The sequence below is a fragment of the Kribbella sp. NPDC058693 genome, from assembly GCF_042715335.1.
Lineage (GTDB): Bacteria > Actinomycetota > Actinomycetes > Propionibacteriales > Kribbellaceae > Kribbella > Kribbella jiaozuonensis.
The window spans coordinates 1,546,989-1,602,062 of record NZ_JBHXSQ010000001.1 but is presented as its reverse complement, the minus strand read 5'-3'; the positions used below and the strand labels follow the sequence as shown (position 1 = coordinate 1,602,062).

Genomic DNA, 55,074 nt, shown 5'->3' with positions numbered 1-55,074 from the left:
GTCAACCCGACCGGGTAGGATGGGTTTCGTGAGCAAGGAACCGTGGCTCGACGACGACGAGCAGAAGGCGTGGCGCAGCTATCTGCTGATGACCCGGACGCTGGAGACGCACCTGGAACGGCACCTCCAGCGGGACTTCGGCCTGTCCAAGTCGGACTTCGAGATCCTGGTCAACCTGTCCGAGTCGGAGTCCGGCCGGATGCGCGCGTTCGAGCTGAGCCGGTCGACCCAGTGGGAGAAGAGCCGGCTGTCGCACCACCTGACCCGGATGGAGAAGCGCGGCCTGATCCGCAAGGAGGCCTGCGAGTCGCGGTACCCGGAGATCGCCATCACCGAGGAGGGGATGGCCGCGATCAAGGCGTGCGCGCCGGCCCATGCGGCCCGGGTCCGGGAGTTCTTCGTCGACGTGTTCGGCCCCGATCGGATGTCGGTGCTCGGCGAGGTGTCGGACGAGGTCGTCGCGACGATCGGCAAGCACTGCGACACCGACTGCCCGCTGGAGGACCGCTCCTGAGAGGTGCTCTCAGAGAGCTTTCAGCAAGACTTGACGGTGGCTTGATCTTCTCTTGGAGTGCGGCTGAGGGGCTTCGGCCGAGGCTGATGCCATGGTCACCACAGGCAAACCCCAGTCCATCCGCCGGCGCTGGTTGCACCGGGCGTCCGCAGCCGCGATAGCCACCGCCGTCCTCGGCGTCGGCGCGACCGGGATCTCGGTCGCGGTCGCGTCGTCGAAGAGTAACGACAGCACCGGTACGACGGCCACCTCGAGCAACTCCGACGACAACAGCGGCTCCAGTTCGAGCAGCAGCTCCGACGACAACAGCGGTTCCAGCTCGAGCAGCGGGCTCGGCTCGTCCAGCTCCGGCTCGACGTCGCAAGGTGGGAGCAACGGGTCATGACCGCCTCCCGGACCTGGACCGCGTGGAGTTGCACGGTCCGGCTGACCGTCGACGACCCCGCCGTACTCGGTGCCGCCTGCGGTGAGCTCAAGACGCTGATGGACCGAGTCGACAAGGCCGCCAGCCGCTTCCGTCCGGACTCCGAGCTGTCGGCCGTTAACACTCGCGCTGGTGCACTGGTACCGGTGTCCCGCCTGCTCGTCGATCTCGTCGACGTCAGCTTGATCGCGGCCCAGATGAGCGGCGGCGCGGTCGACCCGACCGTTGGTCAGGCAGTCGTCGCGGCCGGGTACGACGCCGACATCGAGGCGGTGCGGCGCCGCTTTCCGCAGGCACCCGACGACCCGAAGCCGGTCGCGGGCTGGCAGGAGGTCCGCCTCAACCGCAAGCTCGCCCTGCTCGGCGTACCGACGGACAGCGCGCTCGACCTGGGCGCGACCGCGAAGGCCTGGACCGCCGACCGTGCAGCGAACGTCGTCAGCAAGCGCTACGGCTGCGCCGTCCTGGTCGAGATCGGCGGCGACCTCAGGGCCGCCGGTACGCCGGCCAAGCCGTGGGTAATAACTGTCGCCGAACGCGCCGGCGAGGAGGGCGTCCTCGTCACGCTCGCCCATGGCGGTCTGACCACGTCAACCCGCACGGTACGGCGTTGGCAGACCCCTACCGGCTACGCGCACCACGTCATCGACCCGCGTACCGGATTGCCCGCGGACGGCCGGTACCGGACCGCATCGGTCTGGGCTCCGACCGCAGTACGCGCGAACACCTTCAGTACTGCGCTTGTTGCCACCGGGGACGCCGCGCTCGGTCGACTGAAACTGGCCGGTCACCCGGCCCGGCTGATCGCCGACGACGGTGAGGTCACCGAGTTGTCGGGCTGGCCGTCAGCAAGCAGGGCTGCCTGATGACCCTGTGGTACCTGGCCCGCGCGGCCGGCGTGGTCACGATGGTGATGTTCACGCTGTCGGCCGTCCTCGGCATGGTCATGCCGAACGTCCGGCGACCGGAGCGCCGGTTCTGGCTGCAGTACGTGCACCGCTCGGCTGCAGTGACCGGACTGGTCCTGCTGACGACCCATGTGGTCGCAGTCATCGCCGACAGCTACGTGGCCATCAGTCCGACCGTTCTGGTGTGGCCGTTCGCCTCCGGCTATCGACCGTTCGCCATGGTGGTCGGCGTACTGGCCCTCTACAGCTTGGTACTGGCGTCCCTCGTCGGAGCGTCCCGTGGTCGGTTGGCGGCGTCCGCGACGTTCACGAAGTACTGGCGCAAGCTCCACATCGCGGCATCGGTCGGCTGGCTGCTGGCCGTCGGGCACTCGCTGCTCGCCGGCACAGACCGCAGTACGCCGTGGATGCTCGCGATCACCATCAGCTGCCTTGCTGCCGTCGCCACTGCAGGCGTGTACCGCCTCAACGCCGCCCCGAAGCTCACCCGTGCCTGGAGGACCCAATGATCACCCTCGACGACACCCGGGTCATCGGTGAGGCCAGAGTCCTCGCCGGACTAGGCCAGGGCCGTCTGGACCTGCAGCGTCATCTGCTGACTCACGGCAGCGTGCCCGTGCTCACCCGCGACCAGTACACGAAGCTGTGTGAAGCAGTGGGACTCAGAGGGCGTGGTGGAGCGGCGTTCCCGGTCGCGCTGAAGCTGCAGGACCTCCCGGCTCGCGGAGTGGAAGCTGTCGTGGTCAACGGGTCGGAGAGCGAGCCGGTCAGCCGCAAGGACCGCCTGCTCCTCACTCAGTCACCGCATCTCGTCCTGGACGGCGCGGTCGGTCTGGCGCACGCACTGGGCGCGCCGCACGTGCTGATCGCCGTACATGACACACAAGCTGCCACCTCGGTCCGTGAAGCTCTGATGGAGCGCGACGACCGGCTCGCGATCGAAGTACAGGAGACTCCGGGGCGGTTCGTCGCGGGGGAGGCCCGTGCGGTGTTGAGCGTGCTCGAGGGTGGTACGGCGGTGCCGCCTGGCCGGAGAGTGTTGCCGACGCGCAAGGGGTACCACCGGCGCCCGACGTTCCTGTCGAACGTCGAGACGTTCGCCCAGCTCGCCGTACTGGCGCGGCTCGGGTCACGCGGGTTCAGCAGCACCGGCCTGATCAGTGAGCCCGGCACGCAGCTGCTGACGATCGACGGCGCCGTCCAGCGGCCCGGAGTGATCGAGACACCGACCGGTATCCCACTCGACACAGTCCTGCAGTACGCCGGTGCGCAAGCCGGACCCGTACTACTCGGCGGCTACCACGGTCGCTGGCTCCAGCACACCGAGGTCGTGACGTTGCAGCGGCCGGAGGTGTCCGCCGGAATCATCCTGGCTCTCGGATCCGACACCTGCCCGCTCGGTGAGATCACCCGTGTCACCCAGTGGCTGTCCAGTCAGTCGGCCGGCCAGTGCGGGCCTTGTGTGTTCGGCCTCGCCGCTCTGGTCGACGACTTCGCCAGACTGACCGTCGGCGATCCGCAGGGATGGCATGACGCCCACCGGCACCTCGGTCTGGTTCCGGGGCGCGGGGCGTGTGCGCACCCGGACGGGACTGCGAGATTCCTCACGTCCGCGCTCGAGGTGTTCGACGACGACGTACAGCATCACCTCTCCGGACAGGGGTGCGGCCGGCCGGTTCTGGGAGTCCTGGGAGGTACCCGATGAACAAGCTCGAGATCGACTGGACCAGGTGCGACGGGCACGGCCTCTGCGCAGGTCTGGTGCCCGACGACATCCTGCTCGACGAGTGGGGATTCCCGGTGCTGCGCGGCCGCGAAATCACCGCCGGTGAACTGTCGGATGCACGCCGCGCAGTCCTCGCATGTCCGGCTCTGGCCCTCCGCCTCAACAATCGATGACAGGCCCGTCCCGACACCACACCAGTGACAAAGGTGGACTAATCTCTGAGTGACCGCACAACGTCGTGCGGTCCGGCGAGAACGACGCCGAAGTCACGTGTGGAGACGGTGGGGAATGCAGAGCAAGCTGGACGTCCAGAAGGCAGACGTGCTCGCCAAGGCGGTGGCCGCGGGCACCCATGGGCACGACAAACTCGTCGACCCGGGCAAGCTGAGGACGTTCCTGGATCAGTACTACCGGCACGTCGCCGCCGAGGACGTCGCCGAGCGCCAGCCGAACGACTGCCTGGGCGCCGCGCGGCACCACTACAAGTCCGCGATGAGCCGCCCGCAGGGTACGGCGAAGGTGCACGTCTTCACCCCGACCGTCGACGAGCACGGCTGGTCCGCGAGCGGCCGGACCGTGGTCGAGATCGTCATCGACGACATGCCGTTCCTGGTCGACAGCGCCTCGATGGCGATCACCGAGCACAACCTCGAGCTCCAGCTGCTGATCCACCCGCAGTTCGTCGTACGCCGTGATGTCGCCGGCACGCTGCAGGAGGTCCTGGACGACAGCGCCGCCGCGGACGGGCACGACCTGGTCCGCGAGAGCTGGATGCACCTGGAGATCGAGCGGATCGCTGACGTCGCTGAGCACCGCGCCCTCGAGCAGGCGCTGCAGAAGGTGCTGAACGACGTCCGCGAGGCGGTCGAGGACTGGCCGAAGATGCACGAGAAGGCGGTCAGCATCGCCGCCGGGCTGACGGCCGACGACCTACCGGTCCCTGAGAGCGAGGTGGAGGAGGCCCGCGAGCTGCTGGAGTGGCTGGCCGACGAGCACTTCACGTTTCTCGGCTACCGCGAGTACGACTTCACCATGGAGGGCCAGCAGGGCATCCTGCGCGGCCGGCCCGGGACAGGGCTGGGCATCCTCCGGCCGGACCCGAAGCCAGGCTCCGGCAAGCTGCCGCCCGAGGTGAGCGCCAAGGCGCAGGAGCGGAAGCTCCTGATCCTGACCAAGGCCAACTCGCGCTCCACCGTGCACCGCTCGACCTACCTCGACTACGTGGGCATCAAGCAGTTCGACGAGAACGGCGAGCCGGTCCGGGAGTGCCGGTTCATCGGTCTGCTCTCCTCGACGGCGTACACCGAGAGCGTCATGCAGGTGCCGGTGCTGCGGCGCAAGGCGCTGGAGCTGTTCCGCCTGACCGGCTTCGACCCGAACAGCCACAGCGGCAAGGGCCTGCTCGACGTACTGGAGACCTACCCGCGCGACGAGCTGCTACAGGCCCCGGTGGAGGACCTGCTGCCGATCGTCCAGTCGGTGCTGCACCTGCAGGAGCGGCGCGCGGTCAAGCTGTTCGTACGGCGTGACGTCTACAACCGGTACCTGTCCTGCCTGGTGTACCTGCCGCGTGACCGCTACACCACTGCGGTCCGGCTGAAGATGCAGCAGATCCTGAAGGACGCCATCGGCGCGGAGACCGTCACGTACGCCGCCTACGTCACCGAGTCGGTGCTGGCCCGCGTGCACTTCGTCGTCCGGATGAAGCAGGGCGAGACGGTCGGGGAGTACGACCCGGACCTGCTCGAGCAGCAGGTGATCGACGCGACCCGTGCGTGGGCCGACGACTTCACCGCGGCGCTGCACGCGCAGGGCGGCGACGGCGCGGTCACCAAGCTGTCCCGCCGGTACGCGCAGGCGTTCCCGGAGGCGTACAAGGAGGACTTCGACGCGCGCGTCGCGGTCAACGACGTACACGTCCTGGAGAGCCTGCCGGCCGAGGACGGTCTGGCCATGTCGCTCTACAGCCCGATCGAGGAGGAGTGGGAAGGCGAGCGCCGCTTCAAGGTCTTCCGGCGGGGTACGGCGCTGTCGCTGTCGCAGGTGCTGCCCCATCTGAGCGCGATGGGCGTCGAGGTGATCGACGAGCGGCCGTACGAGATCCGCTGCGACGACGGCACGATGGCCTACATCTACGACTTCGGCCTGAAGGCGCCCGAGGACACCCAGGAGCGCGAGGAACTGCGCAAGCTGTTCTCGGACACGTTCCAGGCCGTCTGGGAGGGCCGGGCCGAGTCCGACAAGCTGAACGCGCTGGTACTGCGTGGCAACCTCAGCTGGCGGCAGGTGTCGATCCTGCGCGCGTACCAGCGCTACATCCGCCAGGGCGGTACGCCGTTCAGCCAGGACTACATCCAGAACACGTTCCTGAACCACGTGGACGTCGCGGGCCTGCTGGTGCAGCTGTTCGAGACCAGCTTCGACCCGGCCCGCGGCCCGGCCGACGACCCGGACCGGGCCATGCGGGTGGACCAGCTGGAGAAGGAGATCCTGGCCACGCTGGACACCGTGCAGAGCCTGGACGAGGACCGGATCCTGCGGTCGTACCTGACCGTGATGAAGGCGACGCTGCGGACCAACTACTTCCAGCCGGGTCCCGACGGGCAACCGCGGTCGTACCTGTCGCTGAAGCTGGAGCCGAAGGCGATCCCGGACCTGCCGCAGCCGCGGCCGGCGTACGAGATCTTCGTGTACTCGCCGCAGGTCGAAGGTGTGCACCTGCGGTTCGGCGCGGTCGCCCGCGGCGGTCTGCGCTGGTCCGACCGGCGCGAGGACTTCCGCACCGAGGTGCTCGGCCTGGTCAAGGCGCAGATGGTGAAGAACTCGGTGATCGTGCCGGTCGGCGCGAAGGGCGGGTTCTACGCCAAGCAGCTGCCGGACCCGTCCGTCGACCGGGACGCCTGGCTGGCCGAGGGCATCGCGTCGTACAAGACCTTCATCTCCGGACTGCTGGACATCACCGACAACATCGTTGCCGGTGACATCGTTCCCCCGAAGGACGTGGTCCGGTACGACGGTGACGACGCCTACCTGGTCGTTGCCGCCGACAAGGGAACTGCGACGTTCTCGGACATCGCGAACGGGGTCGCGAAGGAGTACGGGTTCTGGCTGGGCGACGCGTTCGCGTCCGGCGGCTCGGTCGGGTACGACCACAAGGCGATGGGTATCACCGCCCGCGGCGCGTGGGAGTCGGTCAAGCGGCACTTCCGCGAGATGGGTGTGGACTGCCAGACCGAGGACTTCACCGTCGTCGGCGTCGGCGACATGTCCGGTGACGTGTTCGGCAACGGGATGCTGCTGTCCGAACACATCCGGCTGGTCGCCGCGTTCGACCACCGGCACATCTTCCTCGACCCGGCGCCCGACGCGGCGTCGTCATTCGCCGAGCGGCGGCGGCTGTTCGAGCTGCCGCGGTCGTCGTGGGCGGACTACAACGCCTCGCTGATCTCGGCCGGCGGCGGGGTGTTCCCGCGGACCGACAAGGCGATCCCGATCTCGGCCGAGGTGCGCGACGTACTCGGTATCGAGGGCAGCTCGACCACGCTGACGCCGGCCGAGCTGATGAACGCGATCCTGAAGGCGCCGGTCGACCTGTTCTGGAACGGCGGTATCGGGACGTACGTGAAGTCGTCGGCCGAGTCGAACGCCGACGTCGGCGACAAGGCCAACGACGCGATCCGGATCAACGGCGCCGACCTGCGCGCTCGCGCGGTCGGTGAGGGCGGCAACCTCGGCTTCACCCAGCTCGGCCGGATCGAGTACGCCGCGGCCGGCGGCCGGATCAACACCGACTTCATCGACAACGTGGCCGGTGTGGACACCTCCGACCACGAGGTCAACATCAAGATCCTGCTGGACAAGGTGGTTGCCGACGGCGACCTGACCGAGAAGCAGCGCAACGACATCATCGCGTCGATGACCGACGAGGTCGGCGCGCTGGTGCTGAAGAGCAACTACCGGCAGAACATCGCGCTCGCCAACGCCGGCGCCCAGGCCGTGGCGCTCATGCACGTCCACCAGGACTGGGTACGGCGCTTGGAGCGTCAAGGCCTGCTCGACCGCGAGCTGGAGTTCCTGCCCAGCGTGACCGAGTTCAAGCGGCGCAAGGCCGAGGGGCGCGGGCTGACGTCGCCGGAGCTGTCGGTGCTGATCGCGTACACCAAGATCGTGATGGAAGCCGAGCTGCTCAGGACCACGCTGCCGGACGACCCGTTCCTCAAGCACAAGCTCGCCAGCTACTTCCCGAAGGCGATCCAGGAGCGGTTCGGCGATCAGATCCAGAGCCACCAGCTGCGGCGCGAGATCATCACCACGCAGGTCGTCAACGAGTTCGTGAACACGTCGGGCATCACGGCGTACCACCGGCTCTCGCTGGAGACCGGCGGCACGGTCGAGGACGTCGTACGGGCGAATCTCGCGGCCAGCAGGATCTTCTCGCAGCCCGAGCTGCTGTCGCGGAACGCCGAGCTGGACAACATCGTCGACGCCGAGACCCAGACCCACATGCGGCTGGAGACCCGGACGCTGGTCGAGCGCGCGACGCGCTGGCTGGTCAGCAACCGGCGGCCTCCGGTCGACATCGAGGAGCTGATCGAGTTCTTCGGTCCGGGGATCGCGAAGCTGACCGCGGCATTGCCCGACGTACTGCGGGGTCGCGAGCTGGCCCTGTTCGAGCAGCGCCGGGAAAGCCTTGTGCAGAAGGGCGTTGCGGACGATTTCGCGACCCGGATCGCGGTGCTGCCCCCGGCGTACGCCGGACTCGGCGTCGTCGAGACCGCGTCCCGTGACGACATCGACATCCTCGAGGTCGCCAAGGTCCACTTCGCGCTGGGCGAGCGGCTGCAACTGGGCCGCTTCCTGGAGCGGATCATCGGCCTGCCGCGTACCGACCGCTGGCAGACGATGGCCCGCGCCGCCCTCCGCGACGACCTGCACGCCGTCCACTCGCGCCTCACCCGCCAAGTGCTGGCCACCACGGACGCCTCGGCCGACCCCGAGGACCGGGTCATCACCTGGCAGGACCAGAACGCGGTCGCCCTGTCTCGCGCCTCCTCGATGCTCGAGGAGATCGTCGAGACCGACGGCCCGGAACTCGCCCAACTCTCGGTCGGCCTCCGGCTGGTCCGGACGTTGATCGCCAACCAGGGATAGGGGTCAGCGTTCGGAGACGACCACGTCGACCGAGTAGTGGTCGGCGCGGTAGCAGTGGGTGGCGTATTCGACGGGGGAGCCGTCGGCGGCGTACGCGGAGCGGGTCATGGTGACCAGAGGCTCGGCCTTGGACATGTGCAGGGTGCGGCGTTCGTCGGCGGTCGCGTTGCGGGCACCGATGCGCTGGCGCGCGACCGTCGGGCGGATGCCGCGGGCGCGGAGGACGGCGTACAGGCCTTCGTGGGTGAGTTGTTCGAGGGTGAGGTCGTTGAGGGCCGGAGGCAACCAGTTGCGCATGATCGCCAGCGGTACGTCGTCGGCGTAGCGGAGCCGGACGATCGAGACCAGCGGCGTGCCGGCGGGCAGCTCGAGGATCGTGGCGGCGCGATCGTCCTGCGCCTCGCAGTCGAGTGACAGGACCTCGGTGCGCGGCGCGCGGCCCTCGCGTTCGAGGTCGTCGTACAGGCTGGTCAGCTCGGCCTTGCGGTGCACCATCTGGCTCGCGACGGTGGTGCCGATGCCGCGGCGGCGGACCAGCAGGCCCTGGTTGACCAGCTCTGCGATCGCCCGGCGCACGGTCGGCCGGGACAGGCCGAGCCGGTCCGACATCGCGATCTCGTTCTCGAACGGGTCGCCCGGGCGGAGCGAGCCGTCGGTGATCGCGGACGTCAGTTGCTCGGCCAGCTGGTGGTAGAGCGGCACCGGACTGGCCCGATCGATACTGACCGGGAGAGCAATCATGGCCGGGATGTTACATGAGGAAGGTATGTATGTCTTGATGTGAAAATGTGTTTACAAAGGCTTGACTCCGGTGGCACCTGCCGGAAAGCTGACGGGGGCGTGCTGGGCGAGCAGAGAGGTGACCGGGATGCGGATCGGGTTGGTCGGGGTCGGGCGGATCGGGGCGTTCCACGCCGCGACGCTCAAGGATCTGCCGGCGGTGGATCAGGTGGTCGTCGCCGACGCGGATCCCGGCCGGGCGGAGCTGGTCGCGAAGGATCTCGGTCTCGAGTTCGCGCCTGATGTCGACGCGTTGCTTGCGAGCCGTCCGGACGGCTTCGTGATCGCGGCCGCGACGGCGGCGCACGCGGAGCTGATCGCGGCCGGGGTGGCGGCCGGCATCCCGACGTTCTGCGAGAAGCCGGTGGCGCTCGACCTGGCCGAGACCAAGCGCGTGCTGGAGCTGGTCGAGGGGTCCGGCGTACCGGTGCACATCGGCTTCCAGCGCCGGTTCGACCACGGGTACCAGACGGTCGCGGCGCAGGTCCGGTCCGGCGAGCTCGGGTTCGTCCATCACATCCGGGCGAACACGAACGACGCGTTCCCGCCGCCGGCCGAGTACATCCGGACCAGCGGCGGCTTCTTCCGCGACTGCACCGTGCACGACTTCGACATCATCCGGTTCGTCACCGGGCGTGAGGTGGTCAGCGCGTTCGCGACCGGCGCGAACCGCGGTGAGTCCTTCTTCGGTGAGTACGGCGACGTGGACGCGGCGGCTGCGCTGCTGACGCTGGACGACGGCACGTTCGTCGCGGTCAGCGGCACGCGGTACAACGCGGCCGGGCACGACGTACGGATGGAGGTGCTCGGCAGCCTCGGATCGGTCGCGGTCGGGCTCGACGAGCACACGGCGCTGCGCTCGGCCGAGGAGGGCGTGACGTTCCCGGGCGGTCAGCCGCATGCGACGTTCATGGATCGCTTCCGCCCGGCTTATGTTGCCGAGCTTTCGGCCTTTACCGAGGTCGTGGCGGGTCGGCGGGACGTGCCGTGCACGGTGCGGGACGCGTACCAGGCTTTCCGTACGGCGGACGCTTGTGAACTGTCCCGCCGGGAGAATCGCGTTGTGACGATGGACGAGATCGGATGACTGGAGGAGAGCGGCCGATGACTGACTTGGTGCACCGGATCGCAGGGGCGCCGATCTCGTGGGGTGTGTGCGAGGTCCCCGGGTGGGGCTGGCAGTACGACCCGCAGACGGTGCTGGCCGAGATGCGCGAGGTCGGCCTGGCGGCGACCGAGTTCGGTCCGGACGGGTTCCTGCCGGACGATCCGGCCGAGAAGGCGAAAACCCTGGCAGATGTGGGGCTTCGAGCGGTCGGCGGGTTCGTGCCGGTCGTGCTGCACGATCCGTCGTACGACCCGTCGCTCGATGTGGCGACGGCGCTCGAGGGATTTGTCGCCGCCGGTGCGACGACGCTGGTGCTTGCTGCCGCGACCGGGCAGGACGGGTACGACGATCGCCCGGTGCTCGACGAGGCCGGCTGGAGCACGCTGCTCGGAAACCTGGACAAGCTGGCCATGCTCGCGGCGGCGAGTGGGGTGCTCGCCACGATCCACCCGCACGTCGGGACCATGGTCGAGAACGCTGCTGATGTCGACCGTGTCCTGAGCGGGTCGTCGATCGGGCTCACGCTCGACACCGGTCACCTGCTGATCGGCGGGGTCGACCCGGTCGCGCTCGTGGTCAAGCACACCCGTCGGGTCCGGCACACGCATCTGAAGGACGTCGACGCCTCGTGGGCGCGGCGGGTGCAGGCGGGCGAGGTCAGCTACACGGACGCCGTACGGCAGGGGATGTACCGGCCGTTGGGTGCCGGGGACATCGATATCGCGACGATCGTGGGGACGCTGGAGCAGGCTGGGTACGACGGTTGGTACGTGCTCGAGCAGGACACGATCCTCCCGGACCGGCCGACCGGCGACGGGCCGGTGGTCGACGTACGGACGAGCGTCGCGCATTTGCGTGAGATTGCGGGTCGGGTCTGATGGTGGACGACGTACTGACGATCGGGCGGATCGGGGTCGACCTGTATCCGTTGCAGGCCGGGACGCATCTCGAGGACGTGGAGTCGTTCGGGAAGTTCCTCGGCGGGAGCGCGACGAACGTGGCGGTCGCGGCGGCGCGGCACGGGCGGAAGTCGGCGGTGATCAGCCGGACCGGGAACGATCCGTTCGGCACGTTCATCCACCGGACGCTGGGTGAGCTCGGGGTGGACGACCGGTTCGTTTCGCCGGTGGACGGGCTGCCGACGCCGATCACGTTCTGCGAGATCTTCCCGCCGGACAACTTCCCGCTGTACTTCTACCGGTTCCCGAAGGCGCCGGACCTGGTGATCAATCCTGCTGAGCTCGACCTGGATGCGATCCGGGAGGCGCGGATCTACTGGTCGACGGTGACCGGGCTGTCCGCGGAGCCGTCGCGGTCGGCGCACTTCGCGGCCTGGGAGGCGCGCGGACGGCGGCCGATCACGGTGCTGGATCTCGACTACCGGCCGATGTTCTGGGCGGATCCTGATGAGGCGCATGAGCAGGTGTCTCGGGCGCTCGAGCACTGCACTGTTGCTGTGGGCAACCGTGAGGAGTGTGAGGTCGCGGTCGGGGAGACCGATCCGGACAAGGCGGCGCAGGCGTTGCTGGATCGGGGGTTGGATCTGGCCGTCGTGAAGCAGGGGCCGCGGGGGACGCTGGCGCGGACCCGCGACGAGCGCGTCGAGGTCCCGCCGTACCCGGTCGAGGTGGTCAACGGGCTTGGTGCCGGTGATGGATTCGGTGGGGCGCTCTGCCACGGGTTGCTTTCTGGATGGCCGCTCGAGAAGGTCATCCGCTTCGCGAACATCGCCGGCGCCATCGTCGCGTCCCGCCTCGAATGCTCCACCGCCATGCCCACCACCGAAGAAGTCCTCTCCAAGCTGGGTGATCCTTCATGACCAGACGCGACCAGGACGACTACGACGAAACCGCCCGAGCCATCCCCATCCAACGCCCCACCCCCGACGAAGAAACCATCCACGACCCAGGCCCCAACGACCCCACAATCACCCACCACCACCCCCCAACCAACTCCCCGTTCGCGCCGCAGCCGGGTGCGAACGACCCGACAGTTGTCGCGCAGCGCCCGGGCGCTGGGTCGAATGATCCGACGGTTGCCGCCGATCGCCTCGGGCCTACCAACCCCGCGCAGGGTGGGGCTCCGGCCTGGCAGGACGAGGCGACGGTCATCGCCCAGCAGCCAGGCAACCCAGGTACGCCAGCCTTCGACACCTCGGGCGCTCCCGGCACCGGTACGCCGGGCACCGGCAACCCGGGCGCTCCGGTCGGCGCCTCTCGGCCTGTAGCTACGGGTGGGCCGGTGGGGGCGGCCCATTCCGGGGTCGGGTCGGATGAGCCGACGGTTGAGCGGCCCATGCAGCAGTCCGCGGAGCAGCTGCCCGGCGTACAGCAAGCCGGCGTGGAGTTCGCGGGGCAGCGGCCTGTGGAGCAGGGTGTTCAGGTGGGGTGGCGGGGGTATGGGGAGCGGTTGGCGGAGTTGACTGAGATTCGGGTGCGGCATCCGGAGCGGTTGGCTGAGGCTTGGCAGCGGCGGCGGACTCGGGGGTTGGTGGGGGAGGATGGGCGGCTGCTGATTGTGGCGGCTGATCATCCGGCGAGGGGAGCGCTGGGCGTTCGAGGGGATCGGATGGCGATGGCCAGCCGGCCCGACCTGATTGCTCGGTTGATGACCGCGCTGGAGCGCCCAGGTGTTGACGGCGTGCTTGCGACCCCGGACATCCTGGAAGACCTCCTGCTGCTAGGCGCACTGGAAGGCAAAGTCGTCATCGGCTCGATGAATCGCGGCGGCCTCCAAGGCGCAGCGTTCGAGGTCGACGACCGCTTCACCGCCTACCGGACCGCGGACGAGATCGCCTCCCGCCGCCTCGACGGCGGCAAGATGCTGACCCGCATCGACCTCGGCGACCCCGGCACCGTCTCCACCCTGGAGTCCAGCGCCGCCGCCGTCACCGGTCTGGCCGAGCACAAACTGATGGCGATGGTCGAACCGTTCTGGTCGACCCGCGCCGAGGACGGCCGGGTCACGAACCTGCTGGACCCGGACTCGGTCATCAAGTCGATCCACATCGCCTCCGCCCTCGGCGCGACGAGCGCGTACACCTGGCTCAAGCTGCCGGTCGTCGACGAACTGGATCGGGTGATGGAGGCAACGACCCTCCCGACCCTCCTGCTCGGCGGCGACCCGACCGTCGCACCGGAAGCGACGTACGCCTCGTGGGGCAAGGCCCTCAGCCTCCCCTCGGTCCGCGGCCTCGTCGTCGGCCGGGCACTCCTCTTCCCACCCGACGGCGACGTCGCCGCAGCCGTCGACCACGCCGCAACGCTCGTCCACGGAGGTGCCGCATGACCGAATGGTTCCGGCCCGCTGGGTCGACCGCGCACGAAGGCTTCGAGCTGATGGTCCGACCGGGCGAGCCCGACTGGCACCACACCGGCCTGTCGATCCGCACCCTGCTCCCCGGCCAGTCCGTCGAGATCGACACCGGCGACTGCGAGTACGTCGTTCTCCCGCTGAGCGGATCCGCCGAGCTCGTCATCGACGGCGACTCGATCCCCCTCGCCGGCCGGGCCGACGTCTTCGCCGGTCCGACCGACCTGGCCTACGTCCCCCGCAACACGACCTTCGCCGTCGTCAGCGCCGGCGGCGCAAGGATCGCGTTCCCGAACGCCAAGGCCGCGAAGGACGTCCCGTTCCAGCGAATCGCCGCCGACGACGTCGAGACCGAGCTCCGCGGCGCGGGCGTCTCCTCCCGCCAGGTCCGGAACTTCGGCGTACCGGGTGTGCTCGACGCCGACTCGATCATCGCGTGCGAGGTGATCACGCCGGCCGGCAACTGGTCGTCGTACCCGCCGCACAAGCATGACGAGCATCGGCCGGGCAAGGAGAGCGAGCTCGAGGAGATCTACTACTTCGAGCTGCAGCTGTCCGACGACGTACCGGAAGGTGTCAAGGGCAACGATCCGATCGGCTACCAGCGGGTCTACGGGACCGACGACCGGCCGATCGACGTACTGGCCGAGGTACGCAGCGGCGACCTGGTGCTCGTCCCGCACGGCTGGCACGGTCCGGCGATGGCGCCGCCCGGCTACGACATGTACTACCTGAACGTGATGGCCGGCCCCGGCACCGAGCGGCAGTGGCTGATCACCGACGACCCGCAACATGCCTGGGTCCGCGAGCTGTGGAACTCCCAGCACATCGATCCGCGCCTGCCTTTCGGACAAGGAGTAGCAGATTCATGACGGTCCGCCTCACGGTCGCCCAGGCCCTCGTACGCTTCCTGAGCGTCCAGTACTCCGAGCGGGACGGCGTCCGGCAGCGGCTGATCGCCGGCTGCCTGGGCATCTTCGGGCACGGCAACGTCGCCGGCGTCGGACAGGCGCTCCTGCAGTCCGAGCTCGAGGACCCGAAGGCGCTGCCGTACATCCTGGCCCGCAACGAGCAGGCCATGGTGCACACCGCGGCCGCCTTCGCGCGCACCACCAACCGCCTGCAGACCTACGCGTGTACGGCGAGCATCGGCCCCGGCTCGACCAACATGATCACCGGCGCCGCACTGGCAACGGTGAACCGCCTGCCGGTCCTGCTGCTGCCGTCGGACACCTTCGTGACCCGCGTCGCCACGCCCGTCCTGCAAGAGCTGGAGAACTTCGGCGCCGGCGACATCAACGTGAACGACGCGTTCCGCCCGGTCTCGCGGTACTTCGACCGCGTCAGCCGCCCCGAGCAACTCCCGTCCGCGCTGATGAACGCGATGCGAGTCCTCACCGACCCGGTCGAGACCGGCGCGGTCACCCTCGCGCTCCCGCAGGACGTGCAGGCAGAGGCGTTCGACTGGCCCGACGAACTGTTCGCCGAGCGCGAGTGGCACGTCGCCCGTCCGTTGCCCGAGACAACCATCCTCGACCGGGCCGCCGAGCTGATCCGCAACTCCCGCCGTCCGCTGATCGTCGCCGGTGGCGGCGTCCCGTACTCCGGGGCGAACGACGTACTGCGGACCTTCGCGGAGGCGACCGGCATCCCGGTCGGGGAATCCCAAGCAGGCAAGGGATCCCTGCCCTACGACCACCCGCAGTCCCTCGGCGCGGTCGGCTCGACCGGCACCACCGCTGCCAATGCGGTCGCCAGGTCCGCCGACCTGGTGATCGGCATCGGCACCCGGTACGCCGACTTCACCACAGCGTCGCGCACGGCCTTCCAGAACCCCGACGTACGGTTCGTGAACATCAACGTAGCCAGGTTCGACGGCGGAAAACACGCCGGTCTGCCGGTCGTAGCCGACGCCCGCGAGGCGCTCGCTGCACTGACGGCCAAGCTGGACGGTTGGTCTGTCGACGACGAGTACCGCGCCGAGACGCACCGCCTGGCGCAGGAGTGGGACACCACCGTCGAGCGGACCTACAACCCACCGGCCGAGGTGACCGAGAAGCTGGCCACGGGTCTGCTCACCCAGGGCGAGGTGCTCGGTTGTGTGAACGAGCTGTCCGACCCCCGCGACGTCGTCGTCTGCGCAGCCGGCTCGATGCCGGGCGATCTGCACAAGCTCTGGCGGACCCGCGACGGCAAGGGCTACCACGTCGAGTACGGCTACTCCTGCATGGGCTACGAGATCGCCGGTGGCATCGGCGTACGACTCGGTGCACCCGATCGGGACGTGTTCGTGCTGGTCGGCGACGGTTCGTACCTGATGATGTCCAGCGAACTGGCCACCGCGGTCCAGGAGAACCTCAAGATCATCGTCGTCCTCGTGCAGAACCACGGGTTCGCCTCGATCGGTGCGCTCTCGGAATCGCTCGGCTCGCAACGATTCGGTACGGCGTACCGCAAGCGCACCGGCGACGGGCGACTCGACGGCGACTACCTCCCCGTCGACCTGGCCGCGAACGTGCGCAGCTTCGGCGTCGAGGTGATCGACGTCCACAGCCGGGCCGAGCTGGAGAAGGCGATCCAGACCGCGAAGGCCGCCACCGGCCCGATCGCGATCCACGTCACCACCGATCCGCTGATCGGCGCCCCGGACAGCGAGTCCTGGTGGGACGTCCCGGTCAGCGAGGTGTCGGCCCTCGAGTCGACTGCGGCGGCGCGGGCGGCGTACGAGGAGAGCAAAAAGGCCCAGCACTCGTACCTCGCTCCGGTCGAGGGAGACAGCTGATGGGCAAGATCAGCATCGGTACGGCGCCGGACTCGTGGGGAGTCTGGTTCGCCGACGATCCGAAGCAGACCCCGTGGACGCGGTTCCTCGACGAGGTCGTCGCGGCCGGCTACACGCGGATTGAGCTCGGGCCGTACGGCTACCTACCGACCGATCCCGCCCGGCTGAAGGACGAGCTGGACAGCCGCGGCCTGACGATCACCGCTGGTACGACGTTCGAGCAGCTGCACCGCCCGGGTGGCTGGGAGTCGACCTGGCGGGACGTCGTCAAGACAGCCGAGTTGACCGCCGCGATGGGCGCGAAGCACCTGGTCGTGATGCCGTCGATGTGGCGCGGTGACAACGGCGAGATCGTCGAGGAGCGCCTGGACGACGAGGGTCAGGCCAGGCACGGGCGGGCGGTGACCGAGCTGGGTCGTCGGCTGGCGGAGGAGTTCGGCCTGCAGACGCAGTACCACCCGCACGCGGACGGCCACATCGACACGCAGGACACGGTCGAGCGCCTCCTCGAGGAGACCGACGCGACGTACGTGAACCTGTGCCTGGACACGGGTCACATCAGCTACTGCGGCGGCGACAACCTGGAGCTGATCCGCAAGTACCCGGACCGGATCGGCTACCTCCACCTCAAGCAGGTGGATCCGAAGGTCCTGGCCGAGGTCGACGCCGAGGGCCTGAGCGTCGACGAGGCCGTACGGCGGGGCGTGATGTGCGAGCCGCCGAACGGCGTACCCGAGCTGCCGCCGGTGCTGGACGCGCTGGCCGCGCTCGACCGCGACCTGTTCGCGATCGTCGAGCAGGACATGTATCCGTGCCCGCCCGACGTGCCGCTGCCGATCGCCGAGCGGACGTTGGCATATCTCACTGCACTCGGGGGTGCCGTATCGAGCTGACGACCGGCGGAGTGTGACACTCTCTGGTCCCACGCAAGTCCGCGGACTCGCCGCGGTACATCTGAAAGGCTGGTCGAAGTCATGGTTCGGTGGCAGAAGAAGGCGGTGGCCGCGGGTGCCGCGGTTGCGCTGGCCGCGGCACTGGCGGCGTGTAGTTCGTCCGGGGGCAAGCAGTCGGAGCAGAGCTCCGGCGGCAGCGGCGGGAACGTCGCCGACACCCCGCGCATGAAGGTTGCCCTGATCACCCATTCGGGGGCCGGCGACACCTTCTGGGACATCGTCCGGCGCGGCGCCGAGGCGGCCGCGAAGAAGGACAACATCGAGCTGCAGTACTCCGCAGACCCGGACGGCGCCGCGCAGGCCAACCTCGTGCAGACCGCGATCGACTCCAAGGTCGACGGTATCGCCGTGACCCTGAACAAGCCCGACGCGGTGATCCCGAACGTCAAGAAGGCGATCGCGGCCGGCATCCCGGTGACGGTCCTCAACGGCGGCCTCGACCAGTGGAAGACCACCGGGGCGATCGGGTACTTCGGTCAGGACGAGCGGATCGCCGGCCAGGCCACGGGGGAGAAGCTCAAGCAGCTCGGCGCCAAGAAGGTCCTCTGCGTCATCCACGAGCAGGGTAACGTCAGCCTCGAGGCCCGCTGCCAGGGCATCAAGGACAAGCTGCCGACCACCGAGAACGTCAACGTCAACGGCACCGACCAGCCGGGTACGTCAGCGACGCTGACCTCGAAGCTGCAGCAGGACAAGACCGCGGACTACGTCGTCGCGCTGAACGCCGGGATCGCGCTGACCGCCGTCAAGGCAGCCAAGGACGCCGGGTCGTCGGCCAAGATCGGCAGCTTCGACATGAGCAAGGAGATGGCCAAGGCGGTCGCGGACGGCACGGTGCAGTTCGCCGTCGACCAGCAGCCGTACCTGCAGGGCTACCTGGCGGTCGACGCGATCTGGCTCTACCGGACCAACGGCAACACCATCGGCGGCGGCGAGGCGACGCTGACCGGGCCGGCCTTCATCGACAAGTCCAACATCGCGGCGGTGCAGAAATTCGCCGAAGCCGGGACGCGCTGAGGTATCGCCATGGCATCGACCATCATCTCACCGGCTCCGGCCGACGACCGCGTCTCTGCGCGGTCCCTCGGAGCGCGACTGCTCAGCCGGCCGGAGATCGGCTCGTTGGTCGGCGCGGCCGTGATCCTGGTGTTCTTCCTGATCGCCGCGCCGCCGTTCCGCGAGATCAACAACACCGGCACGATCCTGTACCAGGCCGCGCTGATCGGCGTGATGGCGGTGCCGGTCTCACTGCTGATGATCGGCGGCGAGTTCGACCTGTCGGCGGGGGTCGCGGTGACGACCTCGGGTCTGACGGCGGGTCTGTTCGCGTACCAGTTCAGCGTGAACGTCTGGCTCGGCGTGATCGTCGCGCTGGCGCTCTCGCTGGCGATCGGTGCGTTCAACGGCTGGCTGCTGATGCGGACGGGACTGCCCAGCTTCCTGGTGACGCTGGGCACGTTCTTCATCCTGCAGGGGCTCAACATCGCCGTCACCCGGCTCGCTTCCGGCGCCGTCGCGTCGAACTCGATCAGCGACATGGACGGGTTCAGCGGGGCGAAGGCGATCTTCGCGTCGGAGTTCAAGCTCGGCGGCGTGACGATCAAGATCATCGTCGTCTGGTGGATCGTGTTCGTCGCGATCGCGGCCTGGGTGCTGCTGAAGACCCAGATCGGCAACTGGATCTTCGCGGTCGGCGGCGACGCGGCGGCCGCGCGGGCGGTCGGCGTACCGGTCCGGAAGGTGAAGATCGGGCTGTTCATGACGGTCGGGTTCTTCGCCTGGTTCACCGGTATGCAGTTGCTGTTCGTGCAGAACGGCGTCGTGCAGTCCGGTGAGGGTGTCGGGAAGGAGTTCCTGTACATCATCGCGGCGGTCGTCGGCGGGTGCCTGCTCACCGGCGGTTACGGATCGGTGGTCGGCGGCGCGGTCGGTGCGCTGATCTTCGGGATGGTCCAGCTCGGTGTCGTGTACGCCGGCTGGAACCCGGACTGGTTCAAGGCGTTCCTCGGCGTCATGTTGCTGCTGGCAACCATTGTCAACCTGGTCGTCAAGAACCGGGCGGAGGCACGATGACCACCACGGAGTCGTTCGCGGACGAGGTCGCCAGTCCCAACAGCCCGATCGTGCTGCTCGAGGACGTCGGCAAGAGCTACGGGAACATCAACGCGCTCCGCGGGGTGTCGTTGTCGGTCCGGCAGGGCGAGATCACCTGTGTGCTCGGCGACAACGGCGCGGGGAAGTCGACGCTGATCAAGATCATCGCCGGACTGCACGACTACACGTCGGGCCGGATGTCGGTGAACGGCGAGGAGCGGCACTTCGGCTCGCCGCGCGAGTCCCTGGACAGCGGTATCGCGACCGTCTACCAGGATCTCGCACTGGCTCCGCTGATGTCGGTCTGGCGGAACTTCTTCCTCGGCAACGAGATCACCAAGGGGCCGTTCCGGCAGCTGGACACGGCGAAGATGAAGCGGATCGCGCAGGAGGAGCTGACGAAGATGGGGATCTCGATCCCCGATCTCGAGCAGCCGGTCGGGAAGCTGTCCGGCGGTCAGCGGCAGTGCGTCGCGATCGCGCGGGCGATCCATTTCGGCGCGAAGGTGCTGATCCTCGACGAGCCGACCGCCGCGCTCGGCGTGAACCAGTCCGGGGTGGTGCTGAAGTACGTCGTGAAGGCGCGCGACGCCGGGATCGGCGTCATCTTCATCACCCACAACCCGCATCACGCCTACCTGGTCGGGAACCACTTCGTCGTACTGAAGCTGGGGCGGGTGGCGCTGGACACGCACCGGTCGGAGATCACGCTGGAGCAGCTGACCACCGAGATGGCGGGCGGCTCCGAGCTCGAGGCCCTGAGCCACGAACTGCGCAGCGTCAACCCCGAGTTGGTCGTGGAGAATGAAACGCAGCGGCAGGAGGACACATGAGCGATCTGCGGGTCGGGATCGTCGGCGTGGGGGTGATGGGCGCCGACCACGCCGAGCGAGTGGTGCGGAAGACCGCGGGCGCGCGCCTGGTCGCGGTGTCGGATCCGGACTGGGCGCGGGCCGAGAGCCTCGCGTCGAGGCTCGATGCTCGCGTCGTAGCCGACCCGCTCGAGCTGATCGCGAGCGACGAGGTCGACGCGGTGATCCTCGCCTCACCGGGGTTCGCGCACGCCGAGCAGCTGTTCGCCTGTCTGGAGCACGGCAAGCCGGTCCTGTGCGAGAAGCCGCTGACGATGGATGCGGCCTCGGCCTTGCAGGTCGTCGAGCGGGAGCACAAGCTCGGGCGGCAGCTGATCCAGGTCGGGTTCATGCGGCGCTTCGACCCGGAGTACGCCGCGATGAAGCAACTGCTCGACTCAGGTGAGCTCGGGCGTACGTTGCTGCTGCACAACGTGCACCGGAACCAGTCGGTGCCCGCGACGTTCCGGAGCGAGATGATCGTGCGGGACTCGATGGTGCACGAGGTCGATGTCGCGCGCTGGTTGTTCGGCTCGGAGATCACCCGGATCACCGTGCGCACGCCGCAGCCGACCAGCCTGGCGGCGGACGGCGTACTCGATCCGCAGCTGGCCCTGTTCGAGCTGGCGAACGGCGCGATGGCCGACGTGGAGGTGTTCGTGAACTTCCAGGTCGGGTACGAGGTCCGGTGTGAGGCTGTGGCCGAGCGCGGGAGCGCGACGATCGGGCTCGGGTCCGGCGTGTTCACCCGGGCCGGCGGGCAATGGGGCGGCGCGATGCCGGCCGACTTCCGGGTGCGGTTCGAGCAGGCGTACGACCTCGAGGTGCAACGCTGGGTCGATGCCACCGTGCGCGGCGAGATCGACGGGCCGAGCGCCTGGGACGGGTACGCCGCGGCCGCGGTCTGCGAGGCAGGCATCGAGTCGCTCAGCTCTGGTAGACCGGTCGACGTCACCCTGGCCGACCGCAGCAAGGTCCTCGGATGAAACACCTTCAGGAATTCGGCAGTGAGGAAGCATCGTGAGTACTGAGATCAAGCGCATCACCCACCTCGTCGGCGGCAGCCCGTGGACCGGCGTGGCCGAGCGGACCAGCAAGGTCTACAACCCGGCGACCGGCCAGGTCACCGGTGAGCTGGACCTGGCGTCGGCGGCGACCGTCGACGAGGTCGTCAAGGTGGCTCACGAGACCTCGAAGGCGTGGGCGGAGACCTCGCTCACCCGCCGCGCCCAGGTCCTGTTCGCGTACCGCGAGCTGGTGAACCGGGACAAGGAGCGGATCGCGCAGATCATCACCGCCGAGCACGGCAAGGTGCTGTCCGACGCGCTCGGTGAGGTGACCCGCGGCCTCGAGGTGATCGAGTTCGCCTGCGGCATCCCGCATCTGCTCAAGGGCGGGTTCAGTGAGGGTGTGTCGACCAAGGTCGACGTGTACTCGATCCGCCAGCCGCTCGGTGTCTGCGCGGTGATCTCGCCGTTCAACTTCCCGGCCATGGTGCCGATGTGGTTCGTCCCGATCGCCGTTGCCTGTGGCAATAGTGTGGTGATCAAGCCGTCCGAGAAGGACCCGTCGGCGGCGAACGCGATGGCCGAGCTGTGGAAGGAGGCCGGTCTGCCGGACGGCGTGGTGAACGTCGTACACGGCGACAAGGAGGCCGTCGACCGGCTGCTCGAGCACCCCGACATCAAGTCGGTCTCGTTCGTCGGCTCGACCCCGATCGCTCGCTATGTCTACGAGACCGGCACCGCTCACGGCAAGCGGGTCCAGGCCCTCGGCGGCGCCAAGAACCACATGATCGTGCTGCCCGACGCGGACCTCGACCTGGCCGCCGACGCCGCGGTCAACGCCGGCTTCGGGTCGGCCGGTGAGCGCTGTATGGCGATCTCCGCGCTGGTCGCGGTCGAGCCGATCGCGGACGAGCTGATCGGCAAGATCAAGGAGCGGATGGGCAAGCTGAAGACCGGCGACGGCACGCGCGGCTGCGACATGGGCCCGCTCGTCACCGGTCCGCACCGCGACAAGGTCTCCGGGTACGTCGCTGCCGGTGTCGAGGAAGGCGCCGAGCTCGTCGTCGACGGCCGCGAGGGTGACTTCGACGGCGCGGCCGACGGGTTCTGGCTCGGCCCGACGCTGTTCGACAAGGTCACGCCGGAGATGTCGATCTACACCGACGAGATCTTCGGCCCGGTCCTGTCGGTCCTCCGGACGGCGTCGTACGACTCGGCGCTCGCGCTGGTGAACTCGAACCCGTACGGCAACGGGACGGCGATCTTCACCAACGACGGCGGCGCGGCGCGACGGTTCCAGAACGAGGTCGAGGTCGGGATGGTCGGTATCAACGTGCCGATCCCGGTCCCGATGGCGTACTACTCGTTCGGCGGCTGGAAGAACTCGCTGTTCGGCGACACCCACGCGCACGGCACCGAGGGCGTGCACTTCTTCACCCGCGGCAAGGTCGTCACCTCGCGCTGGCTGGACCCGTCGCACGGCGGGATCAACCTGGGCTTCCCGACGCACGACTGAAAGCCGGCTTTTGGGTGTAGCGTCGAAGACGACCCCCGGGGCACGAGGAGTACCGCGGTGCAGGCAGGGCCGTCGGCCCGTCCGAGATCCGCGATCCTCGAGCCCCGGAGTGCATCATGGCGAAGAACAAAGGCGGACGTGAAGTCCGCAAACCCAAGCAACCCAAACAGCCGAAACCCAACCCGAACGACAGCGCGATCATCCCGCCCACCAAGCAGGGGCGGAAATAGCGGCCGTTGACCGGCGAGGTGAGGTTGGGTAACTTCTTGAGGGCGTCGTGAGGACGCGTCGAGACTCGCCGGAAGGCTGGAAGCCACCTCACGTTCCTCTCTCTGCCTGCCCGTGCGAGTCCGGGCCGGAGAGGACGCGTCATGAAGTTGCTGCCGGATCGGCCGACGATCGAGTTCCTGCGCAAGGAAGCCAAGGATCTGCTGGCTGTACTGCGTGAGACCTCGCCGACTGCCTCGCTCGCGGACGCCCAGCGTGCGCTGGCGGGCCAGTACGGACTGCGGGACTGGCCTGCACTGAAAGCTGAAGTCGAACGCCGGATCGCGGCGACACCCGCCGTACCCGATGGGTTGGCCGAGGCGCTGGCCGCATCGTTCGGCCTCGGCACGATGCTCCGCCCGCCCCGCCCTGTCGCGTTCACCGCGATGGGGCGGTGCTGGGAGCTGACCACCGACCGCGGGCGGTGGCTGGCGGTGACGGTCTTCGACTGGATCACGAACGAGCAGGCCGAGCTCGGCGCCAAGCTTCGGGACGCCGCTGTGGCGGTCGGAGTGGCGGCGCCGGTCGCCGTACGGAGTCCGCGAGGGCTTCTGATCGAGCCGGTGCAGGGCGAGAACTGGCGGGTTCACGAGTGGCTCGAGGTAGGCCCGTCGCCGGCGCTGCCCGTGTCCGCGGCGGTGGCGCGGCGGGCGGGAGCGGCGTACGGGAAGTTGCATGCGCTCGCGATCCCGACCGAAGAGCCGATGAATCCGTACGTCGTTTGGCGGCGGCCGGAGTCGGAGTGGGACAAGCTGCTCGAGCGGGCTCGGGTCGCGGGCAAGCCGTGGGCGGACCGGCTCGAGGCGATCCTGCCGGTGTGGCTCGATCTGCAGACGATCGAGACCGCGGTCGATCCCGGTGAGCTCATTCTCTGCAACAGCAACCTGATCCCGACGCATGTCCGGCTGGGGCGTGACGACGAGCTGATCGTGATGGAGTGGGACTTCGCCGGCTCGATGACGCCCGCGCTCGAGCTGGGGTCGGCGCTGACGCAGTGGGTGATGCGGCCGACGCTCAACACCAAAGCGGTGGCGGCGTTCCGCGAGGGGTACGGCGCTTGGCCGGCGCTGGAGCTGTCGTCGTTCGGTGTGGCGATCACGGCGTGGCTCAACTGGGCGTACAACGCGATCTGCGAGGCGATCGATCCGCAGGACTCTGACCATGCGGAGTTCGCGGAGCGTGAGGCTGTCGGGGTGCTGGCTCGGCCGATGTCGCGGGCTGGGCTCGAGGAGCTACTTGGCGAGTGCGGCGGCTAGGGCTGTCGCTGCCGGCTCGGACAGGTGGCCGTGGAGGAGTTCCGTTCGGTGGACCAGGCGCGGGCTGGTGAGCGGGACGGCTCCCTGAGCCGGCGCTGATCGCGGGAGGACGGCGAGGCCGTGGCCGTTGGCGATCAGGGTCAGGAGGGTGTGGAGGTCGGTGCCGGCGTACGTGATGGCGGGCCGGAAGCCGTCGGAGCCGGTGGTCGCGCGGAGGACGGCGAGCGGTGCGGCGAGGTCGGGCGCGTCGATCCAGCGAGCGTCGGCGAGGTCGCGCAGGGCGATACCTCGCCGGCCCCCCAGTGGGTGATCGTTGGGCAGGGCAACGACCAGATCGTCGTGCGCGACCGCCGTCGTACGCAGATGCATGGAGTCCGAGAGCCGAAGCGGATCACTCGGCGCAGCCACACCATCAACCAACCCAAGCGCAAAGTCTCCGCTGGCCACACCCTCCACAACCCCCTCCCGCCCACAAACCGTCAACCGCACCTCAGTCCCAGGATGCAACCGCCGCACCTGCCGCAATGCAGCAGACAACAACCCACCAGGCGGCCCGGGAGCGGCCGCGCCGCTCGACCTGCCGCCGCCGGACGCCAGTGGTGTGGCGGCCACGGTGAGCGGGGTGGGGGTCGTGCTGACGGCGCGGCGTACGTCGGCTCGGGCGGCGTTGAGGCGGAGGAGGATGGGGGAGGCGTGTTCGAGCAGGCGTTCGCCGGCGGGGGTCGGGGTCACGGGGCGGCGGCGGAGTAGCGGCGTACCCAGGTCGTTCTCCAGGGTGGAGATGTGCTGGGAGACGGCTGACTGGGTGTAGCCGAGTCGTTCTGCGGCGGCGGAGAACGAGCCGCACTCGGCCACCGTCACGAACGTCCGCAGCAGATGAGGATCCACGCGGATCAGTATTGCTTATGCACAATGCAGAGATCATCGTTGGCGCTGATACCAGATCGGCCGTGAGGATGGACCCATGAACGCCTACTCCGGCCGCATCGCCCTCGTCGCCGACCGCTCGCCGCATGTCCGCTCCCACGTCCGCATACCGATCCTCCTCGACCGTCTCCGCGACCGCGACAACCTCGACTTCGACGCCTACTGGATCCCGACCGACCAGGTCGACGAGGCCCTCGAAGGCTTCGACGGGATCTGGCTGCTCCCCGGCAGCCCGTACCGCAGCGAGGCGGGCGCGATCACCGCGATCCGGATCGCCCGCGACAACGGCATCCCGTTCCTCGGCACCTGCGCCGGGTTCCAGCACGCGATGCTCGAGTTCGCCCGCAACGTCTGCGGCGCCACCAACGTCCAGCACGGCGAGAGCACCCCGGACGCGGACGACCTGCTGATCGTCCCGATGGCGTGCTCACTCGACGGCCACGAGGGCGCGATCCAGGTAACCCCGGGCACCCGAGCGGCCGCACTCCTGGGCGCAGAGCGATCCATGGAGCGCTACTACTGCTCGTACGGCCTCGACACCACCAGGCTCGGCCTGCTCCGCGACCACGGTCTCATCTTCAGCGGGTACGACGACGACGGCGATCCGCGCATCGCCGAACTACCCGACCACCCGTTCTATCTCGCCACGCTGTTCCAGCCGGAGCTGGCCGGCGACGGCACGCGACCGCACCCGTTCATCCAGGCGTTCGCGCACGCAATCGCCGACCGCAGTGCTCAGACGGCCGACGCCGGCCTCGGAGTCATCCCGGCAGCCACGTAGCAGGCGTCGATCAGCTCCATCGTCGCCAGCGCATCGTCGACGTCGGTCAGCACCGGAGCGCCGTTGCGGACGGCTCCGGTGAAGGCCTCCAGCTGATAGGTGTACGACGTACGCGTGCCGCGGTGCTCGACCCAGGTGTCCTCCTTGGTCGTCACCACCACCCGGTCGTCCCGCTGCGGCAGCACGTAGAACGGCGCGAACGCCTCACCTCGACTACCCACGACCTTGAGGCTGAACTCGACCTCCTCCGCCGCCATGCTCGTCCGCACCGCGCCGGTCGCGCCGTTCGGGAACTCCAGGTCCGCGTTCAGCCACTCGTCCACGCCAGGCAGCCGCTTCCGCTCGCCGGCCCGGGCGCTCACCAGTCGAGGCGCCCCACCGGCGTACGGCGTGAACATCCGCTGCGCGTGCAGCGCGTAACAACCGACGTCCATCACCGCGCCGCCGGCCAGCGGCAGCGACCAGCGCGGGTCGTCCTCCGGCGGCGGAGGCATCACCATGGTCGCCTCGACGTGCTGCAGCTCGCCGAGCTCGCCCTTCGCGACCAGCTCCAGCAGCCGCCGCATCACCGGGTGGTACGCGTAGTGGAACGCCTCCATGAACACCAGTCCGGAGGAATGGACGGCGTCCCGCACCTGCATCGCCTCGGCGGCGTTGCTCGCCGACGGCTTCTCGGTCAGCACATGTTTGCCCGCGGCAAGCGCCTTGAGGTTCCACGGACCGTGCAACCCGTTGGCCAGCGGGTTGTAGATCGCCTCGACCTCAGGATCGTCGAGCAGCGCCTGGTACGACGCGTGCACCCGCTCGACCCCGTGCTCGGCGGCGAAGGCCTCGGCGCGGTCGGCGTCGCGCGCAGCGACCGCGACCAGCCGGGCGCCGGTCAGCTTGGCCGGCTCGACAATGGCCCGGCCCGAGATCCGGGCGGCACCGAGAATCCCGATCCGCAACGGTTCCATGCCTTCTCCTTCGAGGGTCGGCCGCACGGGCGGCGTACGGCGATCAGTCCACGAGGCGCGTGTTCCGCCGGTAAGGGTAGCTCCCGGAGCGGACAGCGAACGCGCCATCCTGCCTGACGATCGCTCCGGCCCGACAGCGGCTGCCCGTGATCCGGACGTGGTTCACCCAACGTTCACGCGTTTCTGTCGTGACTCTGACGCCGGCCGGCGTGCTCGACAAGTGCCTGGTGCAACTGGTGGGGGTGCCAACGCTCCGTGACCGCGGACCGCAGTACGTCGGCCTGGGACTGCGGCGCGAGACCGCCGATCGGCTGGTCGCGATCGAGATTGGTCGGGAACGCGTAGCCCTCTGCTGTTGCCGCGATCACGTGTTCGGCCGCCACCGGATCGGTCAGCCCGAGGAGCGCGGGATAGACCGCTTCGATCATCCGGGCCCGGTCGATGCTCTCCATCGCGCGCCCGAAGGCCGAGGAGATCTGCAGGAGGTTCGCCATCCGCTTGATATCGGCCGAACGGTTGCTCCCGGCAGCGTGGAACAGCGCCGGGTTGAAGAACACCGCGTCGCCCTTCTCCAGCGGCAGCTGCACGTGGTTCTGGACGAAGTGCGCCTGGAACTCGGGCCGCTGGTATGCCAGGTAGCCCAGCCCGTACTTCTGCGAATGCGGCAGATACAACGTCGGCCCCGACTCCACCGGCATGTCACAGTGCGCGACCGCGCCCTGCAATGTCAGCACGGACGACAGCCGATGCACGTGCTCCGGGTACTGCGCCGCGACCTCGTCGGACTGGAATCCCAGGTGGTAGTCGCGGTGCACCGTCTGCCCCTCGCCGCCCGGGTTCACCACGTTCACCTGCGAGGTGACCTGGTACGCCGGACCGAGCCAGGCGGTCGCGACCAGCGCGAGCAGATCGTTCGCGTAGTACGCCGTGAACACCTCGGGCGCACCGACCGCGAGCTTCTCGAGCGCGTTCCAGACCCGGTCGTTCGCACCCGGCTTCGCGAAGTGATCTCCCGCCGCGACCCCGGACCGATGCTGATCGTCGATCAGCCGGTTGAACTCGACAGTCGTGGCATCGACCACATCGTTGCTGAAGGCCCCTTTCAGGACGACGATCCCGGGTCCGTCGGCGAACGCCCGGACGAACTCGGTCTGCACTGCCCGCGCATCGGCCGCCCGGACCCGCGCGGCGTCGTACACCGGGACCTGCTGCTCGATGGTTGCGGCGTGTGGGTACTCGGCCGGGTCGGTCTGGTCCTTCAGCACGGCCAGCAGGTCGTCGAGTCGGGCGTCGGCGGGGTTCAGCCACATGAGGATGGCTCCTCTCGGTCTACGTCCAGCTAAGCACCTGCCCACGTTCGAGCAAGCGAGCCTGGAGTTTGCTGACATCCACCTGCTGTACGTCGGTCTGTGCGCGGAGCGATTGCACTGCGGCGACTGCGGCGGACTCGGCGAGTACGCAGAAGACAGGTTCCATCCGCGTGGCGGCGTACCCGATGTGGGAGGCGGACAGGCAGACCGGGACCAGGAGGTTGCCGGTCTGCTCCGGAGTGATGGCCCGGTAGGGGACCGGGTACGGCCGGCCGGTGCCGAGGTGGCCGCCGATGAACATGTCGCCCTCGGTGGCCACGCCCAGCTGACCGGATGCGTTGCGGCTAGCGATGCGTCGTACCGGATAGACGTCTACGCCGAACAGTGCGAGGCCGATGGTGTCCGGTGGCTCGGTCTGGTTGATGACGTCGGCGTGAGTGATCGTGTACTGACCTTCGAGCCGTCGGCACACGCGGATGTACAGCTGGGGCGGCCAGCCCTCTGTCTCCGGGAAGACGCTGCCGTCCAGTCCGTACGCCGCTGTCTCCGCACGGAATGCTGCGGGAACGGACGGGTCGGTGGACAGGAAGTGGTGGAGTCCACGGAGGTAGTCGAGGTGCTGGCGCCAGATCTGCGAGCGGACGTCCCAGCTGCCATCCTGGTACTCGCGGCTCAGACCGAGCGGGGCGTTGGTGATCAGCGAACCACGCTGGTAGTTGTACTCGCCCGAGTTGATCCAGCCGGGGAAGATGCCGGACAGGTCCTCGGCGTACTCCAGGTACCGTCGGACCAGCTCGTAGTCGGCCGGTTCGTAGTTGTCGGGCGGTGTGAGCTCGACGCGCTTGGCACGGTCTGTGGTGACATAGAAGCGGTAGTTGTAGGCCTGCGTGTAGTCATCGGCTGCACCGACAGCCAGGCCGTGGTCTTCTTCGACCAGCGGGAGCAGTCCGCTCGTAGTGTCGCCAGGAACGACATATGGGTCGATCGGGGTCCAGTTGGTCACCGGACGGACGCCTGCCATCTCTTCGCCATAGGTGTCCTGGGACTCCCGTCCGGTCCGGTAGGGGACTCCTGCCAGGGCCATCAGGTCGCCCTCGTACGACGCGTCGATGAAGAATTCCGCGTGGATCTCGCGGTCCGGGCTCGAGTCGGCGGCCGGTACACCCCACTGGTCGGGCGGCGACGTTTCGAGCTGGATCGAGGTGATCCGGTTGCCCGAGCGCGTCACCGATCGCACGCGGCGTTCGAAGACCACCTCGATACCGGCCGCCGCGATCCATTGGTGGAACGCGCGCATCACCTCGTGCGGGTGATTGCCGAAGCCGAACACCACGTCGCGCGTCAGCCCACCGGCGGCGGCCGGGACCGGGCAGTCCTGCGCGGGCTTGATCCCCGCACCCAGCATGCCGCCGAGCCAGCGACTCGGCTCGATCAGCACCACCGACGCGCCTTCCTGATGCGCCGTCATCGCCGCGACACAGCCCGCGGCGGTTCCTCCGTACACGCAGACATCCACCATGTCATGCACCCTGCAACAGTCATCGCGCGCGCAAAATAGCGGTTCTGAGCACGCCCATGTACTTTCTTGCCATGCTCGAGTTGGACGGTTACCTGCTCGCGCCGCCCCGCGCGCAGTTCAACCTGGCGTTCGACACGTACGACACCTGGTGCCTGCTCCTCCCGACCGCCGGCGCGTTCGACTACGAGGTCGGCAACACGCACGGGACCGCGAAGTTCGGCGACCTCGTCGTCTGCCCGCCCGGCGGCACCCTCCACCGCCGCATGCGCACCCGGACGTCGTTCTTCCACGCCCGCTTCACCACAGAGCTGGATCCCCCACCCGGCGGCACCCGAGTCCGCGACCTCGACCGCCTCCGCGGCAACCTCGCCCTCCTCGAGAGGGCCGATACCGCGATCGCCCGGCACGTAGTCACCGATCTCGTCCTGATGCTGCACCGGGCCCAAGCCTCACAGGACGAGCTGGTTCACAGCGCGATGACCTACCTCAACGAGTACTACGCCTCGCCGGACGTGTCCTTGAACGAGCTGGCGGCCGAGCTCGGGCTCAGCCCGTCACAGCTCTCCCGGCGGTTCCGCGCAGTCCGCGGCATCACACCGGTCGCCTATCTGCGGGACCTCCGCCTGCAGAAGGCGCGTGAACTGCTCACCGAGACCAATGACACGCTGCAGGTCGTCGCTGAGCAGGCTGGTTATCGCAGCGCCTTCTACCTCAGTCGGGTGTTCAGTTCGCACACCGGACAGTCACCATCGGCCTACCGGCGTACCAGCCGGGTGTGATCAAATCCGGGTGGTGGGTCGACGGAATCGGGTCCAGCATTCAGGATGTGCCCATGAGTACCGTCCAGGTCCAGGTCGATCGGAACAGCCGTACGCCGTTGCACGTTCAACTGGCGCAGCAGCTCGAAGCGGCCATCCAGGGCGGTGAACTGCCGGTCGGCTCCCGGCTGAGCAACGAGGTGGACCTGGCCGAGGCCTACGGGCTCAGCCGCCCCACCGTGCGCCAGGCGATCGCCCGCCTGGTCGACCAGGGCCTCCTGGTCCGCAAACGCGGCGTCGGCACGCAGGTGGTCGGCAACTCCGGCCAGGTACGCCGGTCGCTCGAACTGACCAGCTTGTACGACGACCTCGCCGCCGCGCGTCGCAAGCCCGAAACCGAGATCCTGCGCTTCGGCATCTCGCCTGCGACCGCAGAAGTCGCCACCGCACTCCAGTGCGAGCTGGGCGACCGAGTGCTCAGGCTGGAGCGACTGCGCCGTGCAGACGGCGAGCCGCTGGCCCTGATGCGCAACTGGCTGCCGCCGGAGCTCCTGGAGACCGACCCGACCACACTGGCCGAGCGAGGCCTCTACCAACTGCTGCGCGCCGAGGGCGTCCGCCTCAAGGTCGCACACCAGACCATCTCGGCCATCCCGGCAACACCCGAGCAGGCGCGGCTACTGTCGGAGGAGCCGGGCTCACCGCTCCTCGCGACCACCCGCATCACGTACGACGACCACGGCCAGCCGGTCGAGTACGGCTCCCACCTGTACCGCGCGAGCCGGTACTCCTTCGAGCACACGCTGGTGCACCGCTAAGAGACGCGCGGCGGGTACACCCAGAGCTTGCTGCGAGCGATCTGCGTCAGCTGCGCGATCGAGAGGATCGGAGCGGGCCGGCTGTGCTCGACGCCCTCGTCCTTCGGCGCGTTGTAGTTGCTGATGCTGATCTGCCTGCCGTCCCGGTAGAAGAGCTCCACGGTGGTCACCGTGATGCCGCCGGGGTTCTGCTGGTCGGCGTACAGCGGCCGGTTGGCGTAGGCGACGTACACCGTGCCGTCTGACTGCACGGTGCACGTGCCGGGAGGGGAGCCGTTGCAATTGGTGTTCGCCTGCGCCGTCATCAGGTCGACCGTGAGCAGTGCGGCGCCGCGGCCGTCGTCGAGTACTACGGACAGGGTGCCGTCGTCAGACGTGGTGGTGTGACCGCGGTGCAGGCTCTGAGGCAGTACTGCGGCCAGAGTCTCCGCAGGCGTCAACGGCGCCGAGCGGTGCGAGCTCGTCGTACCGGCCGGCTCCACAGTGGGCGCTGCGTCGTGCTGGAGCAGCTGAGTGCTGCCGACGACGATGGCGATGGTCGCGAGTACAGCGGCTGCGCCGGAGAGGCCGGCCAGGGCGGTCCGGCGGCGGCGTAGGACCTTGCCGCGACGGATGCCCCGGGCAACCAGCTCGGGAGTGGCCGGCTGGAGGTCCTCGGTGGCCCGCCGCATCAGATCGGGGAGGCTGTCGTGAAGGTTGGTCATGGTGCTCCCAGCTCAATGTGCGGTCAGGTGGACGGCTTCGTCGCCGAGCACCGCTCGTAGGCGGCCCAGCGCGCGCGACGTACGCGTCCTGATCGCACCGGTGTTCTTACCGAGGTCCTGCGCTACCTGCTCGGTACTGCGGTCCTCGAAGTACCGCAGGACCAGCACGGCACGGTCCAGCGGGGACAGCTCTGCCATCGCCTGCAGCAGGGACAGGCGCAGCGCGTGGTCGCCCGGAGGGTCCGCACGGTCGGGTGTCCGCTCGACCGGTCGCTCCGTCGAGCTCTTGCGCCGCCGCTGGGAGATGTACGTCCGCGCCAGCACGGTCTGCGCGTACGCCGCCGGGTTGTCCGCCTGCTCCACCCGCCGCCAGGCCCGGTAGAGCTTGGCCAGCGTCTCCTGGACCAGGTCCTCCGCCAGGTGATGCTCGCCGGCGAGCAGCCAGGCAGACCGGTACAGCTGCGGTGTCCGCGCCCGCGCGAACTCCTCGAAGTCCTGTGTAGACCGTGTCAAAACACCCTCCCGAGGTCGTCTACACCCGGTTCGACGCCACGAGTCGGCGTTCTGTTACCGCCGGATTGCAACAAGCTGCAATTTCCTGGACCGGTGGTGAGGCGATGGATACGGTGAGTGAGCCTTCCGCGTGTCACGGTTATCCACAGGGCCGCTTACGCGAGTGGCGCCGGCCGCTCAGGAGTTGAAAGGATGGTCGCGCATGGTGACCGCGTGGTCGCCAGACGGGACACTCACGGGGAGATCGATGACAGCGGACAGACTCGACGCGCACCGATCCGGCTGGGACGGTGCCATCGAGTTGATCGACGCCCAGGTGCGGGACGTCGTGCGCCGCGAAGGCATCGATCCGCTCCGCGATCCCGGCGCGGTGAATGCGATCGTCGCCCTCGTCGTGAAGGAGTACGACGAGCGCAGCCTGACCGGAGTCGTCCCGCCGATCGGCGACGTCGAGGCGGTCAGCCGCGAGGTCCACGACCGGGTCGCGGGCTTCGGGCCGCTGCAGCGTTACCTCGACGACCCCACGGTCGAGGAGATCTGGATCAACGAGCCGAGCCGGGTCTTCATTGCCCGCGAGGGGCGGCACGAGCTGACCACGACCGTGTTGACCGAGGAAGAGGTCAGTGACCTGGTCGAGCGGATGCTGAAGACCACCGGCCGCCGGATCGACGTGTCCCAGCCGTTCACCGACGCCCGGCTGCCGGACGGGAGCCGGGTGCACATCGTCCTCGGCGGCATCACCCAGCGGTATGCGGCGATCAACATCCGCAAGTTCACCGTCCGGGCGACCCGGCTGACCGACCTGGTCCAGCTGGGTTCGCTGACGCCGCACGCAGCCGCGGTGCTCGAGGCATCCGTTGCCGTCGGCCTCAATGTGCTGGTCTCCGGCGGCACGCAGGCCGGCAAGACCACGATGCTGAACGCACTGGCTGGTTCGATCCCGGGCAGCGAGCGGGTGATCAGCTGCGAGGAGGTCTTCGAGATCAAGCTGCCGATCCCCGACTGGGTCTCGATGCAGACCCGTCAGGCCGGTCTCGAGGGGACCGGCGAGGTGCGGCTGCGCGACCTGGTCAAGGAGTCGCTGCGGATGCGGCCGTCCCGCTTGATCGTCGGCGAGGTGCGCGGCGAGGAGTGCCTCGACCTGCTCCTCGCGCTGAACAGCGGCCTGCCCGGCATGTGCACGATCCACGCGAACTCCGCCCGCGAGGCGCTGACCAAGATGTGCACGCTCCCGCTGCTCGCCGGGGAGAACATCGGCTCCCGGTTCGTGCTGCCGACCGTGGCCGGGTGCGTCGACATCGTCGTACATCTCGGGATTGCGGCGGACGGGCATCGGCGGGTGCGGGAGATCGTCGCCGTGACCGGGCGGGTCGAGGAGCAGGCGATCGAGACCGAGTCGCTGTTCGTGACGTACGACGGGTATCTGCGCCGGGCCGAGGGGCATCTGCCGCATGCCGAGCGGTTCCAGCAGGCCGGGTACAACGTGGCCGGACTGCTCACCGAGCTGCCGCGGGGCGTGGGCTGATGGGTCTCCTGATCGGGCTGTTCTTCGGGGTCGGGCTGCTGCTGATCATCGCTGCGTTCGTCTCGCCGTCCGAGGCGGTGGTCGGCTCGGAAGGGCCGCTGCGTCGCAAGAGTCGCGAATTGCTTGCGAGTGCAGGGATCGAGGGCCTGACGCCCGGGGCCTTCATGGGTGCGTGTGTGATCACCGGGCTGGCCGGGTTCGTGCTGATGTTCCTGGTGTCCAGGGCATTGCCGGTGGGTGCGGTGTTCGGGTTGATGGCGGGTTGGTTGCCGATCGCATTGGTGCGGTCCAGGGCCCGTCGGCGGCTGGCCGAGTTCCGTGAGTTGTGGCCTGACGTGGTGGACAACGTCGCGTCCGCGGTTCGCGCCGGGTTGTCGTTGTCCGAGGCACTGGCTCAGGTGGGTGAGCGCGGACCGTTGCCGCTGCGCGAGCCGTTCCGGCGGTTCGGTGCGGACTACGCGTCGACGGGCCGGTTCGCCGAATCGCTCGACCGGTTGAAGGCGCGGCTGGCCGATCCGGTCGGTGACCGCGTGGTCGAGGCGCTGCGGATCGCGCGCGAGGTCGGCGGTGGCGATCTCGGCCGGCTGCTGCGATCGCTGTCGACGTTCCTGCGCGACGACGCGCGGACCAGGTCCGAGCTCGAGTCACGGCAGTCCTGGTCGGTCAACGGCGCTCGGGTCGCGGTCGCCGCGCCGTGGCTGGTGCTGGCGATGCTGTCGTTCCAGGGCGATGTGATCCAGCGGTACAACTCACCGGTCGGTGCGCTGATCATTGCCGCGGGCGCGGTCGTCTGCGTGCTCGCGTACCGGTTGATGCTGCGGATCGGCCGCCTGCCCGAGCCGGAGCGGGTGCTGCGATGAGCCCGATGCTGGTCGGCGGTTTCCTCGGCGCATTGCTCGGCGCCGGATTGCTGGTCGTCGTACTGCGGCTGCCGTTCCTTCGCAAACCGACGGTCGACGAGCGGATCTCGCCGTACCTACGCGATCTCGGGGCGCCGGATGTCTTTGTCGGCGTGGTCGATTCGCGATCGCCGTTCTACGCGATCCTGCGGCTGTTCGGTCCGTCGCTGCGATCGGCGGCCGCACGGCTCGAGCGGATCCTCGGCGGGGCGAACACGATCCGGCGGCGACTGCAGCGCGCCGGGATCCAGCGGACGGTGGAAGAGTTCCGGATCGAGCAGTTGCTGTGGGGAGCGCTGGCCTTCGGCGCCGGCCTGGTGATCTCGATCATCGCGGCGGCGTTCAACACCGGAGACCCGGTTGCGCTGATGGTGTTCTGCCTGGTTCTCGGTGTCCTCGGAGTGCTTGGCCGCGACACCTATCTGACCTCACAGGTGCGACGTCGCGAGCGGCGACTGCTTGCCGAGTTGCCGACGGTGGCCGAGCTGCTGGCGTTGTCGGTCGCAGCAGGCGAGGGGCCGGCGGCGGCACTCGACCGGGTGACGCGATCATGCCGGGGCGACCTGGCCGACGAGCTGGAACGGGTCCTGGCCGAGACCAGGGCGGGGGAGTCACTGGTCCGCGCGCTCGACGCGCTCGCGGACCGCACCGGATTGCTGGCGCTGTCGCGCTTCGCGGACGGGCTGGCGGTGGCGCTCGAGCGCGGCACGCCGCTGGCCGACGTACTGCGGGCGCAGGCCGCCGACATCCGGGAAGCGGGGCGCCGCGAGCTGATCGAGTCGGGCGCGCGCCGCGAAGTAGCCATGATGGTGCCGGTGATCTTCCTGGTCCTCCCGGTGACCATCGCCTTCGCCTTCTACCCGGGCGCTGTCGGAATCCGGCTGATCGCCGGATGAATCGAGGAGAGGTCATGTCCCTACACCTGACGAGACTGTTCGTGGCGTTGCTGCTGAAGCCACGCCCGGCGCGGAGCGAGCGCGGCGACGTCCCCGGCTGGGTGCTGATCACCGTGATGACGGCCGGCCTGGTCGTCGTGATCTGGCGAGTGGCCGGCGACCAGCTCGCCACCATGCTCAAGGACGCGCTGTCCTCGGTCTCCAACAAGTAATGCCCAGAGCCCGTGGTGAGCGGGGCGCGGCGGTTGTCGACTTCGTCCTGGTCTCGACGCTCGTGGTGCCGTTGTTCCTCGGGATCCTGCAGGTCGGCCTGTTCCTGTACGTACGCAACACGGTGACCGCCGCCGCCTCCGAGGGCGCGCACTACGCGGCCGTGCTCAACCGGGAGCCGGCCGACGGCGAGGCACGCACCCGCGAGCTGATCAGCGGCGTGGTCCGGGACCAGTTGATCGACTCGGTGTCGGCGGAGGCGACCGATATCGACGGGCAGCCCGGTGTCGAGGTCACCGTCCAGGCACACATGCCGCCGCTCGGCCTGTGGGGACCAGGCATCTCGTTCAGCGTCCAGGGGCACGCGGTCAAGGAGACGGGCGAGTGAGGCGCCGGCGGGACGAGCGCGGGAGTGCGATCGTCGAGTTCTCCTGGCTGGCGATCCTGCTGATGGTTCCGTTGGTCTACTTCATGCTCGGCGTGTTCGACGTCCAGCGGGCGTCGTACGGCGCGACCGCGGCGACCCGCGCGGCCGGGCGGGCGTTCGTCATCGTGCCGGACGGGATGTCCGAGGACGAAGCGCGCACCCGGGCGTTCGAGGCGGCGAAGCTGGCCATGAAGGACCAGGGGATGGAGCTCAGCCCTGACGAGCTGACGATCAGCTGTAACCCGGCCTGTCTGCAGCCGGGGTCGACGGTGACCGTCACGATCGACACCGAAGTACGCCTGCCGCTGATCCCCGACGCGCTCGGCGGCGAACCGCCGGCGATCCGCATCAGCGCCGCGCACACCGAGGCGTTCGGCGACTACCGCGAAGCCAAGGGCAACTGATGAGGCGGCGGAAGCACGGTGAGGACGGGCAGATGACCGTCCTGATCATCGGGTTCACCGTGGTCATCCTGTTGATGGTCGTGGTGGTCACCGACATCTCGAAGGCGTTCCTGGTCCGCCGCGACCTCGACGCAACCGCCGACGGCGCAGTTCTCGCCGCGGCCAACGGCCTGGCCGCGGTCTACGCCCAGCCCGGCGCCGGCGGCAACGCGGCGATCGACGCCGACCAGGCCGCCCGACTGACCGCCGACTACCTCGATGAAGTTGCTGCCAGCAACAGATTCGACAGCCTCGACTGGTCCGTGGACGTCGAAGGTACGACGGTCACCGTCCACCTGACCTCCACCGCGAACCTCCCGTTCCATCCCCCGGGCTTCCCCACCTCAACAGATCTGTCATCCGAAGCCGCGGCCATCGTCCCCATCCGCTGAGGTCAGAACAGCCCGGGGTTGTCGGTCAGCCAGGTCGTGAAGGTGCGGCCTGTGTGGCCGGTGAGCAGCTCGACGCCGGGCTCGATCCGCTGAGGTGAGCCGACACGCGACTTCCAGTAAGCCATCAGCGTCTCCCGCTGCCCCTCGTCACGCATCCGCAGTTCCCCGCGCGCTTCTTCTGGGCTGAGGTCAACAGCCTCGATCGGTACGCCGGTGGTCGCGGTGATGAGCCCGATCTGGTGCCGGCGCGTCATCGATTCCGGACCGGTCAGCGGATACCCGCGACCGTCATGCCCGTTCCCGGGCCCGTCCAGGAGGACCCGGATCGCCGCGTCCGCGATGTCCTGCTCGTGGATCGGCGCCTCCTCCGCATCGAGGTAGGGGAGCCGGATCTGACCGATCGCCCGGACCTGATGCGCCCAGTGCCTCGTGTTGCTCATGAACGCACCAGGCTCGAGACAAGTCGTCGCATACGACCCGTCGGCGATCACCTGCTCGGTCTTCGCATGCGGATCCTCGGGACCGTCGAGCGACGACAGCGACGAGAGCAGCACGACCTGCTTCACCCCGGCAGCCTCGGCTGCGGCCGCGAAGGCGGGTGCCGTCGACGGGTCGGAGTACAGGAAGACCTGGCTGATGTCGGCCAGGGCGGGTGCGGGGTCGGCGGGGTCGTAGCCGACCGCCGACGGGAGGGCAGAGGGTTCGCGGCTGGCGACGCGGACGTCGTGGCCGGCCGCGATCAGACCCGCGGTGACGGCGCGGGCGATCGCGCCGCGGCCGCCGGTGACGAGAATTGTCATTGGATATGCTCCAAAGATGTAGTGACTACATGATTGGATTCAGTAAAGCAGGTGCTCTACGGTGTGGCAATGGAGGTCGGGCGGCGGGAGCGCAAGAAGCAGCAGACGCGGCACGCCATCTCGGATGTGGCGACGCGGCTGTTCCTCGAGCGCGGATTCGACGCGGTCACGGTCGCGGAGGTGGCGCGCGCGGCCGATGTCGCCGTGCAGACGGTGTTCAACCACTTCCCGGCGAAGGAGGATCTGTTCTTCGACGAGTCGGGGTGGTGGCTGGGGCCGGCGCAGGCGATCCGGGAGGCGCCGGCGGATGCGGATCCGGTCGATGTGCTGGAGGCGCATTACCTGGCCGGGACGCGGGATCGGTTCGAGGTCGGGCATCTGGCGACCTGGAAGCAGTTCGTCCGCACGATCGAGAACAGCCCGGCATTGGAGGCACGTCGGCGGTTGCAGGCCGCCGAGCTCGAGACCACGCTCGCCGCGGCGCTCGACGAACGGGCCCCCGATCACCTGCGCAACAGGCTGATCGCGGCGCAGTACGCCGCCGCGCAGAAGGTGCTCGAGGAACACCTGATGCGCATCCTGCCCGACGACGCATCTGCGCAGGAGCTCGCCGCCGCGCAAACCGGGCTCGAGCAGGCGGTCGCCCAGATCTTCGGCGTTCTTCGTCGAGGTCTCGCCTGAGGTACGCTGTTTCGTTGTGGCTGGACTGGATTTTGACGCGGAGCTGAAGCAGCTCGACGTGACGATGACCTCGATCGAGAAAGTGCTTGATCTCCCCGCACTGCGCAAGGAGATCGACGAGCTCGGCGAGCAGGTCGCTGCGCCCGATCTCTGGGACGACCAGGCGAACGCGCAGAAGGTGACGTCGCGGCTTTCCGGCCTGCAGTCCGACGTGGAGCGGGTGACTGCGCTCCGCAGCCGGCTCGACGACCTCGGCGCGCTGATCGAGCTCGGCCGCGAGGCGAACGACGCCGAAACCCTGGCCGAGGCGGAGAAGGATCTCGGCCCGCTGGGCAAGGCGATCCAGTCCCTCGAGGTCCGCACGTTGTTGTCCGGCGAGTACGACGAGCGCGAGGCGCTGGTGACGATCCGCTCCGGCGCGGGCGGTGTGGACGCGGCGGACTTCGCCGAGATGCTGCAGCGGATGTACCTGCGCTGGGCCGAGCGCCACGGCTACCCGACCGAGGTCTACGACACGTCGTACGCCGAAGAGGCCGGGCTCAAGTCGACCACGTTCGGGGTCAAGGCGCCGTACGCGTACGGCACGCTGAGTGTCGAGTCGGGGACGCACCGGCTGGTGCGGATCTCGCCGTTCGACAACCAGGGTCGCCGGCAGACGTCGTTCGCCGCGGTCGAGGTGGTCCCGGTGCTCGAGCAGACCGACGAGATCGACGTACCGGAAGAAGAGCTGCGGATCGACGTGTATCGGTCGTCCGGTCCGGGTGGTCAGAGCGTCAACACCACCGACTCTGCGGTCCGGATCACGCACATCCCGACCGGCACCGTGGTCTCGTGCCAGAACGAGAAGTCCCAGCTGCAGAACAAGGCCAGCGCGATGGTCATCCTGAAGGCCAAGCTGCTCGCGCTGAAGAAGGCCGAGGAGCGGGCCCAGCTGGACGCGCTGCGCGGCGACGTGGCCGGTTCGTGGGGCGACCAGATGCGCTCGTACGTCCTGCACCCGTACCAGATGGTGAAGGACCTGCGGACGCAGTACGAGTCCGGTAACACGTCCGGGGTCTTCGACGGCGAGATCGACGAGTTCATCGAGGCCGGCATCCGCTGGCGCCGTACCGGCCACACGGTTGCCGAACAGAACTGACCTCCGCGCCGACTGCGGTAGTTGCGTCGGCCTGTGCTGTGTCGTGCTGACCCTCACCAGGTCGGCGGACTTCGCAATCGACAAACCCGCCGGCGAAGCCTGCCCGAACCTGGCCGACGACCACCGCTGCACCATCCACGGTGAGCTGCGGACCAAGGGATTCCCGGGCTGCACGGTCTACGACTGCTTCGGAGCCGGGCAGGAGCTCACCCGGCGTGGCCGGCCCGGGGCGGAGCTGCCGATCCTCCGGCAGCTGCACGAGCTGCTCTGGTACCTGACCGAAGCCCTTAAATACAACGAGAATCTGCAGCCGGCCATCGACAGAGTCGCAGCCGTCAGCCGTACGGCGGACCTCACGACCGTCGATGTCGCCGCCGAGCGAGCCGTCGTCAACGAACTGCTGCTGGAGATCAGCCGGCAGGTCCGCGGCAAACAGCCCAAGAAGAAAGAACGCCGCGGCGCGGACCTGATCGGGGCCCGCCTCCGCGGCGCCGACCTCGCCAGGGCCAACCTGCGCGGCGCCTACCTGATCGCCGCGGATCTGCGCGACGCCGATCTACGGCAGGCCGACCTGATCGGCGCCGATCTCCGCGACGCCGATCTCCGCGGCGCCGACCTCACCGGCGCGCTGTTCCTCACCCAGTCCCAGGTGAACGCGGCCCGCGGCGACCAGGCAACCAAGCTGCCACGCGGCCTCGAGCGCCCGGCGCACTGGTCACAGGCCTAGCGCCGCACTGGGCGCAGGTCTAGCGACGCGGTCGTCACAGCCTTGGCGCCGCAGCCGTCACAGTCGCAGCGTCACGTATCTCGTCGCGCCTGCTGCTCCGGTCACATCGACGGTCACGTCCGCCCCGAGCAACGTGCGGCGTACGGTCACGCCGTCGTCCGCGCTCACCAGTCGCGTACCAGGCGCCAGCACTTGCAGGCGAATCGAGGTCGCGAGCTGGGTCGGGTCCGAGATCCCGAGCTGCACAGTCCGCCCGTCGATCCGGCGGATGACCGAGCAGGGGTTGTGGGCGATCAGCCCGCCCACCTGTCCGGCCTGCCAGAAGTTCGCCAGCGTCAGGCCGAGCTTCGGTTCGAGCACCGCCTGCACCGTCGAGTTGTTGCCGAGGACAACGACACCAGGATTCCGCGACAACGCCTTCGTTCGCGCGGCCGTCGCACCCGGAACGAGCAGATAGCTGTACGACGCCTCGCTCGGATCGATGCCGTGATCCAGCCACATGGTCAGGTAGCGCCGGGTGATCGCCCCGATCGGACCGCCGGTGTTGACGTCCCGCCACTGACCCGCTCGAGCCTCGCGCCGCAGCTGGAGGTCCGCTCCGCTGAGGAACACGTAGCCTGCGACATCTTCCACGTGTGCCCAGCGCGCGTCGGAGACCGTTGCCGACTGCCCCAACTCCGGCACCTGCGCAGAGCCGTTGACAATCAGCACATTGTCGCCATCGCTGTGCAGGTTCCGGTTCTCGACAACCGTCTCGACCGGATACCCGCTGCTCCCGGTGATCCCAGCGCCCAGCGCAACGATGCCGGAATCCAAACAGAACCACGATTTGTGCGCACGCATCGGCGAGCTGGGACCCTGCAGGTCCTGGCCGATCGCGGCGTACCCGTCGAGGGTGCTGCCGCCGACCCAGCTCGTGGTCGGTCGCGCCGCGCCCCATTCACCACCCGACTTCGGTGCGAGCGGCAACTTGTCCACAGTGGTTCCCGGCAGCCGGTAGCGATCCACGGTCGGCCAGAACGCATCGGCGTACTGCCCGTTGTCGTGGTCGTACAGGTAGGTCATCCCGGACCCGGCGTGCCAGCCCTCGTTGTTCTCGCCGTTCCCGCACTCGTAGTACGCGATCCGGCGGCTGGCCATCGAGATCGAGTACGCCCAGCCGGAGCGGCGGTGCACGGACCGGTCCATGCTCGCGAACAGCGTGTGCCCGTCCGCCTCGGCGGCCGGCTGCACGCCCTGCACGGACTTGATCAGCGCCACCCGCGGAATGCTTGCCCCTGACAACATGTTCCCGAACGTGTCGCGCTGCAACCAGCCCGCGACCGCGGCGCGCCACGGGCCGGCGAGCGAGGCGTCGACACCGGCCGCCAGACGCAGGATCGCCTCGGCGGCGATGTAGGCGTCGTCGTGGTCGGACTCGGTGTTCCGCGACACCGCGCGCCCGCGGACGAAGTCCATCATCCGCAGGTCGTGGACGACCGGCAGGAACGTCTTCGCGACCGAGTCGAACAGGATCTGCCGCTTCGGGTCGGTCACCGCCCACGGCGAGTCGGCCAGCAGCGCGAGCAGTTTGCCGATGCCGCCCAGCAACACCTGGCCGTACGTGCCGGTGTACGCGACCCAGGTGTGCTGGACGAACGAGCCGTCGCGGTAGAACCCGTCGCCGGTGGTCACGTACTGCCAGACGTCGCTGAGGCCGTCCCGTGCGTGCACCAGCTTGGCCTCATCCTCGGTGACGAGCGAGCGGACGATCGTCGCCTGGCACAGGTCGACCCGGTTGGCTCCGGTCGATACGACTGCGCGGGCGGGCGGGAACATCAGGTACGGGTCCGGCACGAAGTGGTCGATCGCGGCGCAGTACCGCTGCCGGGCCTCGGCCGGGAGTTCGTCGTACAGCAGGACCATGACGTTCGCGAGCGGACGGGTCGCGCCGATCTCCCACGACCACCAGTTGCCGAACTCGGCCTGGCCGGGGTTGTAGATGAGCTGGTCCATCGATTCCAGCGCGGCCTGGATGTCAGCGAGCAAGCTCGCGGATCCCTGGTACTGCGAGCCCGGTGTGGCCCACGCGGTCGCGAGTTGCTCGAGGCGGACGTACGTGTTGGCAACCGAGGGATCGGCGGTGAGTGGGTAGTCGGTGAAGACCTGCGTGCGCGACGCCGAGCGGTCGAGCTTCGCGAGCGAGGTGGCGACGCCGGTGTCGAGGCGGCCGAGGGCGGCGCGGAAATCCGCGTCGGCGGGGTCGAGTTGCGCACCGCCGGTGAGGGCATCGGCCCACTTGGAGCGCAGTGCGCCGAAGTCGGCGGGGGTGGCGAAGGAGGGCAGATCGAGTGTCATGGCGGCGGCGGTTGCGGTCGAGGCGGCCAGGAATGTCCTGCGTTTCATGATGTCTCCTGCAGTGGTGGCGGAATCACTGAGGGCTGCTGACGAATGAGTCTGTGCCAAGTCATTCCCTGGGTCAACAGATTCATAGGAATGAATTTCCTGAGATCGGCCGGTAGAGTCAGCGCCGTGACTGAGGTCGTCCGCGGGCAGAAGGCCCGGCAGCTGGCCGCCGAGCTGCGCCGCGGAATCGCCGAGCTGCGCTGGCCGGGCGGCAAGCTGCCAACCGAGCAACAGCTGGCCAGCGAACAAGGCGTCAGCCTCAACACGGTCCGCCGTGCGGTCGATCTGCTGGTGCAGGACGGGCTGGTCTACCGGCGCCAGGGCTCCGGGATGTACATCTCGAGCCCGAGCACCGGGCCGCTGATCGGCGTCGCCGTACCGTCGATGACGTACTACTACCCGCGGATCATCGTCGGCATCGAACGCGAGCTGGCCAAGCACGGCGCGCAGATGCTGCTGCGCAGTACCGAGTGGGACTCAGCCGAAACCACACTGGCGATCGACGGCCTGGTGGGTGCCGGCGTGGCCGGGCTGATCGTCGCGCCGGACACGGCCGAGTTCGAGGAGCTGGACCTGCCGGTGGTGCTCGTCGAGCGCGGGCTGGAAGACCCGGCGACACTGCACGAGTTCGTCGGCACCAACCACGCGGCCGGGGCGCGGTTGGCACTGAAGTACCTGAAGGAGCTCGGCCACACCCGGATCAGCTATCTCGAACGCACCAGCCCGCACACCGCGCCCCAGGTGCGCTCCGGGCTGGGGGACGTACCCGTGCTGAGCCGTGTGCTCGACCGCTGGACCCGTGCGGATGCCGAGCGCTTCCTGGCCGACGTACGGCGGGAGCGCGTCACCGCCGTGATCTGCTTCGCGGACCGCGAGGCCAACCTGCTCCTCAACGTCGCGCTGGCGCTGGGCATCGACGTACCGGGGGAGTTGTCGGTGATCAGCTACGACGACGAGATCGCCGAGCTGGCCGACGTACCGCTGACCGCGGTGTCGCCGGCGAAGCTGGAGGTCGGTCGCCGGGCAGTCGACGTACTCCGGGCCCGTTTGGCGGACCCGGAGTCACCCCGACGGCAGGAGTCGCTCGTCCCACGGCTGATGGTCCGCGAATCGACCGGACCGGTGTCTTAGCGACTGCGGAGCTGGCTGGTCACCGGAGTCATCAGCAGCGAGATCGCCGTGATGGCCAGCGCCACCGCGGCCAGTGCGCCGCCCTGGCCCCAGGAGCTGCCTGCCAGAGACAGGTACGCCGTACCGACCGTGGCTGCGCCTAGTGCGAGGCAGGTCTGCTGGCTGGTGAGCAGGATGCCGCTGCCGAGACCTGCTTGCGCTGCGGGGACCTGGCCGAGCACCACACCCATCAGCGGGACCATGACCAGGCCGGAGCCGAAACCTGCGATCAGCATCGGCAGCGCGAGCTTCAGCGGGTTCACGTCCGGCCACAGGGTGAGCGCCGCCACCGCGAGTACGGCGTACCCGATGCCCTGGATGATCCAGCCGCGCACGATCAGGCCGGCGCCGTACCGCACCTGCAGACGCGGGCCGTAGATCGAGGTGATCAGGAACCCGACCGCCATCGGCAGCAGGCTCAGACCGCCTTCGAGCGGGGACATGTGCGCCTCGCCCTGGGTGGCGAGCGCGAACACGAACATGAAGCCGCCGAACGTGGTGAAGAACGCCACCGCCAGCAGCAGACCGATCCGCATCGCCCGCAGCCGCAGTACCGTCGGCGGGATCAGCGGAGACCTGCTAGCCCGCTCCGACCGGTGCTGGTGCACGCCAAGCGCGGCCACTGCCGGAATCGTCGCTGCGAGGCAGAGCCAGGTCCAGAGCGGCCAGCCGAGCGGCCTGCCCTCGGTGAGCGGCAGGAGTAGGAGCACCAGCGTCAGCGCGAGCAGTGCGGCTCCGACGAGGTCGACACGCTGGGCCTTGCCGGCCTTGGTCTCGGGGATCAGCCGACTGGCCGCAATCACGCCCAGAACGCCGACCGGCACGTTGACGAGGAACACGGCCCGCCAGCCGAGGCCGGACACATTCGCCTCGACGAGTACGCCGCCGAGGATCTGGCCGAGCGCCGCCGCCGCACCGCCGGCCACGCCGTACATGGCCATGGCGCGGGCGCGGTGCTCGCCGGTGAGCAGGCTGGTGATCGTCGCCAGCACCTGCGGGGTGACGGCCGCGCCGGCAGCGCCCTGCGCGACCCGGGCGACCAGAAGCACGCCGATGCTCGGGGCGATCGCACAGATCAGCGACATGATGGTGAAGCCGATCAGGCCGATGAGGAACAGGCGTTTGCGGCCGAAGGTGTCGCCGAGGCGACCGCCGACCACGAGCAGGGTGGCGACAGCGATGCCGTAGCTGCCGACCACCAGTTGGAGTTCGCCGGACGATGCCCGCAGGTCGGAGCCGATCGCGGGCAGGGCGACGTTGATGACGAAGAAGGAGAGCATCGGCAGGAAGGCGCCGAAGATCAGAGTCGTGAGTGCCACCGGCTTCAGCGCGGCTTGCGGCCGGGCGTCGACCGGAAGGGCGGTGGCTTGGAGCTGGTCTGTCATGCGTCCAGCCTGGACGGAGACCGAGCCTGGTGGTGAGAGCCTGCTTATCCTATTACTGACAGCACCTGGCACCAGGATCGATCCATGCCCATGATGGAACCATGACCACTCTGCCAGTCGCCACCGACAGAGCCGACCGGACTGTGCCGGCCCAGCGGCGAGAGCTCGGGGTGTTCCTGCGCAGCCGGCGGGAGCGGATCCGGCCGGACGAGGTCGGCTTCGCTCCGGGCGGCCGACGCCGTACGCCGGGACTGCGCCGCGAGGAGGTCGCGCTGCTCGCCGGGGTCGGCGTCACCTGGTACACCTGGCTCGAGCAGGGTCGCGATATCAACGTGTCCGCCCAGGTCCTGGATGCGATCGCGACGGCGCTGCGGTTCGACCGCCAGGAGCGCAATCACCTGTACCGGCTGGCCGGGGTCCGGGTCGGTCCCGCGCAAGGGGCGTGCTCGGCCTTGCCGCCGACGGTGCAGAAGACGCTCGACGCGGTCTCGCCGTACCCGGCGCTGGCGCTCAACGACCGGTACGACATCCTCGCGTTCAACGACGCGTACTGCCGGGTCGTCATCGACCTGGAGAAGGTGCCGGTCGAGGACCGGAACATGCTCTGGCTGAACTTCGTGTCGAACGCGTGGAAGTGCAGTTTCGTCGACGCCGAGTCGACCAAGCACCACATGGTCGCGGCGTTCCGCGCGGCCTCGGCCGATCATGTCGGCGACGCGCTCTGGCAGGACCTGATCCAGAGCCTGCTCAGCACCTCGCCGTACTTCGGGGAGCTGTGGGAGCGGTACGACGTCGACGCGCCGAGCACCCGGACGAAGGTGCTGGACGTCGACGGCCACGGCATCCTGCGGATCGAGCCGATCAACCTGTGGCTGTCGCAGCTCGGCCCCCTGCGGGTGACGGTGTACACGGCACTCGACGATGAGACCGAGACCAAGCTCCGGCAGATCGTGAAGCCGGGTTAGGCCGTGTCGCGGTCGGGCCAGGCGGCCTTGAGGGTTTCCAGCGTCACGCTGATCGCCGGCCGCCGTGAGGTGGTCGTGCGCCAGACGGCGTAGAGCCGGCGGGTCGGCGCAGGCTGGAGCGGTACGACGACCACGCCGTCGGGGACGGCGCCGCGGCCGAGGCGCGGGAGCAGGCCGATACCGATGCCGCGGGCAAGCATCGCGAGCTGGGTCTGGTACTCCGCGACCGAGTACGCGACGTCCGGCTCGACGCCGGCGCGACGCATCGTCCGGATCAGCCACTCGTGGCAGATCGAGCCGACCGGCTGGCAGATCCAGCGTTCTCCGACCAGGTCCTCCGCGCGGACGAACTCCTTGCCGGCAAGGCGATGCGACGCCGGCACCAGTACGTCGGCCGGATCCGAGCCGAGCTTCACCCGCGACAATCCCTCCGGCAAGGCGAGTGGCGTGTTCTGCCAGTCGTGCACGATCGCGATGTCGATCTCGCCGCGATTGACCCCAGCCACTGCCTCGAACGGATCGGTCTCCTGGACCCGAACGTCGAGCCCGTCGTGGTCGCGGACCAGCCGCGCCAGCGCCGACGGCAGCAGGCCGCGCGCCGCGGTCGGGAACGCGGCGATGCTCAGCGTCCCGATGACCTGTCCGCGCTGTTCATCCAACGTCAGCTCGGCGTCCTCGACCAGCGCGAGGATCCGGGCTGCCGTCGCCGCGAGCTGCTGGGCCGCGTCGGTCAGCACGATCCCGCGGCCCTGACGCTCGACCAACGTCGTCCGCGTCTCCCGCTCGAGCTTCGCCAACTGCTGCGACACCGCCGAGGGTGTGTAGCCGAGCACCTCGGCCGCCCGGTTGACCGAGCCGTACTGCGCGACCGCGTGCAACGCGCGCAGCCGACCGAGATCGATCATGTAGCACTCCTACATTGAAGACGGTAGAAATCGGTGCTGGTCCTTAAGTGTACCGCCACCCACACTGGACCGTATGAAGCCTCGTGACCTGCTCCTCGCGCTCGCCGTCGTCGTTGTCTGGGGCATCAACTTCGTCATCATCGAGGTCGGTCTGGAGGGCGTGCCGCCGCTGCTGCTGTCCGCGCTGCGGTTCTTCTTCGCCGCCGTACCGGCGATCTTCCTGCTCGGCAAACCCCGCGTGCCCTGGCGCTACGTCGTCGGCGTCGGGCTCGCGCTCGGCGTCGCGAAGTTCGGGCTGCTGTTCATCGCGATGGATCACGGCGTACCCGCCGGCCTGTCGTCGCTCGTGCTGCAGGCGCAGGTGATCTTCACGGTCCTGTTCGCGATCGCCGTACTGCGGGAACGCCCGCGGCCGGCGCAGCTGATCGGCATCGTGATCGCCTGCGTCGGGATCGCGCTGATCGTGCTCGACCGCAAGCTCTCCGCCCCGCTCGGCGCGCTGGTCCTCGTGATCGTCGCGGCCGGTTTCTGGGGCGTGTCGAACACGATCACCCGCTACGCCAAGCCGCCGGACACGCTGCGCTTCATGGTCTGGGTGAGCGCGGTTGCCGTCGTACCGCTGCTGATCCTGTCGCTGATCACCGAAGGACCGCACGCCGACGTGGACGCCGTACGCGACATCAACCTCAGCGGCATCGGCGCGATCGCGTACCTCGCCTTCGGCGCCACGCTGTTCGGCTTCGGCGTGTGGGGCTACCTGCTCCGGCAGTACGACGCCAGCACGGTCGCACCATTCTCGCTGCTGGTGCCGATCGTCGGGATGTCCGCGGCGTGGGTACTGCGTGGCGAGGCCGTCGGACTGCAGCAGGGGATCGCCGCGGTGCTGGTGATCGGCGGTATGGCCTGCACGATCGTCCGGCGCCGGACCCCGCGCGTGGTGGAGTCCGGCGATCCGGAACTGACGTCAGTCGCCTGACCCGACGGAGATCGGCATCGGCGGCATCTGCCAGCCGCGGGCGAGCGACGACGCGTACGCCGGGCTGCCGCCGGCGAAGTACTCGGTGAACTTCATGATCAGCGGATCCCACCGCAGCGGGTCGATGTAGCGGTCGTTGCTCATCAACAGGTCCTCGCGGACCCGGACCCGCTCGACCTTCATCTCCAGCGAGCACAGGTGCGAATCGGGCCCGCCGATCTCGTTGATCGCAACGACTCGGCCCTCGAGGTTGATCGGGCTCTCGAGGACGGAGTCCGGGCCTGCTCCACTCGGCTCGCGGGTGAGGCCGGCGGCGGCGAACTTGTCCGGCTCGTACCGGTAGCCGCGCGCTCGCTTCGCATCGGACATCTCCTGCGACCCGGTCAGCAAGGCAATGCGGTCGAGCGCGGCAACCATGTCCGGGTCGACCAGGTTCAGCACGATCTCCGGCCGCTCGACGAGGTTCTTCACGGTCTGCGCGCTTGTGCCCATCCCGAGCATGGCGGTGTATCCCAGCCACCACGCGGACGACATCGGGGCGAGGTTCGTGCTGCCGTCGGAGTTGAGGGAGCTGATCAGGACAACCGGGGTACCGAAGTACAGGACCTTCGGTTCGACAGTTCGCTTCATGAGGATGGAACGGTGTGGCGCCGAGATGTGTGAGGGCTACTCGTACGGGTTGACCGGCGCCGTCGTCGGGGTGATGGTCTCGACGGTCAGCGCGGCGACATCGCCGTCCACGCGTCTGGTCGGCTCGGCCCATTGGCCGGTGATCGTGACCCACTGGTTCTTCGGTGGTGCGGCTTGGCCACGGGCCTCGACCATGTACGCCGTACCGTCCGCGACGCAGCAGGTCAGGCCGATGCGGGTCACGTACCAGACGCCGTTCTTCGCCGGGGTGACGAAGCCGGTGAGCTTGAACGAGTGGCCTTTCATGCTGCTCTGCTCCCACACCGCCCAGACCGCGTAATCGCGGACCGCGAGGTTTGTGGGCTCCCTCGTGTTGCCGCCTAGCCAGGACGTGCCTTGGGACTCGGCCGGCTTCGCGGCGACCGGTGACTGGCGCTGAGCCGCGTCGGCGCCGAGGGCGGGCGGGTCGACGACGAGCAGTGCGAAGATCGGGACGAGGAGCAGCCAGGCCGTCCGCGGCAGCCCGTGCTCGTGGTCCTCACGACTCTTGATCAGCACGTCAGTGATTGCCAGTGCGATCAGGATCAGCCCCGCCGCCAGCAGCATCCACCGCATGCCCGGTTTGACGTAGCGCAGATAGGTCCCGGACGTCGCGAGCTGCATCACCGCGGCGCCCACGAACACCATCACCAGTCCGGCCACGCTCCGCTTCACAGCAACCACCACCCGACGAGCAGACTCGCAATCAGCGCGACCACGAAGGTCGCCGGCGCGAACCGTACGGCGAACCTCGGCCCGAACGTCCCGGTCTGCAAGGCGATCAGCTTCACGTCCACGATCGGACCGACCACCATGAACGCCAGCCGCGCGGTCAACGAGAACTGCGACAGACTCGCCGCCACGAATGCGTCCGCCTCGGAGCAGATCGCCAGCAGTACGGCGAGCAGCCCGAGGATCACCACCGACAGCAGCAGGTTCCCGGCGACGTGATCGAGCCACGTCCGCGGGACCACGACATTGAGCGTTGCCGCAGCGGCTGCGCCGATGACCAGGAAGCCGCCGGCGTGCAGGAAGTCGTGCAGCATCGCGGAGCGGAACACGTCGAACTTGCCCGCATCGTGCGCATGCCGGTTCTTCGGTGGCGTCATCCCCTTACCGGTCAACAAGTACAACCAGCCAAGGATCATCGACACCGCCAGCGACGTCACCGCGCGAGCGACCACCACCTTCGGCTGCCCGGGAAACGCGACCGCCGTCGATGTGAGCACGACCGGGTTGATGGCCGGCGCGGACAACAGGAACGCGATCGCGGCGGCCGGCGTGACGCCGCGATTCATCAACGCGGCCGACACCGGCACCGACGCACACTCGCACCCCGGCAGTACGACGCCGGACGCGCTGGCCACCGGCACCGCGAGGGCGGGGTTCTTGGGCAGCGCTTTGGCGAAGAACGAGGCCGGGACGAACGCGGTCAACGCGGCCGACAGCAGCACGCCGAGCACGAGGAACGGCATCGCCTGCACGGTCACGCCGACGAACATCGTCGCCCAGGTCCGGATCCCGTCCGCCGTGAACCAGCCGGACAAGATGCGCCGCCCGAACAGCGCAGTACCGACCAGCAGGATCAACGTCGCGGTGAACGCGATCGAGGATCCCGAGGACTCCTCCTGGTTGGCCGTGCTCATGGCGGAATGCTGGCAGAATTTCTTTGGAAATGAAAATCACCGTCATTGCGCGGTCTGTGGCAGTGTGGAGGTATGGACGCCGACATCGTGCGCGCAGTCAACGACCTCACCACCCGCTGGGCCACGAGCCTGCCGGCGGGTAACACCGTGGTGTCCGGGCTCGGGTTGTGGCCGCTCCTGGCGCTGCTGGCGACGGGCGCCGACGAGCCCGGTCGGAGCGAGCTGGCCGTGGCCGCCGGCGTGGACGCGGCGAACGGCTCGACCGACGCGATCCGGCTGATCGAGGCGATCGAAGAATCCGCCGACCTGCACGCCGCGCTCGGTGTGTGGGTGAGCGAGCAGTTGAAGCTCGCGGAGTCGTTCGATGCCGTGATGCCCGCGCCGCTCGTCGGCATGCTCACCGGCAACCCGAGCGTGGACAAGCCGAAGCTCGACGCCTGGGCCGCTGATCACACCGATGACCTGATCCGCGAGATGCCGCTCGAGCTGGACCCCGACGTACTCCTCGTGCTCGCGTCGGCCCTGCTGCTCCGCACGACCTGGGTCCGCCCGTTCACCGAGCAGGTACGCCACGTGCCGAACGGCCCGTGGATCGGTTCGTGGCACTGGCTGGAGCGCGTGGACTCCGACCTGGACGCCGTACGGCGGTATACGCATCCGACGGCCGCGTGGCTCACCGTTGTCACCGTCGCGGGTGACGCCGACGTGGATGTGCTTCTGGCGATCGGACAGCCGCAGACCTCGCGGGCGGACGTGTTGGCGGGGCTGCTGGACGTCGTCGCCCAACCCTACGGCGGCGAGTCCGGCCGGGCGCTGATCGACTTGGGGGAGCCTGGGGACGAAATCGCGCCTGGGGTGCGGATCGCGCAGACGACGTCGGCCCGTCCGGATCTGCGGGTTTCGTTGCCGTCGTTCAGCGTCGAGGTCGAGCACGACCTCATGCAGTCACGCGAGCTCTTCGGCCTGACCGCGGTCACGTCGGACCCGGGGGATCACGGGCACTTCAGCGCGCTCAGTCCGACGCCACTCCAAGTCGGGCAGGCGAAGCAGAAGGTGTTGGCCCGGTTCTTCGCGACCGGGTTCGAGGCCGCCGCCGTGACCGCGATGGCGATGACCCGCGCCGCGATGATCACGAGCAAGCAGCGTCGGCTCGACCTCGCGCTGGACCGGCCGTTCGCGTTCACCGCAGTACTGCGGGACTCGCGGCTGCCGATCGTGGCCGGCTGGGTCGAGACGCCTACTCAGCCGGGAGACTGAACAGCCGGTTGAGCAGCGCGGACGCCTCGTCGACGCCCGCGTGATCGCCCGTCAGCAGCAGATCGAACAGCAGACCGCGGGACGCCGCCAGACCGAGCCGCGCGTACGCCGGTGCCTCGTCGGCCGGCAGACCCGCGCGGACGCACAGCTCGATCAGCGGCGGCAGCCAGACGTTGATCAGGTCCGCCTTGAGCGACTCGGTGTGCGGCAGGTCCTGCATCGCGTGCGCACTGAGCTCGAAGAACAACGGGCCGTAGATCAGCGCCGCCTCGGTCACCCGGCGCCAGAACAGCTCGCTCTGCTCGGCGATCGGGAGATCGGTCGCCAGTACCTCGGCCAGCAGGTCGCGCTGTTGCTGCTCGACCGTGCGGACCACCTCGGCCAGCAACCCTTCGCGGGAGCCGAAGTGGTAGATCAGCATCCGGTGACTGGTGCCGACCGAGGTCGCGATACTGCGCAGGCTGGCGTCGCCGATCCCGTTCCTGGCGAAGTGTTCGACCGCGTCAGCGAGCAGACTCTCGCGACTCACTGATCTCCTTGAGCTTGGCCGTCTCGGTGGCGATGTAGCGCTTGGTCAGGCCCGCGTACAGCCTGCCGAAGAGCCAGCCGAGCGGTCCCTCCTGGATGATCGTCGCGGTCGCGACCGTGCCTTCCGGGGTCCTGATCACGCGGTGGCCGCCGGTCGTCTTGATCCCGGGCGCCTTCGAGACCCATTCGAAGTACTCGCCGTCCTTCAGCTCGGTCACCTCCCAGACGGCGACCGGGAGCTTGGGCTGCCGGATGCGGGTACGGGCGCCGATGTGGATGCGGCCCGCGTCGAGCCGCTCGACGGAATCGACGGTCGGGGTCCAGTCGGGCCACCGCTCGACGTCGCTGAAAACATCCCAGACCACCTCTGCTGAGGCCTGGATCGTGCTGGAGTGATCGAAGCGCATGTACCAAATGGTACATCAGGTCTGTGTGAGGCTTCGGCGGGCGGTCTGCCGGGCCGATCCCGGCGGCAGGTAGGGTCTTGGCCCATGGCTGACCAGAACGTCCCGCAGAACGTGGATAACGAGCAGGACCCGGGCGCGAACACGCAGATGTTCCGCGCGTTCGTCAACGAGGGCGCGACCGAGACGACCCGCGATCCCAAGATCAACGGCCGCGTGCTCGCCGTCATCGGCGCCGCCGTACTGCTGATCGCGGTAATCGCCGCCATCGCCGTCCTCTGATTTGACCGACCTGCACGTCGAGGTCGTCCGGGTCTTCACCGACCCCGACGGCCGATTCGGTAACCCCCTAGGCATCGTCGACGGCCGCCTCGTCCCACCCGCCGACCGCCAGCGTGTCGCCGCCGCCCTCGGCTACAGCGAGACGGTGTACGTCGACGACGCACCGACCGGCACCCTCCGCATCTACTCCGCCACCGCCGAGATGCCCTTCGCCGGCCACCCAACCGTCGGCGCAGCCGCCTGGCTCCACGCCACCGGCCACCCGGTCGACACCCTCCACGTCCCCGCCGGCGCCATCGCCGTCACCCGCAGCGACGACCTCTTCTCGGTCCGCGCCAACACCACCTGGGGCAGCACCTGGGACTGGCACCACCTCGCCTCACCCGAAGCAGTCCTCACCGCCGACCCCACGACGTACAACGCCGGCCACACCTTCCTCTGGTCCTGGCAGGACGAGCCCCGCGCCATCATCCGAGCCCGAGCCTTCGCCCCCGCAATGGGCGTCCCCGAAGACGAGGCCACCGGCTCCGCCGTAACCCAACTAACCGCCCAACTCACCCGCAACCTCCACGTCATCCAGGGCGCCGGTTCCCACCTCTACACGACCTACGAACCACCGACCCACGCCACTGTCGGCGGCCGGGTCCGGATCGGCAGCCCGCGCACCATCACGATCTGACCCCGATCCGGGCATCCGTTGACGGTTGGTACGGAACGGATAGAGCATGGGACCTCTACTTGGGGAGGTCTTGTGGCAGACGTTGTCAGGGCGGCCTTGGTGCAGACGTCGTGGACCGGCGACAAAGAGTCCATGATCAAGGCGCACGAGGACTACGCGCGGCAGGCGGCCGCGGCGGGTGCGAAGGTGATCTGTTTCCAGGAGCTGTTCTACGGGCCGTACTTCTGTCAGAAGCAGGACGCCGAGTACTACGAGTACGCCGAGTCCGTGCCGGGACCGACGACCGAGCGGTTCGCCGCGCTGGCGCAGGAGCTCGGGATGGTGATGGTGCTCCCGGTGTACGAGCAGGAGCAGCCGGGTGTGCTGTACAACACCGCGGCCGTGATCGATGCCGACGGCACCTATCTGGGCAAGTACCGGAAGAACCACATCCCGCAGGTGAAGGGATTCTGGGAGAAGTTCTACTTCCGCCCGGGCAACCTCGGATACCCGATCTTCGACACCGCGGTCGGCCGCATCGGCGTGTACATCTGCTACGACCGGCATTTCCCCGAGGGCTGGCGGGCGCTCGGTCTGGCCGGCGCGAAGATCGTGTTCAACCCGTCGGCGACGAGCCGCGGGCTCTCGGCGTACCTGTGGCAGCTGGAGCAGCCCGCGAGTGCGGTCGCGAACGAGTACTTCATCGGGGCGATCAACCGGGTCGGCATCGAGTCCGAGTTCGGCGACAACGACTTCTACGGTACGTCGTAC

At 68.7% G+C, this 55,074-nt stretch carries 56 protein-coding genes (1 of these 56 cut by a window edge); 40 read left to right on the top strand and 16 right to left on the bottom strand.

The features are described from left to right. Positions 1 to 28: 28 nt before the first annotated feature. From ACFWUU_RS07680 to ACFWUU_RS07650, 7 genes are all read left to right on the top strand, one after another. Positions 29 to 514 carry a MarR family winged helix-turn-helix transcriptional regulator gene (locus tag ACFWUU_RS07680; protein ID WP_137253100.1) on the top strand — a complete coding sequence of 162 codons (486 nt, stop codon included), beginning with the start codon at positions 29 to 31 and terminating at the stop codon, positions 512 to 514. 91 nt (positions 515 to 605) lie between these two features. Further along, positions 606 to 899 (top strand): hypothetical protein, encoded by a 294-nt coding sequence (locus ACFWUU_RS07675; protein WP_380173595.1) that lies wholly within the window; start codon positions 606 to 608, stop codon positions 897 to 899. After that, positions 896 to 1,804 (top strand): FAD:protein FMN transferase, encoded by a 909-nt coding sequence (locus tag ACFWUU_RS07670; protein WP_380173593.1) that lies wholly within the window; start codon positions 896 to 898, stop codon positions 1,802 to 1,804. The genes ACFWUU_RS07675 and ACFWUU_RS07670 overlap by 4 nt, the downstream gene beginning before the upstream one ends. Beyond that, positions 1,804 to 2,355 carry a hypothetical protein gene (locus tag ACFWUU_RS07665; RefSeq protein ID WP_380173591.1) on the top strand — a complete coding sequence of 184 codons (552 nt, stop codon included), beginning with the start codon at positions 1,804 to 1,806 and terminating at the stop codon, positions 2,353 to 2,355. Before ACFWUU_RS07670 ends, ACFWUU_RS07665 begins: the two co-directional genes overlap by 1 nt. Beyond that, on the top strand, positions 2,352 to 3,551 hold the full coding sequence (locus tag ACFWUU_RS07660) for an NADH-ubiquinone oxidoreductase-F iron-sulfur binding region domain-containing protein (protein ID WP_380173590.1): 1,200 nt from the start codon (positions 2,352 to 2,354) through the stop codon (positions 3,549 to 3,551). Before ACFWUU_RS07665 ends, ACFWUU_RS07660 begins: the two co-directional genes overlap by 4 nt. Continuing rightward, positions 3,548 to 3,745, top strand: coding sequence for a ferredoxin (locus ACFWUU_RS07655; protein WP_130444735.1), 198 nt, complete (start codon positions 3,548 to 3,550; stop codon positions 3,743 to 3,745). Before ACFWUU_RS07660 ends, ACFWUU_RS07655 begins: the two co-directional genes overlap by 4 nt. Positions 3,746 to 3,860: 115 nt before the next feature. After that, positions 3,861 to 8,723, top strand: a complete 4,863-nt coding sequence (locus tag ACFWUU_RS07650) for an NAD-glutamate dehydrogenase (RefSeq protein WP_380173588.1) — start codon at positions 3,861 to 3,863, stop codon at positions 8,721 to 8,723. 3 nt (positions 8,724 to 8,726) lie between these two features. Here ACFWUU_RS07650 and ACFWUU_RS07645 read toward each other — a convergent pair whose 3' ends face one another. Then, positions 8,727 to 9,464 carry a GntR family transcriptional regulator gene (locus tag ACFWUU_RS07645; RefSeq protein WP_137253106.1) on the bottom strand — a complete coding sequence of 246 codons (738 nt, stop codon included), beginning with the start codon at positions 9,462 to 9,464 and terminating at the stop codon, positions 8,727 to 8,729. A 127-nt stretch (positions 9,465 to 9,591) separates the two neighbouring features. Between ACFWUU_RS07645 and ACFWUU_RS07640 the strand changes: the two genes are divergently transcribed. The 13 genes from ACFWUU_RS07640 (at position 9,592) to ACFWUU_RS07580 (ending at position 24,649) form a co-directional block, all read left to right on the top strand. Then, positions 9,592 to 10,590: a Gfo/Idh/MocA family oxidoreductase gene (locus tag ACFWUU_RS07640; RefSeq protein ID WP_380173586.1), complete on the top strand. Its 999-nt coding sequence runs from the start codon at positions 9,592 to 9,594 to the stop codon at positions 10,588 to 10,590. Positions 10,591 to 10,607: 17 nt separating this feature from the next. After that, positions 10,608 to 11,489: a sugar phosphate isomerase/epimerase family protein gene (locus ACFWUU_RS07635; RefSeq protein WP_380173584.1), complete on the top strand. Its 882-nt coding sequence runs from the start codon at positions 10,608 to 10,610 to the stop codon at positions 11,487 to 11,489. After that, positions 11,489 to 12,430 carry a 5-dehydro-2-deoxygluconokinase gene (iolC, locus tag ACFWUU_RS07630; RefSeq protein WP_137253109.1) on the top strand — a complete coding sequence of 314 codons (942 nt, stop codon included), beginning with the start codon at positions 11,489 to 11,491 and terminating at the stop codon, positions 12,428 to 12,430. The genes ACFWUU_RS07635 and iolC overlap by 1 nt, the downstream gene beginning before the upstream one ends. Positions 12,431 to 13,020: 590 nt before the next feature. Beyond that, on the top strand, positions 13,021 to 13,899 hold the full coding sequence (locus ACFWUU_RS07625; protein ID WP_380174286.1) for a deoxyribose-phosphate aldolase: 879 nt from the start codon (positions 13,021 to 13,023) through the stop codon (positions 13,897 to 13,899). Continuing rightward, positions 13,896 to 14,795, top strand: coding sequence for a 5-deoxy-glucuronate isomerase (iolB, locus tag ACFWUU_RS07620; protein ID WP_380173582.1), 900 nt, complete (start codon positions 13,896 to 13,898; stop codon positions 14,793 to 14,795). Before ACFWUU_RS07625 ends, iolB begins: the two co-directional genes overlap by 4 nt. After that, positions 14,792 to 16,705, top strand: a complete 1,914-nt coding sequence (iolD, locus tag ACFWUU_RS07615) for a 3D-(3,5/4)-trihydroxycyclohexane-1,2-dione acylhydrolase (decyclizing) (RefSeq protein ID WP_380173581.1) — start codon at positions 14,792 to 14,794, stop codon at positions 16,703 to 16,705. The genes iolB and iolD overlap by 4 nt, the downstream gene beginning before the upstream one ends. Continuing rightward, positions 16,705 to 17,598 carry a sugar phosphate isomerase/epimerase family protein gene (locus ACFWUU_RS07610; protein ID WP_380173579.1) on the top strand — a complete coding sequence of 298 codons (894 nt, stop codon included), beginning with the start codon at positions 16,705 to 16,707 and terminating at the stop codon, positions 17,596 to 17,598. The genes iolD and ACFWUU_RS07610 overlap by 1 nt, the downstream gene beginning before the upstream one ends. Positions 17,599 to 17,679: 81 nt before the next feature. Next, positions 17,680 to 18,675 carry a substrate-binding domain-containing protein gene (locus ACFWUU_RS07605; protein WP_137253113.1) on the top strand — a complete coding sequence of 332 codons (996 nt, stop codon included), beginning with the start codon at positions 17,680 to 17,682 and terminating at the stop codon, positions 18,673 to 18,675. Positions 18,676 to 18,684: 9 nt separating this feature from the next. Further along, positions 18,685 to 19,731, top strand: coding sequence for an ABC transporter permease (locus ACFWUU_RS07600; protein ID WP_380173577.1), 1,047 nt, complete (start codon positions 18,685 to 18,687; stop codon positions 19,729 to 19,731). Further along, a complete protein-coding gene (locus ACFWUU_RS07595; RefSeq protein WP_137253115.1) occupies positions 19,728 to 20,585 on the top strand; it encodes an ATP-binding cassette domain-containing protein in 858 nt (285 codons plus the stop codon). Before ACFWUU_RS07600 ends, ACFWUU_RS07595 begins: the two co-directional genes overlap by 4 nt. Further along, complete coding sequence (locus ACFWUU_RS07590; protein ID WP_380173575.1) at positions 20,582 to 21,589, top strand: Gfo/Idh/MocA family protein; 1,008 nt, start codon at positions 20,582 to 20,584, stop codon at positions 21,587 to 21,589. The genes ACFWUU_RS07595 and ACFWUU_RS07590 overlap by 4 nt, the downstream gene beginning before the upstream one ends. A gap of 34 nt (positions 21,590 to 21,623) precedes the next feature. Continuing rightward, entirely contained in the window at positions 21,624 to 23,126 is a 1,503-nt protein-coding gene (locus ACFWUU_RS07585) for a CoA-acylating methylmalonate-semialdehyde dehydrogenase (RefSeq protein ID WP_380173573.1), read from the top strand. Between the two features lie 371 nt (positions 23,127 to 23,497). Next, positions 23,498 to 24,649 carry a phosphotransferase gene (locus tag ACFWUU_RS07580; RefSeq protein WP_380173572.1) on the top strand — a complete coding sequence of 384 codons (1,152 nt, stop codon included), beginning with the start codon at positions 23,498 to 23,500 and terminating at the stop codon, positions 24,647 to 24,649. Here the strand turns inward: ACFWUU_RS07580 and ACFWUU_RS07575 are convergent. Further along, on the bottom strand, positions 24,626 to 25,537 hold the full coding sequence (locus tag ACFWUU_RS07575; protein ID WP_380173570.1) for a LysR family transcriptional regulator: 912 nt from the start codon (positions 25,535 to 25,537) through the stop codon (positions 24,626 to 24,628). The two genes, ACFWUU_RS07580 and ACFWUU_RS07575, sit on opposite strands and share 24 nt — an antisense overlap. 76 nt (positions 25,538 to 25,613) lie before the next feature. Here ACFWUU_RS07575 and ACFWUU_RS07570 point away from each other — a divergent pair, with 76 nt between their 5' ends. Continuing rightward, on the top strand, positions 25,614 to 26,357 hold the full coding sequence (locus ACFWUU_RS07570; RefSeq protein WP_380173568.1) for a hypothetical protein: 744 nt from the start codon (positions 25,614 to 25,616) through the stop codon (positions 26,355 to 26,357). Here the strand turns inward: ACFWUU_RS07570 and ACFWUU_RS07565 are convergent. The 3 genes from ACFWUU_RS07565 to ACFWUU_RS07555 form a co-directional block, all read right to left on the bottom strand. After that, positions 26,312 to 27,313: a Gfo/Idh/MocA family protein gene (locus ACFWUU_RS07565; RefSeq protein ID WP_380173566.1), complete on the bottom strand. Its 1,002-nt coding sequence runs from the start codon at positions 27,311 to 27,313 to the stop codon at positions 26,312 to 26,314. The two genes, ACFWUU_RS07570 and ACFWUU_RS07565, sit on opposite strands and share 46 nt — an antisense overlap. 173 nt (positions 27,314 to 27,486) lie before the next feature. Further along, a complete protein-coding gene (locus ACFWUU_RS07560) occupies positions 27,487 to 28,623 on the bottom strand; it encodes a phytanoyl-CoA dioxygenase family protein (RefSeq protein WP_380173564.1) in 1,137 nt (378 codons plus the stop codon). A 19-nt stretch (positions 28,624 to 28,642) separates the two neighbouring features. Continuing rightward, the gene (locus ACFWUU_RS07555) at positions 28,643 to 30,127 is read right to left on the bottom strand and encodes an FAD-dependent oxidoreductase (RefSeq protein ID WP_380173562.1); all 1,485 of its coding nucleotides are present in this window, start codon (positions 30,125 to 30,127) and stop codon (positions 28,643 to 28,645) included. Between the two features lie 86 nt (positions 30,128 to 30,213). On the opposite strand from ACFWUU_RS07555, the gene ACFWUU_RS07550 reads away from it, so the two are divergent. Together ACFWUU_RS07550 and ACFWUU_RS07545 are read left to right on the top strand one after the other, a co-directional pair. Continuing rightward, positions 30,214 to 30,921, top strand: coding sequence for a helix-turn-helix domain-containing protein (locus ACFWUU_RS07550; RefSeq protein WP_380173560.1), 708 nt, complete (start codon positions 30,214 to 30,216; stop codon positions 30,919 to 30,921). Between the two features lie 53 nt (positions 30,922 to 30,974). Beyond that, the gene (locus ACFWUU_RS07545; protein WP_137253126.1) at positions 30,975 to 31,718 is read left to right on the top strand and encodes a GntR family transcriptional regulator; all 744 of its coding nucleotides are present in this window, start codon (positions 30,975 to 30,977) and stop codon (positions 31,716 to 31,718) included. Here ACFWUU_RS07545 and ACFWUU_RS07540 read toward each other — a convergent pair. Then, a complete protein-coding gene (locus ACFWUU_RS07540) occupies positions 31,715 to 32,422 on the bottom strand; it encodes a hypothetical protein (RefSeq protein ID WP_380173558.1) in 708 nt (235 codons plus the stop codon). The genes ACFWUU_RS07545 and ACFWUU_RS07540 overlap by 4 nt on opposite strands. A 12-nt stretch (positions 32,423 to 32,434) precedes the next feature. Next, positions 32,435 to 32,935, bottom strand: coding sequence for a SigE family RNA polymerase sigma factor (locus ACFWUU_RS07535; protein ID WP_137253128.1), 501 nt, complete (start codon positions 32,933 to 32,935; stop codon positions 32,435 to 32,437). A 247-nt stretch (positions 32,936 to 33,182) separates the two neighbouring features. On the opposite strand from ACFWUU_RS07535, the gene ACFWUU_RS07530 reads away from it, so the two are divergent. From ACFWUU_RS07530 to ACFWUU_RS07500, 7 genes are read left to right on the top strand one after another with little or no spacing between them, the layout of a single operon-like run. Further along, on the top strand, positions 33,183 to 34,460 hold the full coding sequence (locus ACFWUU_RS07530) for a CpaF family protein (protein WP_137253129.1): 1,278 nt from the start codon (positions 33,183 to 33,185) through the stop codon (positions 34,458 to 34,460). Beyond that, a complete protein-coding gene (locus ACFWUU_RS07525; RefSeq protein ID WP_137253130.1) occupies positions 34,460 to 35,320 on the top strand; it encodes a type II secretion system F family protein in 861 nt (286 codons plus the stop codon). Before ACFWUU_RS07530 ends, ACFWUU_RS07525 begins: the two co-directional genes overlap by 1 nt. Next, on the top strand, positions 35,317 to 36,255 hold the full coding sequence (locus ACFWUU_RS07520; RefSeq protein ID WP_137253131.1) for a type II secretion system F family protein: 939 nt from the start codon (positions 35,317 to 35,319) through the stop codon (positions 36,253 to 36,255). Before ACFWUU_RS07525 ends, ACFWUU_RS07520 begins: the two co-directional genes overlap by 4 nt. A 14-nt stretch (positions 36,256 to 36,269) precedes the next feature. Continuing rightward, positions 36,270 to 36,467, top strand: coding sequence for a hypothetical protein (locus tag ACFWUU_RS07515; RefSeq protein WP_137253132.1), 198 nt, complete (start codon positions 36,270 to 36,272; stop codon positions 36,465 to 36,467). Then, the gene (locus ACFWUU_RS07510) at positions 36,467 to 36,853 is read left to right on the top strand and encodes a TadE family protein (protein WP_137253133.1); all 387 of its coding nucleotides are present in this window, start codon (positions 36,467 to 36,469) and stop codon (positions 36,851 to 36,853) included. The genes ACFWUU_RS07515 and ACFWUU_RS07510 overlap by 1 nt, the downstream gene beginning before the upstream one ends. Next, the gene (locus tag ACFWUU_RS07505; RefSeq protein WP_380173556.1) at positions 36,850 to 37,296 is read left to right on the top strand and encodes a hypothetical protein; all 447 of its coding nucleotides are present in this window, start codon (positions 36,850 to 36,852) and stop codon (positions 37,294 to 37,296) included. The genes ACFWUU_RS07510 and ACFWUU_RS07505 overlap by 4 nt, the downstream gene beginning before the upstream one ends. Next, positions 37,296 to 37,727, top strand: a complete 432-nt coding sequence (locus ACFWUU_RS07500) for a pilus assembly protein TadG-related protein (RefSeq protein ID WP_380173554.1) — start codon at positions 37,296 to 37,298, stop codon at positions 37,725 to 37,727. Before ACFWUU_RS07505 ends, ACFWUU_RS07500 begins: the two co-directional genes overlap by 1 nt. 2 nt (positions 37,728 to 37,729) lie before the next feature. On the opposite strand, the gene ACFWUU_RS07495 is transcribed toward ACFWUU_RS07500, so the two are convergent. Continuing rightward, complete coding sequence (locus ACFWUU_RS07495) at positions 37,730 to 38,527, bottom strand: SDR family oxidoreductase (RefSeq protein ID WP_380173553.1); 798 nt, start codon at positions 38,525 to 38,527, stop codon at positions 37,730 to 37,732. A gap of 69 nt (positions 38,528 to 38,596) precedes the next feature. Between ACFWUU_RS07495 and ACFWUU_RS07490 the strand changes: the two genes are divergently transcribed. The 3 genes from ACFWUU_RS07490 to ACFWUU_RS07480 are packed head-to-tail and all read left to right on the top strand — an operon-like array spanning position 38,597 to position 41,073. Continuing rightward, positions 38,597 to 39,208: a TetR/AcrR family transcriptional regulator gene (locus ACFWUU_RS07490; RefSeq protein WP_380173551.1), complete on the top strand. Its 612-nt coding sequence runs from the start codon at positions 38,597 to 38,599 to the stop codon at positions 39,206 to 39,208. A gap of 16 nt (positions 39,209 to 39,224) precedes the next feature. Further along, positions 39,225 to 40,346: a peptide chain release factor 2 gene (gene prfB / locus ACFWUU_RS07485; protein WP_137253138.1), complete on the top strand. Its 1,122-nt coding sequence runs from the start codon at positions 39,225 to 39,227 to the stop codon at positions 40,344 to 40,346. Further along, complete coding sequence (locus tag ACFWUU_RS07480; protein WP_380173549.1) at positions 40,330 to 41,073, top strand: pentapeptide repeat-containing protein; 744 nt, start codon at positions 40,330 to 40,332, stop codon at positions 41,071 to 41,073. Before prfB ends, ACFWUU_RS07480 begins: the two co-directional genes overlap by 17 nt. Before the next feature lie 57 nt (positions 41,074 to 41,130). Here ACFWUU_RS07480 and ACFWUU_RS07475 read toward each other — a convergent pair whose 3' ends face one another. Further along, a complete protein-coding gene (locus ACFWUU_RS07475) occupies positions 41,131 to 43,458 on the bottom strand; it encodes a polysaccharide lyase 8 family protein (protein ID WP_380173547.1) in 2,328 nt (775 codons plus the stop codon). A gap of 126 nt (positions 43,459 to 43,584) precedes the next feature. Here ACFWUU_RS07475 and ACFWUU_RS07470 point away from each other — a divergent pair, with 126 nt between their 5' ends. After that, a complete protein-coding gene (locus ACFWUU_RS07470) occupies positions 43,585 to 44,589 on the top strand; it encodes a GntR family transcriptional regulator (RefSeq protein ID WP_380173545.1) in 1,005 nt (334 codons plus the stop codon). On the opposite strand, the gene ACFWUU_RS07465 is transcribed toward ACFWUU_RS07470, so the two are convergent. Beyond that, the gene (locus tag ACFWUU_RS07465; RefSeq protein ID WP_380173543.1) at positions 44,586 to 46,013 is read right to left on the bottom strand and encodes an MFS transporter; all 1,428 of its coding nucleotides are present in this window, start codon (positions 46,011 to 46,013) and stop codon (positions 44,586 to 44,588) included. The two genes, ACFWUU_RS07470 and ACFWUU_RS07465, sit on opposite strands and share 4 nt — an antisense overlap. Positions 46,014 to 46,114: 101 nt before the next feature. Between ACFWUU_RS07465 and ACFWUU_RS07460 the strand changes: the two genes are divergently transcribed. Beyond that, entirely contained in the window at positions 46,115 to 46,978 is an 864-nt protein-coding gene (locus tag ACFWUU_RS07460) for a helix-turn-helix transcriptional regulator (RefSeq protein WP_380173541.1), read from the top strand. Here ACFWUU_RS07460 and ACFWUU_RS07455 read toward each other — a convergent pair. Next, complete coding sequence (locus tag ACFWUU_RS07455; RefSeq protein WP_137253143.1) at positions 46,975 to 47,883, bottom strand: LysR family transcriptional regulator; 909 nt, start codon at positions 47,881 to 47,883, stop codon at positions 46,975 to 46,977. The two genes, ACFWUU_RS07460 and ACFWUU_RS07455, sit on opposite strands and share 4 nt — an antisense overlap. Before the next feature lie 73 nt (positions 47,884 to 47,956). Here ACFWUU_RS07455 and ACFWUU_RS07450 point away from each other — a divergent pair, with 73 nt between their 5' ends. Beyond that, entirely contained in the window at positions 47,957 to 48,859 is a 903-nt protein-coding gene (locus tag ACFWUU_RS07450; protein ID WP_380173540.1) for an EamA family transporter, read from the top strand. On the opposite strand, the gene ACFWUU_RS07445 is transcribed toward ACFWUU_RS07450, so the two are convergent. Genes ACFWUU_RS07445 through ACFWUU_RS07435 form a run of 3 tightly spaced genes read right to left on the bottom strand, consistent with a single transcriptional unit; the run spans position 48,848 to position 51,174 of the window. After that, positions 48,848 to 49,489, bottom strand: a complete 642-nt coding sequence (locus tag ACFWUU_RS07445; RefSeq protein WP_380173538.1) for a flavin reductase family protein — start codon at positions 49,487 to 49,489, stop codon at positions 48,848 to 48,850. The genes ACFWUU_RS07450 and ACFWUU_RS07445 overlap by 12 nt on opposite strands. 36 nt (positions 49,490 to 49,525) lie before the next feature. Further along, positions 49,526 to 50,203, bottom strand: a complete 678-nt coding sequence (locus ACFWUU_RS07440) for a TIGR03943 family putative permease subunit (RefSeq protein ID WP_380173536.1) — start codon at positions 50,201 to 50,203, stop codon at positions 49,526 to 49,528. Continuing rightward, positions 50,200 to 51,174 carry a permease gene (locus ACFWUU_RS07435; RefSeq protein ID WP_380173534.1) on the bottom strand — a complete coding sequence of 325 codons (975 nt, stop codon included), beginning with the start codon at positions 51,172 to 51,174 and terminating at the stop codon, positions 50,200 to 50,202. The genes ACFWUU_RS07440 and ACFWUU_RS07435 overlap by 4 nt, the downstream gene beginning before the upstream one ends. 72 nt (positions 51,175 to 51,246) lie before the next feature. Here ACFWUU_RS07435 and ACFWUU_RS07430 point away from each other — a divergent pair, with 72 nt between their 5' ends. Further along, positions 51,247 to 52,431 (top strand): serpin family protein, encoded by a 1,185-nt coding sequence (locus tag ACFWUU_RS07430; protein ID WP_380173532.1) that lies wholly within the window; start codon positions 51,247 to 51,249, stop codon positions 52,429 to 52,431. On the opposite strand, the gene ACFWUU_RS07425 is transcribed toward ACFWUU_RS07430, so the two are convergent. Together ACFWUU_RS07425 and ACFWUU_RS07420 are read right to left on the bottom strand one after the other, a co-directional pair. Continuing rightward, positions 52,412 to 52,960: a TetR/AcrR family transcriptional regulator gene (locus ACFWUU_RS07425; protein WP_380173530.1), complete on the bottom strand. Its 549-nt coding sequence runs from the start codon at positions 52,958 to 52,960 to the stop codon at positions 52,412 to 52,414. The two genes, ACFWUU_RS07430 and ACFWUU_RS07425, sit on opposite strands and share 20 nt — an antisense overlap. After that, positions 52,935 to 53,366, bottom strand: coding sequence for an SRPBCC family protein (locus ACFWUU_RS07420; protein WP_380173528.1), 432 nt, complete (start codon positions 53,364 to 53,366; stop codon positions 52,935 to 52,937). The genes ACFWUU_RS07425 and ACFWUU_RS07420 overlap by 26 nt, the downstream gene beginning before the upstream one ends. 84 nt (positions 53,367 to 53,450) lie before the next feature. On the opposite strand from ACFWUU_RS07420, the gene ACFWUU_RS07415 reads away from it, so the two are divergent. The 3 genes from ACFWUU_RS07415 to ACFWUU_RS07405 all read left to right on the top strand — a co-directional run. Next, entirely contained in the window at positions 53,451 to 53,645 is a 195-nt protein-coding gene (locus tag ACFWUU_RS07415) for a hypothetical protein (protein ID WP_137253151.1), read from the top strand. 1 nt (position 53,646) lies between these two features. Then, a complete protein-coding gene (locus tag ACFWUU_RS07410; protein ID WP_380173526.1) occupies positions 53,647 to 54,324 on the top strand; it encodes a PhzF family phenazine biosynthesis protein in 678 nt (225 codons plus the stop codon). Positions 54,325 to 54,396: 72 nt separating this feature from the next. After that, positions 54,397 to 55,074: the 5' portion of a nitrilase-related carbon-nitrogen hydrolase gene (locus ACFWUU_RS07405; RefSeq protein ID WP_380173524.1), read on the top strand. The gene runs 165 nt beyond the window's last position; only the first 678 of its 843 coding nucleotides appear in the window; it begins with the start codon at positions 54,397 to 54,399; its stop codon lies off the right edge, out of view.

Excerpts from the sequence above, each read along its gene's own strand:
- ACFWUU_RS07675 (WP_380173595.1), top strand. The coding sequence starts at position 606 with ATGGTCACCACAGGCAAACCCCAGTCCATCCGCCGGCGCTGGTTGCAC.
- ACFWUU_RS07670 (WP_380173593.1), top strand. The coding sequence starts at position 896 with ATGACCGCCTCCCGGACCTGGACCGCGTGGAGTTGCACGGTCCGGCTG.
- ACFWUU_RS07665 (WP_380173591.1), top strand. The coding sequence starts at position 1,804 with ATGACCCTGTGGTACCTGGCCCGCGCGGCCGGCGTGGTCACGATGGTG.
- ACFWUU_RS07660 (WP_380173590.1), top strand. The coding sequence starts at position 2,352 with ATGATCACCCTCGACGACACCCGGGTCATCGGTGAGGCCAGAGTCCTC.
- ACFWUU_RS07655 (WP_130444735.1), top strand. The coding sequence starts at position 3,548 with ATGAACAAGCTCGAGATCGACTGGACCAGGTGCGACGGGCACGGCCTC.
- ACFWUU_RS07650 (WP_380173588.1), top strand. The coding sequence starts at position 3,861 with ATGCAGAGCAAGCTGGACGTCCAGAAGGCAGACGTGCTCGCCAAGGCG.
- ACFWUU_RS07645 (WP_137253106.1), bottom strand. The coding sequence starts at position 9,464 with ATGATTGCTCTCCCGGTCAGTATCGATCGGGCCAGTCCGGTGCCGCTC.
- ACFWUU_RS07640 (WP_380173586.1), top strand. The coding sequence starts at position 9,592 with ATGCGGATCGGGTTGGTCGGGGTCGGGCGGATCGGGGCGTTCCACGCC.
- ACFWUU_RS07635 (WP_380173584.1), top strand. The coding sequence starts at position 10,608 with ATGACTGACTTGGTGCACCGGATCGCAGGGGCGCCGATCTCGTGGGGT.
- iolC (WP_137253109.1), top strand. The coding sequence starts at position 11,489 with ATGGTGGACGACGTACTGACGATCGGGCGGATCGGGGTCGACCTGTAT.
- iolB (WP_380173582.1), top strand. The coding sequence starts at position 13,896 with ATGACCGAATGGTTCCGGCCCGCTGGGTCGACCGCGCACGAAGGCTTC.
- iolD (WP_380173581.1), top strand. The coding sequence starts at position 14,792 with ATGACGGTCCGCCTCACGGTCGCCCAGGCCCTCGTACGCTTCCTGAGC.
- ACFWUU_RS07610 (WP_380173579.1), top strand. The coding sequence starts at position 16,705 with ATGGGCAAGATCAGCATCGGTACGGCGCCGGACTCGTGGGGAGTCTGG.
- ACFWUU_RS07605 (WP_137253113.1), top strand. The coding sequence starts at position 17,680 with ATGGTTCGGTGGCAGAAGAAGGCGGTGGCCGCGGGTGCCGCGGTTGCG.
- ACFWUU_RS07600 (WP_380173577.1), top strand. The coding sequence starts at position 18,685 with ATGGCATCGACCATCATCTCACCGGCTCCGGCCGACGACCGCGTCTCT.
- ACFWUU_RS07595 (WP_137253115.1), top strand. The coding sequence starts at position 19,728 with ATGACCACCACGGAGTCGTTCGCGGACGAGGTCGCCAGTCCCAACAGC.
- ACFWUU_RS07590 (WP_380173575.1), top strand. The coding sequence starts at position 20,582 with ATGAGCGATCTGCGGGTCGGGATCGTCGGCGTGGGGGTGATGGGCGCC.
- ACFWUU_RS07580 (WP_380173572.1), top strand. The coding sequence starts at position 23,498 with ATGAAGTTGCTGCCGGATCGGCCGACGATCGAGTTCCTGCGCAAGGAA.
- ACFWUU_RS07570 (WP_380173568.1), top strand. The coding sequence starts at position 25,614 with ATGAACGCCTACTCCGGCCGCATCGCCCTCGTCGCCGACCGCTCGCCG.
- ACFWUU_RS07565 (WP_380173566.1), bottom strand. The coding sequence starts at position 27,313 with ATGGAACCGTTGCGGATCGGGATTCTCGGTGCCGCCCGGATCTCGGGC.
- ACFWUU_RS07560 (WP_380173564.1), bottom strand. The coding sequence starts at position 28,623 with ATGTGGCTGAACCCCGCCGACGCCCGACTCGACGACCTGCTGGCCGTG.
- ACFWUU_RS07550 (WP_380173560.1), top strand. The coding sequence starts at position 30,214 with ATGCTCGAGTTGGACGGTTACCTGCTCGCGCCGCCCCGCGCGCAGTTC.
- ACFWUU_RS07545 (WP_137253126.1), top strand. The coding sequence starts at position 30,975 with ATGAGTACCGTCCAGGTCCAGGTCGATCGGAACAGCCGTACGCCGTTG.
- ACFWUU_RS07540 (WP_380173558.1), bottom strand. The coding sequence starts at position 32,422 with ATGACCAACCTTCACGACAGCCTCCCCGATCTGATGCGGCGGGCCACC.
- ACFWUU_RS07530 (WP_137253129.1), top strand. The coding sequence starts at position 33,183 with ATGACAGCGGACAGACTCGACGCGCACCGATCCGGCTGGGACGGTGCC.
- ACFWUU_RS07525 (WP_137253130.1), top strand. The coding sequence starts at position 34,460 with ATGGGTCTCCTGATCGGGCTGTTCTTCGGGGTCGGGCTGCTGCTGATC.
- ACFWUU_RS07520 (WP_137253131.1), top strand. The coding sequence starts at position 35,317 with ATGAGCCCGATGCTGGTCGGCGGTTTCCTCGGCGCATTGCTCGGCGCC.
- ACFWUU_RS07515 (WP_137253132.1), top strand. The coding sequence starts at position 36,270 with ATGTCCCTACACCTGACGAGACTGTTCGTGGCGTTGCTGCTGAAGCCA.
- ACFWUU_RS07510 (WP_137253133.1), top strand. The coding sequence starts at position 36,467 with ATGCCCAGAGCCCGTGGTGAGCGGGGCGCGGCGGTTGTCGACTTCGTC.
- ACFWUU_RS07500 (WP_380173554.1), top strand. The coding sequence starts at position 37,296 with ATGAGGCGGCGGAAGCACGGTGAGGACGGGCAGATGACCGTCCTGATC.
- ACFWUU_RS07495 (WP_380173553.1), bottom strand. The coding sequence starts at position 38,527 with ATGACAATTCTCGTCACCGGCGGCCGCGGCGCGATCGCCCGCGCCGTC.
- ACFWUU_RS07490 (WP_380173551.1), top strand. The coding sequence starts at position 38,597 with ATGGAGGTCGGGCGGCGGGAGCGCAAGAAGCAGCAGACGCGGCACGCC.
- ACFWUU_RS07475 (WP_380173547.1), bottom strand. The coding sequence starts at position 43,458 with ATGAAACGCAGGACATTCCTGGCCGCCTCGACCGCAACCGCCGCCGCC.
- ACFWUU_RS07465 (WP_380173543.1), bottom strand. The coding sequence starts at position 46,013 with ATGACAGACCAGCTCCAAGCCACCGCCCTTCCGGTCGACGCCCGGCCG.
- ACFWUU_RS07460 (WP_380173541.1), top strand. The coding sequence starts at position 46,115 with ATGACCACTCTGCCAGTCGCCACCGACAGAGCCGACCGGACTGTGCCG.
- ACFWUU_RS07455 (WP_137253143.1), bottom strand. The coding sequence starts at position 47,883 with ATGATCGATCTCGGTCGGCTGCGCGCGTTGCACGCGGTCGCGCAGTAC.
- ACFWUU_RS07450 (WP_380173540.1), top strand. The coding sequence starts at position 47,957 with ATGAAGCCTCGTGACCTGCTCCTCGCGCTCGCCGTCGTCGTTGTCTGG.
- ACFWUU_RS07445 (WP_380173538.1), bottom strand. The coding sequence starts at position 49,489 with ATGAAGCGAACTGTCGAACCGAAGGTCCTGTACTTCGGTACCCCGGTT.
- ACFWUU_RS07435 (WP_380173534.1), bottom strand. The coding sequence starts at position 51,174 with ATGAGCACGGCCAACCAGGAGGAGTCCTCGGGATCCTCGATCGCGTTC.
- ACFWUU_RS07430 (WP_380173532.1), top strand. The coding sequence starts at position 51,247 with ATGGACGCCGACATCGTGCGCGCAGTCAACGACCTCACCACCCGCTGG.
- ACFWUU_RS07420 (WP_380173528.1), bottom strand. The coding sequence starts at position 53,366 with ATGCGCTTCGATCACTCCAGCACGATCCAGGCCTCAGCAGAGGTGGTC.
- ACFWUU_RS07415 (WP_137253151.1), top strand. The coding sequence starts at position 53,451 with ATGGCTGACCAGAACGTCCCGCAGAACGTGGATAACGAGCAGGACCCG.